Origin of the sequence: Nostoc sp. FACHB-280 (assembly GCF_014697615.1) — a bacterium.
Taxonomy (GTDB): domain Bacteria; phylum Cyanobacteriota; class Cyanobacteriia; order Cyanobacteriales; family Nostocaceae; genus Nostoc_B.
Genome location: NZ_JACJSD010000045.1, coordinates 1 through 57,671, shown reverse-complemented (window position 1 = coordinate 57,671; position 57,671 = coordinate 1). Strand labels below are relative to the sequence as shown.

The window sequence follows — 57,671 nt, the reverse complement described above, 5'->3', positions numbered from 1 at the left end:
GGCACCCGTGATTGGCACGAGTGGGAAGTCAGCTTTTTAGAACAAATTGGTTTGCAATTTGGTGTAGCCATCGCCCATGCAGAATATCTTGCACAAATGCAAGTACAATCTCAACAATTAGTACAGATTGCGGAACAAGAAAAAACCTTAACTAAAATTGTCAATCGCATCCGCCAGTCTCCAGATGTGGAAAGTGTTTTTAGAACAACTACCCAAGAAGTGCGCCTTTCATTAAAATGCGATCGCGTGGCTGTTTATCGGTTTAGTCCTGACTGGGGTGGCGAGTTTATTGCTGAGTCAGTAGGTAGCAATTGGGTAAAATTGGTAGGGCCAAATATCAAAACCGTCTTGGATGATACTTATCTGCAAGAAACTCAAGGCGGACGATATGCTAGAGGTGAAAATTTTGTAGTTAATGATATTTACAAAATTGGTTTAGCTCCCTGCCACATTGAAATTTTAGAACAATTTGAAGCCAAAGCTTATATTATTGTTCCTATCTTTTTCGGTGAACAATTATGGGGCTTATTGGCGGCTTATCAAAACTCTGGCAGTCGGGAATGGCAATCTTGGGAAGTTAACTTTTTAAATCAGATAGCCTTGCAATTTAGTATTGCGAAATCGCAAATAGACTATCTGGAAGAAGTGCGAGTTAAAACTGAAAAGTTAACTCAGATTGCAGAACAAGAAAAAGCCTTTACTAAGATAGTTAACCGCATTAGACAATGTGTAGATTTAGATGAAATCTTCAAAGTTACGACTCAAGAAGTCCGGCAATTATTACGATGCGATCGCATGGCTGTGTACCGCTTCTCTCCTGATTGGAGTGGTGAGTTTATTGCTGAGTCAGTTGGTCACAATTGGGTCAAACTTGTCGGCATAGATATCAAAACTGTCTGGGAAGATACCCACCTCCAAGAAACCCAAGGCGGTAGATATGCCAAAGGCGAAAGCTTTGTTGTTCATGACATTTATCAAGTCGGACATTCACCTTGCCATATCGAAATTTTAGAGCAATTTGAAGTCAGAGCTTATGTAATTGTGCCGATATTTTTCGGGGAAAAGCTGTGGGGTTTGTTGGCAGCTTATCAAAATTCTGGCACCCGTAATTGGGAAGAATCCCAAGTTAGCTTGTTAGCCCGGATTGGTGATCAATTAGGATTAGCACTGCAACAAACGGAATCTCTGCAACAACTACAAACACAGTCAGCACAACTAGCAGAAGCCGCCGACAGGGAAAAAGCAGCCAAAGAATTACTCCAACAACGTTCTATTCAACTGTTGATGGCGCTGCGTCCGGCTTTAAATGGTGATTTAACAGTCCGCGCCCCCATCACGGAAGACGAACTCGGCACAATCGCCGATGCTTACAACAACACTCTGCAAGCATTACGACAAATCGTTATTCAAGTACAAGCCGCAGCCCAACAAGTAGTGCAGACTTCGGCTACTAGTAACGCTTCCCTGGCAGGACTGAATAATTTAGCCCAACAACAGTCAGAAGATATTGCCTCGGCTTTGGGTGATATTCAACAAATGCTAGACTCTACGCAAGCTGTGGTGGCTAATGCCGAATTAGTGCAAGTAGCAGTCCAGAAAGCTAACCAAACAGTAGAGTCTGGTGATATTGCCATGAACTTGACTGTTAAAGCCATTGAAGGCATTCGAGAAACCGTTGCCCAAACTAGTAAGAAAATTAAACGCCTCAGCGAGTCTTCGCAAAAAATCTCGAAAGTAGTCAATTTGATTAGCAATTTTGCCACCCAAACCAACGTTCTCGCGCTGAATGCCGCCATTGAAGCAACCCGCGCTGGTGAGTATGGTAAAGGCTTCGCAGTTGTAGCTGATGAAGTGCGTTCTTTATCTCGTCAATCAGCAGCAGCCACAATCGAAATTGAAAAATTAGTCCAAGAAATTCAGGCAGAAACTGGCGAAGTTGCAGTAGCAATGGAAACAGGTATTCAGCAAGTTGTCGAAGGCACAAATTTAGTTAGCGAAACCCGGCAAAACTTAAATGCAATTGTTTTAGCCACTGCTGAAATTAGTCAATTGCTTCAACAAATTACCGCAGCGACTCAAACCCAAATGGGTCAGTCTGAAACTGTGACTCATTCAATGCAAGATGTTGCAGAAATCGCTAACAAAACCTTTGCGGAGTCTCAAGAAATTGCTGCTATCTTCCAAGATTTATTGGGAATGGCACAAGAACTGTTAACAACTGCTAGTAAGTTCAAAGTTAATTAATTTCAAGGGAGTGGTGAGTAGGGAGTAGAAAAGACAATTTTTTAACTCCCCACTCTCAATTCACTATTCCCCGCTCCTACTTTTCTACTCACTACTCCCAATTTCCCTATTATGATTACAGATGCTGAAATTCGTGAACAAGGTTATGTTTATTTCTTAGCAGAAGCCCCAGAGTTATTACAAACAATTGAACAAGAACTTTTAAGTTTAACTGAAGAAGAAGCTAAGAGAAAAAATAAAGTTCATACGTTAATGCGGGCGACTCATACCCTTAAGGGAGGTGCTGCTACTGTTGGGCTAGATGCAATTCAAAGCATTGCCCATTCTCTAGAAGATGTATTTAAAGCTTTATATAATCCAGATATAGTTATTGATAATAGTTTACATACACTCCTGCTAAAAGCTTATGAATGTTTGCGTCTCGCTTTGACCACAACATTAACTAGTAGTCCTGCTAATGTAGAAGAAGTTATTGAAAGAGCAACTAATATTTTTGCTCAGTTACAAGCTAGACTTGGTGATGATTTTGGCACAGATCATTATGTTCCTACTTCGCAAGAATTAGGTTTTGATGTTGTCAAGTCAATTTTTGAAGTTGGGATTCAACAACGCATTGAAAATATTACTGAAACTATTAATCATCCTCCAGAAGAAGCGGAATTTAGAGATTTTGTCAACTCTCAAGCCGAAATATTTTTAGGATTGGCTGAATCTTTAGACTTGCTGGGATTAGAGGAACTTGCACAAAAAATCTTGGCGGCGCTGCAAGCATATCCTTCGCAAGTGATGGAAATTGCTGAACTGATGCGGCAAGATTTACAAACAATTCAAACAGCAGTATTCGCTGGCGATCGCACTTGTACTCATCTGCTTTCTCCAGCTTGGCAAAACCTAACATCAGTCATCGAGCTAGAACAGTTATCTCCAGAAATTCTAGATAATTCGACATCTGGAAATCTACAACAAACTACTGCTGAATTTTACCAATTTTTAACGACATCAAGCAATCATAAACACGAACAACTTCAACCAACAACAGCTAAGTTTTACCTAAAATTGGTGCAATGTATTTTGAGTTGGTTTCAGCAGCAGCAACAAATACCAGCAACAGAATTAAATTTATCTCTATTAGTTCCTAAATTAGATATTGAGCGGCAAATAAATTATATTGAAAATTGGTTAAAAGAATTTTTAGCTTTCGCGCAAGACTCAGAAGATAGTTATAGTCTTTGCTTGTATCGAAATGGTATGGTTTTAATTGTACTGCTGGCAATTGCTCAATTTGAGTATGGTAACGATAAAAGTGATGGTTATATTTTTTTAACTCGGCACTTACAAAAACAAATTATCACATTAGCCAAAGAATATAAAAATTATCCCCCTGTAAATAGTCAAGAAAAGAACTGGTTAGAGCATCCCAAGTTCCAAAATCTTGTAATTGCGAATGCAATAGCCAATCCCTTAGAAGCTGATACTGAGCATCTCTTAGAATCAATTTGGGGAGGAGAAAATTCCAGTGAGCAAGCAGTAATTATAGATGATTCTGTTCCAGAGCAAGCAAATGTAGAGGCTATTACCGAAGTAGTTAGCAATATTCACGAGCAGTTAGAAGATAAAAATTCTCAAGTTGTCAAAAGTCAGAAATTTGTCCGTGTTGATGTTGAAGGATTGAGAAATCTTAATTATCTAGCTGGAGAACTGCTGATTCAGCATAAGAAACGTCATCTTTATGACGAACAGATTCAAGAATTGATTGATAAGTTATTACAGCAGATCAATAGACATCAAATAATCTTGCATCAGTTAAGAGATTTACCTCTACATTTACCAACTGTTACTCCTCAGTTATCGCAGAATTTTGCAGCAGTGAAATTCGACTCACTGGAAATGGATATATACACAGAATTTAATTTAGTACTGCACACAGCAATTGAAGAAACTCTGCAATTACAAGAAACTACAGAGTCGCTAGATTTAACTATTAAACAAGCAACTCAAGCAACTGATAAAAAACAGAATTTAATTTTCACAATTATTGATAACTTGGTAGAAGCAAGAATGTTACCTTTGGGGGATATTTTGCACCGTTTCCCCCCAATGGTGAAAAAATTAGGCAGTATTTATCATAAAAACGTCGAGTTACAACTCACAGGTACAGAGGTACTAGTAGATAAAGCGATCGCCGAAAAATTGTATGAACCACTATTACATTTAGTACGTAATGCTTTTGATCACGGAATTGAATCTCCACAATTGCGTCAAGAACGTGGTAAGCCAGAACAAGGTTTAATTACAATTCGGGCATATCATCAAAGTAGCCAAACTATTATTGAAGTTCAAGATGATGGACAAGGACTGAATCTGGAAAAAATTCATCAAAAAGCAATTGAGATGAAACTAAATATTGCTGGTGACAATGAATCAGAGTTATTAAATTTAATGTTTTCGCCGGGATTATCGACGGCTGAACAGGTGAGTAATATTTCTGGACGTGGTATAGGTTTGGATATTGTACGTTCTCAAATCGAAGCTCTTCATGGTTCAATCGCGGTGCAAAGTTTACCCCAACAAGGGACAAAATTCACACTTAAAATACCTTTTTCTATGACTACTGATAAATTGATGCTGGTGCAAGCGGGAGGCGTAGTTTATGCGCTATTGTTAGACTGCGTAGAAAAAATTGTCATTCCGGCTCCGCAACAAATTAAGGAATTTGAAGGTAAAAAAGTTTTATATTGGCATACAGAGCAGAATGAAAATTTAATTGGTTTACATCAACTTTCAGAGCTAATGTCTTATAATTACTCTGCTGTCAAGAGTCATAGCCTCAATAATACAGCAACTACTCTTGACACAAAATTGATGAATAATCCTATATTAATCCTCAAGTCTCATCAAGGTATTTTTGCCTTAGAAGTTGACCAAATAATTGGCGAACAAGAATTAGTAATTAGACCATTAGGCAATGCGATCGCACCACCAAAATATGTTTATGGTTGTAGTACTTCTGCCAATGGTAATCTCATTTTAGTTATTGATGGCGCTCTCTTATTAGACTCTATTAATGTACCCACGACATCTGAACTTATCCCCCTCCCGATAATTCCTACTAGTGAATCTATAAGCGAGGATTTATCTTTTTCGACTCCTGTAAATTTTCCAGCAAAACCATTATCTCAGCAGGTAGAAGCTAATTTCCCCGCCTCTAAGGTAGTATTAATTGTGGACGATGCTATTAGTTTGCGTCAAACTCTCTCTTTAACTTTACAAAGAGATGGTTATCAAGTAATTCAAGCACAAAATGGTGTAGAAGCTCTGGAACAGCTACAAAAATACCCAGACATTCAAGTGATTATTTCTGATTTAGAAATGCCGCGCATGAATGGATTTGAGCTATTAACTAACATTCAGCAAATTCCCAATCTTGCTAAAATTCCTGTAGTCATTTTATCTTCGCGTAGTGCTGAAAAACATCGTCAATTAGCAAAAGAACTGGGTGCAAGAGCTTACTTAACTAAGCCTTATCTAGAGCATGAATTTCTATCTACAATTTCATCTTTAATGCCAAAAGCAAGTGTATCGCATAATTTGGTAATGGAGTTAACTGTTTAACTCCTCATCCAACCCTTGCACTCTTCCCTCTTCTCTGTAAAATCTAATTGCCCATTTTTAACCAACCAAAAACTTGATTAACAGTTAGTACCAGTTCAATTTCAGGTAACATTGGCAAAATATCATCTTCCTGAAATAACTCTGGTTGCTGTTCTGGTAAAAATACTAAAATACTTAAATCATCGGGGTCGATGAACCACCCTAAACGACTACCAAACTTTAAACAATACAGAATATTACCAATTACTTTGTTTGGTTTTTGTTCTGGGGATAAAATCTCAATTGTCCAGTCTGGAGCTAGTTCAAAGTTATCTGGAACTTCGCCATCAACGGTTAACGGTATTCTGTTCCATATAAATACTGCCACATCTGGTACGATTGAGCGATCGCCAAAGCTACACCTTAATTCAGGAAATGCGTAAGCAATTTTTTGCTGTTCAGTAATATCATTAACTGCGCTGCATAATTTACCTTGTAAACGGCTATGTCTCCCTTGTGGCATTGATTTTTCCAGAATTTCGCCATTAATGTATTCTAAACTGGGGTTAGTTTCTGGTAGTTTGAGAAATTCTGCTAAGGTGAGAGCTTGAGTTGAAGCAATATTCATAGCTCTGTAAATTTATGTTGATGTCTCTAAAATTAGTTTAGCGGCTGGGTGTTGGTTCACCATATTTAATCAGAAAGGCGATCGCTACACTCACTGCTAAAATTAATCCCATACTCAATGCTGAACCAAAACCCCAATTTTGGGTTACACCAAGGAATTGATTGTAAACCAGCCGCGCCGCAGTCATACTGGAAGCACCACCCAAAAGTTCAGGATCAACAAAGTCTCCTAATCCTGTAATAAACACTAAAACTGAACCAGCCGTAATTCCTGGGGAAACTTGCGGTACTGTGACTTTCCAAAAAGTCTGTGCGGGGTTTGCACCTAAATCAGCAGCAGCTTCTAATAAACGCTTGTCTAATTTTTCTAAAGAAGCATATAAAATTAACACCATATAAGGTAGTAAGCTATAGCTCATACCGATAAATACAGCCGGAGGTCGGTTAAGTAATTCTAAAGTTGGTAAACCTAAATTACTCAAAATACTATTAAATAACCCAGTGGGGCGCAAAATTGTAATCCAAGCATAAGAACGCAGTAAAGAAGAAGTCCACAAAGGTAAGATAAAAGCTAATAATAGTAAATTACGCCATTGTTTTGGGGCGATTTGTGCTATCCAATAAGCCACAGGAAAGCCGCAGATTAAACAAATTATAGTTGTGCCTAATGCTAACCACAGCGATCGCAAAATAACTTGCAAATACAACGGGTCAAATATCCGCAGATAATTATCGAATCCGCTAGGATTGACTAAATCTCCTGGGCGAATATTGGGAACTAAACTAAGTTGAAAAATGATAATTGCTGGCAGTACTAGTAATAATAATAACCAAATAGCTGCCGGAGCTAGTAAGATTAATGGTTGTAAAAAGTTAAATGTAGGGCGATGTAGTTTTTTCAAGTCGATAATATCGCCTGATTCATTGATTTGCTGAGAATTTTTGATAAACACAAGCTGATACCATTTTGGATTAAATAATCTTCCTATTTAGGCACTAGTTAATTGAGTCCAGAAACGCTCATAAACTTCCTCAAAATCTCCCAGAGGAGTAATCCGTTCGCACTTTTCTAAAATGGCGGTTTCCGGGAATAAATTTTTATTAGTTTTGATTTTTTGGGGTAATTGTTCAAACCCTGCACTATTTGGGGTAGCAATATTTAAATGTTGGCTAACACTGGCTGCAACTTCTGGTTGCAAAATAAAGTTAATCCAAGCATAAGCTCCATCAGTATTAGGTGAGCTTTTCGGCACGACAATTGTATCAGTCCATAAAGAAGAACCACTGCGCGGAATGACATATTTAAATTTGGGGTTTTCTTGGATGACGCGAATTGCATCGGCTGAGTAACACATCGCTAAGACTAAATCTCCCGCCAGCATTTGATTTTGCCAAGCATCAGTATCAAAAGCAGCGATCGCGGGTTTTAATTGCTTTAATTTGTTATATGCTTGTTGTAGTTCTTCCTCCTCTTTTGAGTTATAAGAATAACCCAACATTCTTAATACTGCACCCATCACCTCACGCACATCATTGAGTAAGGTCATTCGCTTATTGAGTATTTGCTGATTTTGCCAGAGATACTCCCAATCTACTGGGGCTTTTGGCAGAACTTCAGAATTATAAATTAAACCTGTCGTTCCCCAATTAAATGGTAAACTGTAGTGATTATTAGGGTCGTAGCTAGGGTTTTGAAATTGCGGAAAGAAATTCTCTAAACCATGCAGGCGATCGTGATTTAATTCGATTAACAAATTTTTCTCGACCATCTTCTGCACCATATAGTCAGATGGATAAATCACACTATAAGCACCACCACCTCCAGCTAATACTTTAGCTAACATCACTTCATTAGAATCATAAGTATCTACCAGCACTTTCAGCCCAGTTTGAGTACTAAAAGTTTGGATTAACTTTTTATCAGCATATTGTGTCCAAGTATAAAGGTACAATTTATCACTGTTACTAGATTTAGTCGCCGCCCGCACATTAGCTAATCTCCAACCACAACCAGTTAAAGATAAGCTGGAAAATGCTGCTAATTTTTGTAAGAAGTTTCTTCTATTTGTCATTGGTTATTTGTCATTGGTCATTGGTCATTTGGGTTGTAAGTATTGTCTATTGATTTTAAGTATGAGTTTAACTTTGGCGCTAGTTCATTAATAATATTTTTGATACTCTGAGTTTGTTCAAGAGTTAAAAGGTTACGTTTATAATCACTTCTTAGCCAATGTTGCGTTTCATTCAATGAACCTCTTGCTATCCTAATAAAACGTTTATTCTCTTGATAACTACCTCTACCAACTCCCTCCGCTATATTTGCACCAATACTATCTGCTGAACGTACAATTTGTTTACCCACAGTATCTTGAGCTAAAGGTTTCCAATTATGAACAATTTGCCAAATTTCATCGGCTAATTTTTCTGATAATTGATAAACTCGTAAATCTTGAAAGCGTTTAGTTGACATTAGCTCAATATATATATTTTGCTTTGCTAGATTTAGTCAATTATATTTACTAAATTGTCATTCAACAAATAACTAATGACAAATAACCAATGACCATTGACCATTGACTATTGACTAATAGCCAAACAATCACTTTCAGCCCATAAAACATAAATTGGTGTATCTCTGTCTGGCAAATTACCAAAAGTATTGGGTTGGAGAACATTAATATTTATGCCATTGGTTAATTCCACCACATAGGTAACATGAGTTCCTAAATACATAACATTAACTAGTCTGCCTTCAAAGCAGTTAGTTGGTAGATTGGGTGGATAGATTGATAGTTGAATTTTTTCGGGACGCACACTCACCACTACAGATTGAGATAATTCGATGGGTGTATCTTCATAGCGGGTGACGATAATTTTTAACCCAGTTTTGGTGACAACTTGGATACATTCAGCTTCGACAGCAGCAATTTCCCCACTAAATAAATTAGTATCACCAATAAAATCAGCCACAAAAGCGGTTTGGGGATGTTCGTAAATTTCGCTGGGTGTACCAATTTGCTCAATTTTGCCTTGATTCATCACCGCAATGCGATCGCTCAAAGACAAAGCTTCTTCTTGGTCGTGAGTCACTAAAATAAAGGTTAAGCCTAACTGTTGATGTAAGTTAGACAACTCAACTTGCATTTCTTTCCGCAGTTTTAAATCTAAGGCGGCTAAAGGTTCATCTAACAGCACCACAGCCGGTTGATTTACTAACGCCCTAGCTAATGCTACCCTTTGCTGTTGACCACCAGAAAGTTGATTGGGAAAGCGCGATCGCAAACTTTCCATTTTGACGAGTTTTAAAGCTTCTGTCACTCGACTTTCAATTTCAGATTTACGAAGTTTTTTTAATTGCAGGCCAAAGGCGATGTTATCCCAAACATTCAGGTGATTGAACAGCGCGTAACTTTGAAATACAGTATTGACTGGACGGCGATAAGGCGGCACATTCGTCATTGGTTGACCTTGAATCAACACCTTACCCGCATCCGCAGTTTCAAATCCAGCAATTAAACGTAATGTTGTTGTCTTGCCACAACCAGAGGGGCCTAAAATACTAAAAAACTCCCCTTTGCGGACATCCAAATCGATTCCATGTACGGCGGGTTCTTGCTTGAAGAACTTAAACACGTTACGCAGTTCCACATCCAGTGGCTGAAACGACGTAATCCCCCTCTGATTCTGCACAACAGATTGAGCCATAATCCTCAGTAGAATGCTGTGATTTAACCTGATTGTTTCCGTGAATGTAGCCTATTAAGCAGACTTAAAAAACACTTTGGTTTATTGTATCCGCCAAAAACCCTAGATCGGGAATATACTTTGGTGATTGTTACAAGCTTAATATCAAGTTTGAATTTTGGGCATTCTAGAGCAAGTGTTAGGCGTGGGGACGAGAAAGATTATTCACCCTCAAATCTAAAATCTAAAATTAATTGTCTTATGGCGTTATTTTCATCACCTTTATCGAACGGCAGAAAAGATACACGGACTGTTGGACGCGGTATTCAATCAATATTTTTAATTGGGTTCACTTTATTGACTCTGGTTGGGATTGAAGCACGATTAGCATATTTACAAATCGTCGAAGGATCTCAACTGCGAAAACGTGCCGAATCTAACCGCGTTCGCACCATTCTCAAACAACCAGAACGAGGTAATATTTTTGACCGAAATGGGAAGTTATTAGCTACTACTCGATATCCCCATTCTGTATATTTGTGGCCGCTGGCCCACACTAAACCATCTTGGTCAGTAGTCGCGCCACGATTATCCAAGATTCTGGGTATTTCCCAAGAAGAAATGGAAAAGAAACTGGATGCGGCTGGCGCTAACTCGGCTTCCTTGATTCGGATTGCGCGTGATGTCAGCGAAGCCCAAATTACAGCTTTAAAAGAGTATGAAAACGAACTGAAAGATGTAGAAATTAACACAGATGCAGTACGCTACTATCCACATGGTCAAGAATTAGCCCATGTACTGGGTTATACACGAGAACTCACCCCCGAACAGTTAAAAGATAAGCAGAAAGAAGGCTATCGTCTGGGTGATGTGATTGGTCAGATGGGGATAGAAAAAGCTTATGAGACGACCTTACGCGGCGAATGGGGTGGTCAGCAAGTGGAAGTGGATGGCGCAGGTCGCCCAATCCGCATTTTAGGGGAAAAACAAGCGAAATCTGGCAAAGATTTGCATTTAACTATAGATTGGGAACTGCAAAAAGCCGCAGATAAAGCTTTAGGCAAATATCAAGGTGCAATTGTCGCCCTTGATCCCAAAAATGGCGCAGTTTTAGCGATGGTATCTCATCCCAATTTCGACCCGAATATTTTTTCTAAGCAAAAACTCTCCGAAAAAGATTGGGAAAGTGTGCAAGGAAAAGACCATCCTTTAGTTAATCGGGCTTTAAGTGCTTTTCCGCCTGCGAGTACTTTCAAAATTGTCACCACAACGGCGGGGTTAGAATCGGGTAAATTTTCCCCTGGAACGGTGCTGCAAACCTATGGTTCGTTGACTGTTGGTGGTGTAACTTTTGGGGAATGGAACCATGCAGGATTTGGACCTTTGGGATTTCCTAGAGCGATCGCGATGAGTAGTGATACATTCTTTTATCAAGTCGGTAAAGGTGTTGGTGGCCCGACTTTAATTGCATGGGCGCAGAAGTACGGTTTCGGTCAAAAAACAGGAATTGAATTCCCCAGTGAAGAAACTAAGGGTTTGGTTCCCGATGAAAATTGGAAACAAAAAGCTTGGAAGATACCTTGGACTGTGGGCGACACAATTAATATGTCTATTGGTCAAGGTGCTTTACAGGTGACACCACTGCAATCAGCAATTATGTTTTCTGTTCCCGCCAATGGGGGATATCGTGTCAAGCCGCATTTTTTGAAAGATAACGAAGAAGCGAAAAGTTGGCGCGAATCTTTAAATATGAAGCAGTCAACTATTAATGTTCTGCGTGATGGACTGCGGAAGGTAATTACTGAAGGGACAGGGAAACGCTTAAATCTGCCAACAATCGCCCCCGCCTCTGGTAAGAGTGGTACAGCTGAAGCTGGTATTGGTCGGCCTAATCATACTTGGTTTGGTGCTTATGCCCCAAGCGATCGCCCAGAAATTACCGTTGTCGCCTTTGGCGAAAATTCTGGAGATCATGGTGGTACAGTCTGCGGCCCAATGGTTTTACAAGTATTGGAAGCATATTTCCAACACAAATATCCAGGTAAATACCAAAAATCAGAATCAGCCAATTCTCCAAATGCTACTGCGGGTAACGGCGACTAATACGAAATTAGTCATTGGTCATTTGTATTTGCAAAGAATAAAGAACAAATGACCAATGACTGTCTTCCCTAGAAAATTAGCATTCAAAGGAGAGTGAAGATGAAAATTTTATCTGATAAATTCTGTAGAGGCTGTGCAGACAAATTTGTACCATAATGGCTAAATTGCATCTACATTCAGAGACGATATCAACGCAGTATTACACAGACAAAAGCATGGTAAGTTTTGCGGAAAATTTCAATGGTTGCACTTGAGTAAATCGCTACTTGATGTTTGTTGCAGGTTAGAGACGGGAATAATAAGGAAGTACCTAATCTTTCTCGGTAATTACAACAGATTTCAAGTGAATAGATAAAAAATGGGTAATGAAATTAGGCTTGACCAACAGCAAAATTCAAATTTACGCCAGAGGCTTTTGACCCCTTTAATGATAGCGATTTGTCTGTTACAGGGGTCTTTTTTAGCAGCTTTTTATCATCAGCAACAACAACGTATCAAAGAAAATCATACAACAACAGCGCAGCGAGTCAAAGACTTATTTCATGAAGAAATGGCTCGTGATGTTCAGACAATGAATGCAGCACAAGAGGTGTTGATTCGAGATTTGCAAATCACGAATATCTTCAAACAGCGCGATCGCAATATTTTGCGAGCAAAAATCAAACCTTTATATGAACGCCTGCGTCAACAAAATCAGATTACCCATTTTTATTTTCACCAGCCTGATCGAATTAATTTTTTACGACTTCATAAAGATACTTTTGGCGATCGCATTAACCGGATTACCCTACAACGAGCCGAGCAGACTGGTAAACCCAGTGCAGGTTTAGAGCAAGGGCCAACGGGTAATCCGGTATTGCGATCGGTCTATCCTTGGCACATTGATTTTACCGAACGCCAAGATAGTGATTTGTTCGCCAAACCTGATCAAGAAGAACTGATTGGATATTTAGAATTAGGTGTGGAATTTCAAGATATTGCCCAAAAAGTCCACAAAATTTTAGATGTAGATTTAGTTATGGCAATGGATAAGCGATTTCTCAAGCAAGATGAATGGGAAAATCGCAACAAAAAACTAGGTTATCAATCTAACTGGAATGATTTTCCTAGTTATGTAATTGTTGATAAAACAGTAGCTAATTTGCCAGCAAATATTAATCAAGAGATTAGCAAAGCCAATGCCAAAACTGAATTAATTCGGATTTTTAAAGATGGTGGACGCAGTATCCAGATTGCATTTCTGCCCTTGATAGACATTGATGGTCGGAATTTGGGGCATATCATCATTTTGAAAGACATTTCTAATATTGAACAAGCTGCCCAGCAATCGATGATGCTGGTTTCCCTGGTTTCATTAATTATTGGTTCTACTTTATTTGGGTTATTTTACATTTTCTTAGGAAGGGTAGAGCGGAACATTTTAGAACGCAATGCTCAGTTAACTCAAGCCGAAGTTGAAAAATTGCAATTGCAGCAAGCTAAGGAATCGGCAAATATCGCCAACCAAGCCAAAAGCGAGTTTTTGGCTAACATGAGCCATGAACTACGCACACCATTGAATGGGATTATTGGCTATGCCCAAATTTTAAGTCGTTCTAAAACTTTGTCTAGTAAAGAACAACATGGGATTAGCATTATTCACCAATGCGGTACACATTTACTGACTTTAATTAACGATGTCCTCGACCTCTCCAAAATTGAAGCACGTAAGCTCGAACTCACACCCAAAGCATTACATTTTCCTTCCTTATTACAAGGAGTTGTAGAACTTTGTAAGATTCGAGCCGAACAAAAGGGAATTGATTTCATCTACGAACCCGACGCAAGCTTACCTGAAGGAATCTACACCGATGAAAAACGTTTGCGTCAGGTGTTGATTAACTTGATTGGGAATGCCATTAAGTTTACAGATCAAGGTTCTGTGACATTACAAGTCCAAGTTACTGAACTACAACATGATCGCCACTCTATCAAAGTAAAATTTCAAGTGGCAGATACTGGGGTAGGTATTGCACCAGAACACTTAAATAATTTGTTTCAAGCCTTTGAGCAAGTGGGCGATCGCAAACGTCAAGTAGAAGGGACAGGATTAGGACTCGCCATTAGCCAACAAATTGTACAACTCATGGGTGGACAAATTCAAGTTAAAAGTCAGTTAGGTGTAGGTAGCGATTTTTACTTTGAACTTACCTTAGCGATCGCTCAAGATTGGGTACAGCAAAGTATCAACAATCATGGTCTAAACATCGTCAGTTATCAAGGAGAACGTCGTCGTTTGCTGGTTGTAGATGATCGCTGGGAAAATCGCGGAGTTTTAGTGAATCTCCTGCAACCATTAGGTTTTGATGTCAGTGAAGCGGAAAACGGACAGCAAGGGATAGAGTTAATCGCATCTTTGCAGCCTGATTTAGTCATTACTGATTTAGTTATGCCTGTGATGAATGGCTTTGAAATGCTGAAACAAGTTCGACGTTCTCCCGCACTGCAACAGCAAAAAATTATCGTTTCTTCTGCATCTGTCACCCAGATGGATCAGCAAATGGCGATTGATGCTGGAGGAAATGACTTTTTACCCAAACCCGTTGATGCACAAGAGTTATTTAAACTCCTGGCACATCACCTTGACTTGGAATGGTGCTACGAAGCATCAGATAATGCAGTTAAGGAAGTCAACGCACAAAACAAAATTGTCTTACCTGCTGGGGAAGTACTGCAACTTTTGTTGGAATTAACTCAACAAGGAAAACTCAGAAAACTCCGCGAACATTTAGAGTCTCTGATTGACCAGGATAATACTTATTTTGGCTTTGCAACTCCTATCATTACCTTAGCTAAACAACATCAAGGTGATGAGATTGAATCATTACTCAACAAGTACTTAATAGAGGTACAGCATCATGAGTAAAGGGGTAATTCTGGTAGTTGATGACACAGTGGCAAATTTGGAAGTTGTCAGCCAAGTTCTAGAAGATGCAGGTTTTGATATTGCTACAGCCATTAGTGGCGATCGCGCTCTTAAATTAGTCAATACCCATCCACCCGATTTAATTTTGCTTGATGTTCAAATGCCAGGAATTGATGGTTTTAGCACCTGTCAGCAACTCAAAGCCAATCCCCAAACAGCATCAATTCCAGTGATTTTTATGACCGCCCTCAGTGATACTGAAAGTAAAATCAAAGGCTTTGATTTGGGCGCAGTCGATTACATTACTAAGCCTTTCCAAGAAAAAGAACTACTAGCTAGGGTAAAAACTCACATTCAATTACGACAATGGAATCAAAACTTAGAAAACCAGATTGCCGAACGTACTCATGAATTGCAAATAACTCTAGAACAACTCAAGCAATCTCAGTTGCAATTAGTCCAGTCCGAAAAAATGTCAAGTCTTGGCAACTTAGTAGCTGGAGTTGCCCACGAAATCAACAATCCTTTGGGTTTTCTCAACGGTAGTTTAGTCAATACCCATGAATTTGTCCATGATTTATTAGCACATTTACGTTGTTATCAACAAGAGTATAAACAGCCCAATTCTAAAATTATTCACCATGCCAAAAAAATCGACCTAGAATATATTTGCGACGATTTACCTAAAATTGTTCACTCGATGCAAGCAGCTGTACAACGCATCCAAAAAATTAGCGATAGTCTGCGAGTTTTTTCGAGAAATGATACAGAATCACAAGTTTTAGCCGATTTACACGAAGGTATTGATAGTACTCTGTTAATTTTAAAATATCGTCTCCAAGCTAATCAATCACGTCCCGAAATTCAAGTAATTACTGATTATGGAGATTTACCCTATATTGAATGTTTCCCCGGACAATTAAATCAAGTATTTATCAATATTTTGGCGAATGCTATAGATGTGTTAGATGAATCTAATACCGGACGCAGCTTTGCAGAAATCAAAGAAAATCCTAACATTATTACTATCAAAACATTTGTAGACAATCAATATGTAAAAATTTCAATTGCTGATAACGGTAAAGGTATGAGTGATGAGGTCAAACAAAAAATATTTGACCATTTATTTACAACAAAACCTATAGGTAAAGGAACTGGATTAGGACTGGCGATCGCTCGACAAATTGTGGAAGAAAGTCATGGTGGCAAGCTAAGTTGCTACTCGGTTTTGGGCAAAGGTACAGAATTTATAATTGCACTTCCATTTGCAACTTAAAGCTCATATAGTAATTGAGTGGAATTTTAACTTCTGAGTTCTTCTTCAAGAATTTTCCTTTTGATATGATTCTAAAATTCCACTGCGAATCATTAACTGTGGCCAAATAAATACAAAAAAGCCCATCCAAGAAAGTACAGGAATAGACACAAGGATTGTTAACCAAATAATTTTAAATAAAAACCAACTACCACTAATCAAGATTACAGATGTCAAAACTATAGACCAAGGTTGACACCACCAAGGTTTATAATCCCAAGGATTTAAAGGTTTTTGTTCAGACATAAAACATCAGAGATTGTGTGAATGGAATAGGGATGAGAGGCTAAAGGCTAGGGATTAGTGTTTTTTAGAACTCAATACTTTTCTTACCTTACACCTCTACACCCCTGTGTGTTTTAATCAACCATTCACAATATATTGCGAATCAATCGCAGCTACACGGCCAGCATCGACCAAGGCTTGATAAACCATTACCGCTACCTCTGCCCTAGTGGCATCGCGGGTGGGGTTGAGTTGTTTCAGGTTGGGATAATTGACGATAATTTTTTTATCTATTGCTTTGGCTATCTCATCTTTGGCATAGTCAGGAATTTTAGCTTGGTCATCGAAAATCTTGATAGCGTTGGCAACATTACTCGCTGTACCTAACCCTAGCCCATTTACGAGAGAAACCAAAACTTGTACACGCTGGATATTTTGGTTAGGGCGGAATGTGTTATCTGGGAAACCAGAGAGAAATTGACCTTGATAGGCTTGCTGAATGACTTTAGCTGCCCAAAAATTAGCTGCTACATCTTTAAATTGAGTTGCTGCCCGTTTTGAGGACGGTGCAAAAGCTTTGACAATTAATGCTGCATATTGCGCCCTGGTCATTGTGGCATTTGGTCTAAAGGTGCGGTCTGGAAAACCGTTAACTATTCCTTGTCTGACTAATTCTCGGATAAAGGCTGCTGCCCAATGATTAGCAATATCGGTTAAGTCAATAGGTGCGGGTGTGGGCGTTGGTGTGGGTTTTGGTGTGGGTGTGGGTGTGGGTGTGGGTGTGGGTACAGGTACAGGGGTTGGTGTTGGTTCTGGGTCTGGTTCTGGGTCTGGGTCTGGCGTGGGTGTGGGTGTGGGTATTGGTATTGGTACGGGTACAGGTGTGGGTGTTGGCGTAGGTACAGGAATAGGTGTGGGAGTCGGTACTGGTACTGGTGTGGGTACTGGAGTAGGTGTTGGCGTGGGGTTTGGTACTGGTGTAGGTACTGGAGTAGGTGTTGGTGTGGGAGTCGGTACTGGTGTGGGTACTGGAGTAGGCGTTGGTGTGGGAATTGGAGTACTAGCAAACTCGATATTACCGCTAACTTTACTGGGGTCAATTTGATTACCCACGGAAATTAGTCTATTAGAACTAGCATTTTGTAAGTCGAATTTACCGTTATTGCGGAAAATATTGCCGCCAGAACTGGAAGTACTGCCTAAGTCTGGTAGGGCAGTGGCAATTACAGTTAAACCATCGTCGGTATTATTTTCACTAACATTGTTACGTAATACTGGGCGGGCGCTGCCAGAAACGACTATGCCAGAACGATTTTCGGTAAATTTGTTATTTAAAAGTGTGGGTGAGGCTGTATCACTAATTGCTATACCAAAACCTGTTTTAACGCAGGCATTATCTTGAATTTGACCTTTGGCATTTTTAGCGATCGCAATTCCATTGGCTGCATTCTCTGTAAATACATTACCCTGAACTACTGGGTTCGCATCACCAGTGGCAAATACTCCCTCACGCTTATTATTTTTGAAGGTGCAATTAGCAATGGTCGGAGTTGTTGATTCTGACCAAACACCACTACCACGAGAAGCTGGATTTGTCACAGTCACTCCCCGCAGTTCGGAACCGTCCAACATCACAAAGGTGACGTTTTGACCCGCAAAAGTCCGGCTCAGATAGTTACCACTACCTTCAATTAATATATTGCTGCCTTTGTTGGCTTCATTACCAATGACTTTGACACCAAATGGAACTGTTAAGGGAAACACTTCTCCACTAGTAACGCTGTAATTTCCATCTGTGAGTTGAATAATGGTATCAGGTGTGGCAACCTTGAGAGCTTGAGTAATGGTTTTAAATGGCGCTTGCTGGCTCCCTGGATTACTACTATTTCCGGTTAAAGGATTTACGTAAAATTTTTGAGGCATATTTATACCGCTAAAACATAGTCATACTATTAGCTCTAACTGGGAAAATGGCTAGTTATCGCTAAAATTTGCAACATTGACTACCAAATTTAACGGCTAAATTCCTGAAATTCCAACATAGACAGACGACCGCTGGCTGCGTGGTGTCAGTGAGCTAAAAACCATAGAAGAATATCTATACATACAAAAACTTTTTTCTTGCTCACTCAGTAAGTATTACTACCCATAGTGACGTACAGTTAAGAATAGAATATCTAAATGATTTAACATTCCGATTTAATTTTTCAGAGCTTGAAGTCTCTCAGCAATCATTCTCGGCAGTCTGTTGTTGAGACTTATTTGAGTGCGCGATCGCAGATGTTAGATTCCATTTTCCAGCCGACTTTTATCTATAACCCATTCTTTCTATGAAAAGAGTCGGTTCTAGTTCGTTTGATATACCGTTCATTGACCTCAATGATGGGAATCACCAATCTCATCCGGTTTAATAACCTCCGGTTCATTTAGTTCATTTATTGCAATACTCGTCATCCGAGGAGAAGGAGGCATTCGTGGATTTTGTGTCGCTGTTTGTGAAGGACTTCATTGCCCAATTACAGTCCCCAACACTAGCCTTTTTGATTGGTGGCATGATCATTGCTGCCCTCGGTAGCGAATTGGTCATTCCTGAGTCGATTTGTACGATCATCGTCTTCATGCTGCTCACCAAAATCGGTCTAACCGGTGGAATTGCGATCCGTAATTCTAATCTGACTGAGATGGTGTTACCCATGATCTTTGCTGTCATAACAGGGATTACGATTGTATTCATCTCGCGCTATACGTTAGCCAAGCTGCCAAAAGTCAAAGTCGTTGATGCGATCGCAACTGGGGGATTGTTTGGAGCCGTGAGTGGTTCGACAATGGCTGCCGGTCTGACTGTACTGGAAGAACAAAAAATTTCATACGAGGCATGGGCTGGCGCACTCTATCCCTTCATGGATATCCCCGCGCTCGTAACAGCAATTGTTGTGGCTAATATTTATCTCAACAAGAGAAAGCGTAAAGAAGCAGCCTACGCTATTGAGCAGCCCGTTACGGCTGGCGATTATCCCGATCAAAAAGATTATCCCAGCAGCCGTCAGGAGTATCTCAACCAGCAAAAGGGAGATGGGGATAATAAGGTCAAGATATGGCCAATTATCGAGGAAAGTCTCCGGGGGCCTGCTCTATCGGCAATGTTGCTAGGCCTCGCTCTGGGACTGTTCACCCGGCCGGAAAGTGTCTATAAAAGCTTCTACGATCCCGCCTTTCGCGGTTTGCTTTCAATCTTGATGCTGGTCATGGGTATGGAAGCTTGGTCAAGGGTTGGCGAACTGCGTAAGGTAGCCCAGTGGTATGTTGTGTATAGTGTGGTCGCACCGTTTGTGCATGGGCTAATCGCCTTCGGTCTCGGCATGATTGCCCACCAAGTCGCAGGATTCAGCATGGGTGGTGTGGTAATGTTGGCCGTCATCGCCTCCTCCAGTTCCGACATCTCAGGGCCACCCACATTGCGAGCTGGTATCCCGTCGGCCAATCCCTCCGCCTATATAGGCGCATCCACAGCTATTGGTACACCAGTTGCGATCGGTTTGTGTATACCGTTCTTTGTCGGGCTTGCCCAGGCGATCGGCGGCTAATCCCAAACGGGTCTAGGTCTGTCGCACTCCCTTGACCCGGCAGACCCAGTAGATCAATGTACATAATTTCAGGAGGTAAGCAACATGGCCAAGCGTGCCAACAAGCTCGTCATCGTCACGGAAAAGGTTCTACTGAAAAAGGTTGCCAAGATAATTGATGAAGCCGGGGCGACCGGTTATACGGTGGTGGATACTGGCGGTAAAGGCAGTCGCAACGTGCGCTCTACAGGTAAACCCAACACTTCCGACACCGATTCCAATGTAAAGTTCGAGGTACTCACCGAAAATCGGGAGATGGCAGAGAAGATTGCAGATCAGGTCGCAATCCAATTTTTCACCGATTATGCGGGCATTATCTATATCTGTGAAGCAGAGGTACTGTACGGGAGAACTTTCTGTGGGCCAGACGGCTGTTGAGTCGAGACGAAGCAGACTCCAGAGGCCGAGGTCATGACCTCGGCTTTTGAGTGACAGTGTTTCGTGTCCGCAGAACGTTGATCCTCGTACAGAAGTCATTCCCCCCGCAGTTTTATAACTTCTTCAAACCCTTAACCTTCATCGCTTTAAACTCATGATTTTGTCCAACATTCTGCCTCCTTTCAGTGGGGGGATAGCCGCTCTCATGGCTCCGATGCCATTCCTAGCGACTGTTGTTGCTGAGGATTCACCGATTATTCTGTCTGGCGTATTGCTGACACTGGTGGTGATTTATCTGGCCAGCAAGTTCGGCGCAGAGGTGGCTAGACGCTTGGATTTTCCGCCTGTTCTGGGAGAACTGGTCGCCGGTGTGATTGTTGGCGTTTCGGCGTTGCATCTGGTGATCTTTCCTGAAGGGGGGCTGTCTGCCTCTGACTCGGTGATTATGAAGGCGTTGCAAGGATTGAATCAATTAACACCGGATGCACTGACCAGAATCTTTGAGTCACAAAGTGAAGTGATTTCGGTTCTAGCTGAAATCGGTGTGATTATTCTGCTGTTTGAAATCGGACTGGAATCCGATCTGCGGCAACTAAAGGAAGTGGGAATTCAAGCCACAGTTGTCGCCTGCGTCGGAGTCGCGGCACCTTTTGCGGCAGGTACGGCAGGTTTAATGATACTCTTTCATGTCGCAGCCATTCCGGCGATTTTTGCGGGGGCTGCGTTAACGGCAACAAGTATTGGCATTACCTCTAAAGTTTTGTCAGAGTTAGGTCAACTTAAATCCAAAGAAGGGCAAATCATTGTTGGCGCGGCGGTGATTGATGATGTCCTCGGCATTATTGTCCTGGCTGTAGTCGCCAGTTTAGCCAAAACCGGTGAGATTGATGTCGCTAATGTCATTTATTTGATTGTCAGTGCTACGGCATTCTTGATTGGATCAATTTTGTTGGGGGGTGTCTTTAACAAAAGTTTTGTGGCGATCGTGGATCGGCTCAAAACCCGTGGAAATATTGTGATTCCGGCATTCATCTTCGCTTTCTTTATGGCATTTTTAGGTAATGCCATTCATCTTGAAGCGATTTTGGGTGCCTTTGCAGCGGGTTTGGTACTCGATGAAACCGATCCCCGAAACGAGTTAGATGAATTAATCAAACCGATCGCCGATTTACTGGTACCTGTCTTTTTTGTGACGGTGGGAGCGCGTGCCGACCTCGGTGTTTTGAACCCAGCGGTACCGGAGAATCGGGCAGGTCTTTTGATTGCAACGTTTTTGATCGCAGTGGCGATTATCGGCAAGTTGATCACAGGTTGGGCAGTGTTTGGACAACCCGGCATCAATCGAGTGGCGATCGGGGTTGGGATGATTCCACGAGGTGAGGTCGGTCTAGTGTTTGCTGGCATCGGATCAGCTAGTGGTATTTTGGATAAGCCTCTGGAGGTGTCGATCATTATCATGGTAATTTTGACAACTTTTCTGGCTCCACCTTTTTTACGGGTTGCCTTTGGTTCATCCACAAATCCCATCCCAGAATCTACCACGGCTGTAGAAACAGCAAGTAAATAACGGTTTTACGAGATTACGGCTGTTTACTCAATGAATGATTGTGGCGCGAGGTTGGGTGAACAATTAAGTTTACTCATGGTTTTTCTACTCGCTAACACAGTGGATTGGAACGATGTGTTAATTCTTCGACAATAGCTAACACTCGTTCTTTTTCCGCTTTAGTTTTAATTAACTTTGGCTGATATTTACTTAATAATTATTTATATTTATCTTGGTTAAACATCAAGGGCATTTTCCATTCCTTTTGATGATATTCCGAATGTTTAGTCATCACCCAACTCAGGTAATTTAGACTGGCTCATAACCAAATTCATCAAACTATCTAACAAGCGATCGCGTGACAAAGACATCAGTTCTTTTCCATACATAATTTCTTGTAAAATTACATAAGAAACTAAAGAACCCATAAAAATATGTGCGATCGCTTCTGGGTCAGTAATATTTAATTCTGGATGAGATGCAAAATACTGACTCAACAAAAATCGACCACGTTGCACAACTGTTTGGTTATAAAGTTTGGCGAGTTCAGGAAAGTTTTGTGATTCAGTAATCACTAAGCGCAACAGCGCCACATAATCAGGATTATCGGCAACTTTGGTTAAGTAAGTTTCGCCAACTTGACGCAATAAACTAGCTGGTTCACCTTGTAATTCTGTGTTAATAAAAATACTTTGAAAACACCGGAGCGTTAACCGTTCCATTAACGCTGTAAATAGGCCTTCTTTATCTTGAAAGTGACTGTAAATTGTTTGTTTAGAAACTCTCGCTTCTGCACTCACCCTATCCATACTAGTTTTTGCGTAACCTTCGCGCAAAAATACTCGAATTGCGCCTTGCAAGATTTGTTCTTGTTTTTGCGTAATTGCAGGTAACTCAATTTCCAGTGGGGATGTAGAGGTATGAGGCATGAAAAGTAAATTTTTTTGCTGATCTCTTGCTGTATCATACTGGACAGTCTAGTATGATGACCAAAATATTTTGGACAATTCAGGATGCTACTATGACTCAGACTGCCCCAATTCCCCCGGAAAGTCTTACAAATGTCCCAGTATCCAAACCGCAGCATCGTAAAAAACCAATACCTTTAATCATTGGAGGTGTATTGGTAATTGCTGGTATTGGCTATGCAGTCTGGCATAGTCAACCCCAAGGCGCAACAAACATCCTGACAGTTAGCGGTCGCATTGAGGGTTATGAAACCGAAATTGGGGTAAAGCGTTCGGGCAGAATTGAGTCAATTGCGATGCGGGAAGGGACGGCAGTCAAAAAAGGACAAGAATTAATCACAATGGATGACAGCGATGACCAACTTCTACAAGACCAATTGCGGGGTGCAGAAGCGAGGATAGCATCGGCTGAATCAGATGAACAGCAAGCAATTTCTGATGTTGAGCGAGTAGAAAGAGAAATTCAAGAAATTACCAGCCAAATTAACGAAGCCAAATTGAATGTACGCCAATCTCAAGGTGATACCCAAGGCAGAATAGAACAGGCACAATCGAACGTTGCTGCCGCCAAAGCAATATTAGTCCAGGCAGAAGCCCAAGTTAAACAAGCAACAGCAGAAGTAAATTTAGCACGAGTCAACCGCGATCGCTACGCCAAATTAGTCAAAGAAGGCGCAATTAATCAACAACAATTCGACCAAGCCCAAACCACCCTGGACACAGCCATAGCCACCTTAGAAGCCAGACAAGCGGCAGTTAACGCCGCAAATCAACAACTGAGTGCAGTCGAAGGGGCGCTAACCCAAGCCAAAACCACAGGCTTTAACCCCGATATTCGCAACGCCCAGTTAACAGCCTTAGTCCGCAAGCAGCAGCAAAGTACTGCCCAATTGAAATCTGCACAAGCTAAAGTTAAATCTGCACAAGCTAAAGTCAAAGATGCCCAAGCCGCCAAACAACAAATCCTCACCCAAATTGCCGACTCTAAAAAAGATTTAAACGTCCTCAGCCCCATAGATGGCGTAGTTACAGCCCGGAGTGCCGAACCAGGGGCAGTAGTGAACAGCCAAACAAAGATTTTAACCATTGTTGACCCTAAAACATTGTATTTTCGCGGTTTTATTCCCGAAGGCGATATTGGCAAAGTGCGTCTAGGACAAACCACAAAAATTATTTTAGATTCTGCACCAGACAAACCCTTGCAAGGCAAAGTCATTGCCATCGATCCCCAAGCTTCCTTTACACCAGAAAATATTTACTTCCAAAAAGATAGAGTCAGACAAGTAGTCGGTATTCGCGTCGAAATCACAAACCCCGATGGTTGCTTTAACCCCGAAAATCCCTACGCCCAATCAGATTTACCCTGCGCCAAAATTGGAATGCCGGCTGATGCAGAGATTCAGTTGAAGGCAGGAGGCAGTGGTTCGGCTACGCTCACCAACCAGGGGCAGGAGGCAGGAGGTTGAAGGAAATAAACCTCTAGTAAAAATCAGAGTTTTTTTATTCAACAAATAACTCTCTCAAAACTCCCTCTGCGCCTACGGTTACTGAGCGCAGCCGAAGTATGCGTCTCTGCGTGAAAAAATTATGACACAGCAACTCACCATCATACCGCCCTCATCCAGCCCCACCACAACCGCCATCAAAGTACAAGCATTACACAAGCATTATGGCAACTTAGCAGCCGTTCGAGGCATTGATTTCACCGTCCAGAAAGGCGAGATGTTTGGACTCATCGGCCCTGATGGCGCAGGAAAAACCACCACCTTTCACATTTTGGGCGGCGTGATGGAAGCAACCGCCGGGGAAGTGCAGATATTTGGACAGCCTGCGCGAGATGCAAGGTTAATCACGGGTTATCTTACTCAACAGTTTTCACTGTATTTAGACTTGAGTATTGATGAAAATCTGCGTTATGCAGCAGGTTTGCGGCAAGTAGCAGATGATTTGCTACGGGAACGCCGCCAGAAATATTTAAAATTAATGAGTTTGGATAGATTTGGCGATCGCTTGGCGGGACAATTGTCTGGAGGAATGAAACAAAAGCTGGCATTGTGTTGTGCTTTAGTTTCTCAACCAGAAGTTTTATTGTTAGATGAACCTACCACGGGTGTTGATCCTGTTTCCCGGCGAGAATTTTGGGATGTGTTAGCCGAGCTTTCCGCCGAGGGGATGACAATTGTCGTGGCGACACCTTACCTCGACGAAGCCGAACGCTGTCACCGTGTGGCGTTGATGTACAGTGGACAAATTCATGAAATTGGCACACCCGCAGACTTACGCGCTAACTTGGGCTTGCATCGCTTGGAAGTGCGAACCGCAAATTTAACAGCTACTGAAGAGATACTTTCCCAGACTGCACAAAACAATATTATAGATGTGCAGATTTTTGGCGATCGCTTGGATGTCCTTGTACCTGATTTAGATGCGGGAGAAACAGAAGTCCGCCAACTCTTGCAACAACATAATTTACCCACACCCAGCATCGAACGTGGCGAACCCACATTAGAAAACGTTTTTGTCACCCGCCTGCGTCAACAAGGTTCTGTACCGCAGTTTTTTCCCTTTCCTCGTTCGCGGAAAAGGGGAGTGGGGAGTTGGGAGTGGGGAGTTGGGGGAGAGGGGGGACAAGGGAGACAGGGGGGACAAGGAGGACAAGGGGGACAAGGAAGCAATCTTTCTACCTTGTCTCCCCCCTCTACCTTGTCTCCCCCCTCTACCTTGTCTCCCCCCTCTACCTTGTCTCCCCCCTCTACCTTGTCTACCCCCTCTCAGCACTCAGCACTCAGCACCCACACTTCGACTTCGCTCAGTGTACAGCATTCAGAAATAGCGATATACGCCCACAACTTGAGTCGGGTTTTTGGTAAATTCCGCGCTGTTAAAGATGTGAATGTTGAGGTGCGTTACGGGGAAATATTTGGGTTATTGGGTGCGAACGGTGCGGGAAAAACTACCACAATCAAAATGTTGTGCGGACTGTTAGAAGCCAGTGGTGGAGAAATTTCTTTAGGTGGTGAAACAGGAAATCTGCGGAGTGCAGACTTGCGGCGACGCATTGGTTACATGAGTCAAAAATTCACCCTCTACGATGATTTAACCATTTTGCAAAACCTGGAATTTTATAGCGGAGTTTACGGTGTACCGCGCAAACTGCGGCGAGAAAAAATTGATTGGGTAATTGCTACCTGCGGCTTAGAAGGACAAGAAAATCTCATCACCGGACAATTACCAGGAGGTTGGAAACAGCGCGTAGCTTTCGGTGCTTCCGTGATGCACGAACCAGATATTTTATTTTTAGATGAACCCACATCGGGAGTAGATCCCTTGGCGCGTCGTCAGTTTTGGAAGCTAATTAATGATTTCGCCCGCAACGGTACAGCCATTTTAGTCACAACTCACTATTTAGAAGAAGCGGAACAGTGTAACCGCATGAGTTTTATGGTTGCAGGTGAAACCGTCGCCGAAGGTTCACCCAGTTCAATTAAAGCTTCCCAACCCGGTAAATTAATCGAAATCATTGTGAATCAAAATCAAGCCGCTTCCAAGTTACTCAAACAACACTTCGATTCTTGGAGAATCTCGATTTTTGCTAATAGTTTACACGTTGTTTTAGATAACCCTGAACAAGAAATCAACAAAATAACTCAACTATTAAAAGCCAATCAAATTCAAATTCATTCTCTCCGCCCCGTACCCTTCTCTTTAGAAGATGCGTTTATCGGTATAGTAGAACGTTCTCAAACATAAATACTGAGGGAGTGGGGAGTATAGCAATCCTAAATCATTTGTGAGATTCTCTTTCTTTTCCTCTTTCTCTTTCTTTGTGTCCTTTGCGCCCTTTGCGGTTCGTTAAAAAGAATACGTTTTCACGACTCAGATAGGATTGCTATAGGAGAAATATATGAAAAGAATCATCGCCCAATGTATTAAAGAAATCGCCCAATTTCGCCGCGATCGCCTGACCTTAGCATTAGCCTTTATCTTACCATTCATCACCTTAGTTATTTTCGGTTTTGCTATCAGGTTAGAAAGTAAAGATATCCCTTTAATTGTCCAAGATTTTAACCGGACAAACCTCAGCAGTAGCTACATAGAAAGATTATATGCCACCAATCAATTTATTCCCAAACAATGGACTGGTGGTAATCCCATACGCGATGCCATAGATAAAGGAATTGCCAAAGCTGCTGTAATTATTCCTCCAGAATTTAGCCGTGATATTCAAGCAGGTAAACACACAACAGTACAAGTTTTAATTGATGCCACAGACGTGAATAATGCGCGGGTAATTAGAAATAGTATTCAAAGAGTCACCAACTTTTTTATGCAGCATCATGGATTATTACCACCAACTAATAGTATTACAGCCAGAATGCGTTTGTGGTTTAACCCTGGCAGATTAGAATCACTGTATATAGTGCCGGGAGTGTATGGTGTGGTGTTATGGATTTTTCCTTCATTGTTAGCTGCGATCGCAATGGTAAGAGAAAAAGAAAAAGGTACAATTATCCAAGTCTATGCGTCTAGTATTAGCGCCACCGAACTCTTACTTGGTAAAGGGTTAGCCTACTTATTAATTGCTATCACAGAAACATTAATAGTAATGATTTTAGGTTCAATTATTTTTCAAGTTGGGATTGTTAGCAACCCCATAACTTTAATAATTGGAACGCTGCTATTTCTTATAGATAGCGTCTTCTTTGGCTTACTTATAGGAGTACGTAGCAGTAATCAAAATGCTGCCGTTCAAGGCGTTTCCCTCGTTGGGTTTATCACTTCACTATTATTATCAGGTTTTATTTATCCCCTCAATAATATTCCTTTCCCTCTTTCATTAGCGCCTAACGTAGTTCCAGCGCGTTACTACATAGATATTACTCGTGATGCCTTTGTACGTGGTACAGGTTTTGCCGGAGTTTGGTTTGATTTACTCATGCTGACAATTTTGGGCTTATTCTTCTTTAACGTATCGCGCCGAGTTTTAAGCCGAATGCAATTACCTAATTAATTTTATGAAACTTATCCAAAGATTACTCAACAGCCCATTTTGGGCATTAGTCAAAAAAGAAATTAGCCAAATTTTACGCAACAAACAATTAATAGTTTTACTAATTGTCCCGCCCACAATTCAACTACTACTATATGGATTTATCTTAAATCCTGATGTGCATAACTTACGCTTAGGTGTCATTGACTATGCCAACGTCAGCGCCAGCCGTGAGTTAGTGTCAGCTATGACATCCAATCAGATTTTTACCCTGGAATCTGTACCAAGCAGCGAAAAAGATTTGAGTCGCCAGGTAGAAGAAGGTAAATTAGATGTCGGAGTGATAATTCCCCCCGATTTTGCGCGTCAACTCGCCCAAAAATCAGCAGAAATTCAAGTATTTATTGATGCCGTAAATGCCAATACCGCCGGGATTGCCGGAAATTATATGAATCAAATTATTCAACAATATAATTTGCATTTAACTGAGGCGCAAGTTACTCCCCCAATTTCACCGGAAGTTGTCTTTCTCTACAACCCTGGGTTAACTAGTAGCTGGTTTTTTGTACCGGGAGTTATGGGTTTAGTTCTGACATTAATTGGCACATTAGTTTCTGCAATCACAGTTGTGCGAGAGAAAGATACTGGAACTTTAGAACAATTATTAATGACTCCGGCGGCGAACTGGCAGATTTTACTATCGAAAATTGTGCCTTTAGCGGTGTTGTTACTCGGCGATGTTCTACTCGCTTTGACATTGGCAACAGTAGTATTTCATGTCCCATTCCGAGGAAATTTTATCCTGTTTTTTGGGTTGTCGAGTATGTATGTATTCGTGGGGATTAGTTTAGGGATTATGTTGGCGACTGTTTGTCGTTCGCAACAGCAAGTAGTCCTTACATCATTCTTTATCAATTTACCAATGGTACAGACTTCTGGCGCGATCGCACCAATTGAAGCCATGCCACCTTTCTTTCAAGTTGTGTCTTTACTTAATCCCTTACGCCACTACATCGCCATTGTCCGCGGAATTTTACTTAAAGGAGTTGGGTTAGATGTATTGTGGATGAATGTTTTAGCATTAGTAGCCTTTGCCATCGTCTTATTAACTATTAGTATTTACAAGTTTCGCAGTCAATTAAGCTAAATATAGCCATCCCAAATAATTGACAAACATCTGTTCCCCTTATCCCCCTTGTCCCCCTTGTCCCCCTTGTCTCCCTTGTCCCCTTTATCCCCCTTGTCTCTTTTGTTCACATATCACATAAAACTGCTATATCAGACTCATATTTTTTTGATAGTAAAAAAGAAAGTACTGCCTTGATTAACTGTTGATTCTACCCAAATAACTCCCCCATACATCTCAACAATCTTTTTGACGATAGATAAACCAATTCCTGTACTTGTGGGGTCTTCAATACTAGATAATTTTTGAAAAATCTGAAATATCTTTGTAAAATATCTCTCCTCAATGCCAATTCCATTATCTGCAACGCTGATTTGCCAATAATCTGCTTCTTCTTGGCAACCAATAATAATCTTGCCTTGGGGTTTACCTAAAAACTTAATGGAATTACTCAGTAAATTCTGAAAAACTTGCTGCATTTTAGTCTTTTCACAGTAAATAACTGGTAAATTATCACTGACTTCGATTTGAATATCCTGACTAGGTTCGAGAATTTCAATTACATCTTTAACTATGTTATGCAGATTAACTTCTCTTTTTTCTTCCCTAATCCGTCCAACTCTTGAATATTCTAAAATGCTATCAATTAAGTTTTGTAACTTCTTCACCCTCGTAATAATTTTTGTGATTAAATCTTTGCCTTCCCCCTCAAATTTATCGCCATAGTCATTCATTAACCATTCTGATAGTAAACCTATACCTCTTAATGGAGCTTTTAAATCATGAGAAACTATATAAGCAAAATCATTCAACTCTTGATTAGTATTTTTTAATTCTTGCAATAATTCCCCCATTCTTTCTTGAGATTTCTGGCGCTGCACAATCTCGGTTTGTAATTGTTTATTTGCTGTGGCTAGTTCAGTAGTGCGCTGTTCTACAAGTTCTTCTAAACGTTCCTTATATTGACGCAACTCATTTTCAACTAACTTACGTTCTGCAATTTCGACTTGTAAGGCTTGATTTGCTTGTTCTAGTTGTGCCGGACTGGGTAAACTCAGTGCTTGCGGCACTAAAGGTATTAAAGTCAATGCTGTATAAAAGGAAATGATTGCTGTTAGTGCTTTTATTGTGCCTGATAACCAATAATAAGGATGCCACAGTGTCAATATTTCCATCAAATGAGTTGTGCCGCAAGAAATAATAAATGCACTGAATAAAACAAAAATATTTTTAAATGGTATATCTTCTCTTTTACGGATAAAATATACCAGCATTAAGGGAATTGAATAATAGGAAAACGAAATTATACAATCTGATAAAATATGTAGCCATACTAATCCCGGCTGCCATAAGTAACAATGCCCATGCGGAATAAAATTTTTCGATAGAAAAAAATTAAAAAAATCTTCCACCTGCATACTCCCAATTCTGAGTTAACACCTATTTATAGACAGGATTCTCACACCACAAGAGCTATATTTCAACACGCTTCAGTTAACGTTTTAATCTTCTTAATATTCCCTAATCCCCCTGAAAAAGCTGTCTAATAACCATCTTTTATGCTCTTTTTAAGAGGGTTGCTTTAGACAGTCCTGATGAAACTTATGTCATAGCAAAGCATGAAAAAGTAACTAGTATGTTTACTCAGCACTTTCAACTCAGGGAGTATCTTCACTGAAGCTTATTGAGCTATATTCATGCACTATTTTAAAATGATTATGTCTTTTTAATTTAAGGTTTACTTTATAAATTGCTTCTTAAGATTATTATCATAATGAAACGAAAATATTAGGGAGCAATAATAATTTTTTATATTTTTTATCATACCAATAACTAAAGCCCCCAAATTTTAATTAAATTTGGGAGCTTGAAATTTTAAGTTCACCGCAACGCCGTTTTACCTAAGTTTATGACCTGGTTAAACCAGGTGGGTACTGATGTTGCTCGTTTAAAGTTTCCGGGTACAAGCCCGGTCTACTGCCACGAGAACTATTTAGTTCCCTTTTCTTTAAAGACATAGATCAAAAAACTTGATGGCAGTCACCAACGTCGCAGTGCAACTAACTCATTATAGCTTTCTCATCCAGCTTGTGTGTTCAATATAAGGATTTTCTGACAAACAACTTCAGAGCTTACACATAAAGGTTGTTTATAAAGAATGGGTGTAATGCTATGAGGGTGTGAAGATGTAAGGGTTTTGAACACCTACACCTTTCGCTAAAATCTTGATTTTTCTTTCTCTTGCATCAGTCAGAATAATGTGAAATGGTATACTAAAAAATTTGTGTATTCTTGTCTTGTCGATGAATTATTGGCTGATGAAATCCGAACCAGATGTCTATAGCATTGCAGACCTTCAACAGCAGGGCGAAACAGTCTGGGATGGTGTGCGGAATTACCAAGCACGCAACTATATGCGTCAAATGCTGGTTGGGGATTTAGTGTTTTTCTATCACTCTAATACGGCTTTTCCTGGTATTGCTGGGTTAATGCGTGTAGCCAAAACAGGTATTGCTGACCCGACACAATTTGAACCAGATAGCAAATACTATGATCCGAAATCAACTCCTGAATCACCACGTTGGCAAACAGTTGTGGTAGAGTTTGCCGAAACTTTTGACCAACCTATTTTGCTGTCAACGCTGAAAGAGAAATTTAGCCCAGATGAATTAACAGTGGTGAGAACAGGTAATCGGTTATCAGTTATGCCTGTGAGTGAAGTTGTCGCCCAGAAAATTCTGGCAATGAAAACAGGTTAGGTTTTGGGTGTCAGTATTGGCTACAGTCAAAACATACTCGACAAAGCTAAATAGTGGCTAACCAATCTTACAAATCTACTGAGAAGAACTGGTGAATTTTGCTGTGCAAGAACTCGTGCGATCGCGCAGTGAATCACACCACAAAAAGAACCTACTCGACCTTGCTGGACAAATTCAGTTTGCTCCAGACTTCGACTACAAAGCCCTGCGAGAAATTCGTCATGCTGCTGATGTCCAAATGCGCCCCAACCCCTTCGTTTTCAACCTTGAGTCTTGACAGTAAAACTATCACTACCTTACAAATTGTGGCGCTAAAAATACATATTTATACGTGGACATAATGTATAATAAGTAAAATTTTTAAATATTAAAGATATTCGTATGGGACAGTTTGGAATAAATGCGATTGAGGCTACCAAACTTCTAAAAAGTGGGTACAAATCTGCCGAACAAGCATGGTATGAATCTGCGGAAACATATATCTCAGAGCCTTCACGAGATAAGGATTGTCCTCGTATAGCATTCCTTGGGCTTTGTGCAGCCGGCTTGGTAGTTGGTGTCTCACCTAACACAGTCAAATTGATTGATAGTAAGAATGGAAATTACGCCGTCAAAGCAGTTGAACTTTTAGTGGCTAACCATAACTTAGCTCGGCAGGGTAAGACCAAACTCTGGGAGCTGGTAATGTCAGAATTAAAAGAAAATTGGAATAAAGCGCAAAACGGTCAAATGGACGTGGTTATGACTTTATGGGAGAAAAATTTGATTGTTGTTGAAAGTACGTAATTGAAGAGCTAAACAGCCCTATTTTTTAATAAGAAGAGCAACTAGACGCTTGAAACTTAATTATCGGTAGGAAGTGAAACAATAGACTTCTTGAGAAAGTAGTTCTGCTTTTTTTGCGCCTTTGCGTCTTTGCGCGAAACAAAAAAATGATGGGTATCTAGAAGAGTTTTCATCTACCATCAAATGCGTTTAATATATCTTCAGCCAGAAGCGTATCAAAATCATTAGGTACAGTAAACTCTCCTGCACACAAACCAAATGGTCGTAGCTGCTTGTTATGACTTTGAATAGGTTTGAGTTCAGCAATTTCTTTATCTGCCTGAATAATAATAAAACTTTCACCTGCCTCAACTTGATTGAGGTATTTTAGGGGATATTGTTGGAATTCATCAATTGAAACTTTTTGCATCTTTAAAAAAGAACCCTCTGAAAATCTTATTCCTTTGTGTCCTTTGCGCCCTTTGCGGTTCGTTTCTTCGTTATCTGTTTAGAGTAGTCAAAATAAGTGATGGGTTAGGCGAAGCCGTAACCCATCCTACAATTTGATTCTAAAAAATTGTTAATCCAAGGAAGACTTTAACTCACTCTGCGCTTGTTCCAAAGCCTGTGGTAATTTACTATCATCACGGCCGCCGGCTTGGGCGAGGTTTGGTCTACCGCCGCCGCCGCCGCCGCAGATTTTAGCGATCGCACCGACAAATTTTCCAGCTTGCAAACCTTTCTTGTTCACCTCTGGACTGAAGGCTGCAACTATGCTGACTTTACCAGCTTCGGGAACGGAACCGAGTACGACTGCACCGTTACCGATTTTTTGTAGTAAGCGTTCCGCCGCAGTTTTTAAAGATTCTGGGTCAACGCCTTCGAGTTGGGCAACAATAATTTTATGGTCGCCTACGGTTTGGGCTGTGTCTAGCAAGCTGTCTGATTTAGCGATCGCTAGTTGTCCCTTCAGCGTTTCTAATTGCTTTTCAGCGTTTCGCAGTTCGGTTTGTAGTGTTGTGATTCTGTCTGGTAATTCTTCGGGTTTAACTTTAAAGCGATCGCTTAAATCTTTGACTACTTTCTCCCGTACATTTAAGTAATCTAAAATCGCCGGGCCAGAAACTGCTTCAATCCGCCGTACTCCAGAAGCTACACCCGCCTCAGAGATAATCTTAAATACGCCAATCTCCGCAGTATTACTTACGTGCGTACCTCCGCACAATTCCATAGACACACTAGGGAAATCAATGACGCGGACTTCATCTCCGTATTTTTCCCCAAACATTGCCACAGCACCTCTAGCTTTGGCTTCGGCTAAGGGTAATACTTCAATTTTGGCGGAGTGGGCTTCGGAAATCCAAGTGTTTACCTGTTCTTCAACTTGCTGGACTTCCTCGGTTGTTAAAGCGCGGGGACAGTTGAAGTCAAAGCGCAATCTGTCGAAGGAAACGAGTGAACCAGCTTGAGAGATTCCCTCATCCACGATTTTCTTTAACGCCGCTTGCAATAAGTGGGTTGCGGTGTGGTTGGCTTGGGCGCGACGACGACAAGCAGAATCAATTTGGGCGGTAACTGTATCGCCAACCCGCAGTGTTCCGCGTTCAATGCGTCCAAAGTGGACAAAGAAATCAGATTCTTTCTTCACATCTTCCACGCGCACCACAATACCATCGCCAGAGATATAACCGCGATCGCCTATTTGTCCCCCAGATTCCGCATAAAATGGGGTTTGGTTGAGGAGGATTTGCACCTCTGTTCCGGCTTCAGCAGCTTCTTCAGTGACACCATTGACTAGCAATACTTCCACTTTCGCCGTCGCCGCAGCTTGGGTATAACCTATAAATTCCGTGGCGTGGATATGTTCTGCAAGTTTGTCCAGGGAACCTTGTACAGTTAAATCAATGGTTTCGTGGGCATCTCTACCACGTCCCTTTTGAATCTCCATTTCCGCCTCGAATCCCTCAACATCAACACTGAGGTTGTTTTCTTCAGCGATTTCTTGAGTTAGTTCTAGAGGAAAGCCGTAGGTATCGTAGAGTTTAAAAGCATTTTTCCCACTAATTTCTGTTTGCCCTTGCTGTTTGAGTTCTTGGATAATATCTTCGAGAAGCTTTTCGCCTCTATCGAGAGTTTTGAGGAAATTGGTTTCTTCCCGTTCGAGTTCTGCTTTGATAGCTGCTTCCCGTTGGCGGACACTTGGGTAAGCTGATTCAGCCAGGGCGATCGCAGTTTCCGCCACTTGGGTGATAAAATTCCCAGAAATGCCAAGTAATCTGCCGTGACGCACCACCCGCCGAATTAACCGCCGCAACACGTAACCCCTTCCCACATTAGAGGCGCGAATTTCATCAGCAATCATGTGAACTACTGCACGGACATGATCCCCAATAACTTTTAAAGAGACTTTGATTTTCTCATCGCTTGTATGATAATCAATGCCAGCAATTTGGGCGGCGGTTTTAATAATCGGGAAAATTAAATCTGTTTCATAATTATTCGGCACTTTTTGGAGAATTTGCGCCATTCTCTCCAAACCCATACCAGTATCAATGTTTTTATTTTGCAGAGGTGTTAAATTCCCTGCTGCATCCCGGTTGTATTGCATGAATACCAAGTTATAAAACTCGATAAACCGCGTGTCATCTTCTAAATCAATATTATCTTCGCCGCGTTCTGGGTGAAAATCATAATAAATTTCCGAACAAGGGCCGCAAGGGCCAGTGGGGCCAGAAGCCCAAAAGTTATCATCTGCACCCATCCGTTTAATTCTGGCTTCGGTTACACCAATTTTGTCGCGCCAGATATTATATGCTTCGTCATCTTCTTCAAAGACGCTGACGACGAGGTTTTGGGGAGAGAAGCCAAAAACTTGTGTAGAAATTTCCCAACCCCAAGCGATCGCTTGTTCTTTAAAATAATCACCAAAGCTGAAGTTACCCAACATCTCAAAAAACGTGTGATGGCGTTTGGTGCGTCCGACGTTTTCGATATCGTTGGTACGAATACACTTTTGTGATGTGGTTGCTCTTTTAAATTCGGGTGTGCGCTGTCCCAGGAATATCGGCTTAAATGGTAACATCCCCGCGATGGTCAGCAGCACGGTTGGATCTTCTGGTACGAGGGAAGCACTGGGCAGAATTTGGTGTTCCCGTTGGGCGTAGAAGTCAAGAAATAAGGTGCGAATTTCGTTACCGCTGCGGTACTGGGGATTAGAAGACATGGATAGAAAACAAAAAAGAATGATTAGGGACTGGGGACTAAGAACTAGTTGTTTGAGAAATAAATCAGTACTTTCGAGCTAGACACTGATGCAAATAGAAATTATAAACATCATTCTAGCCCCTAACCTCTAGCCTTATTTTTGCATTTTGTCTTTGGTTGCTGCTAGTAACTTTTACTGAGAGGTACATCTTACCAGCGATCGCCTATGCCTATATACGTAATCTTACTACCCCACCTTAGCTAGATGTATGCGATCCCAATGCAGAAATAAAATTTTATTTATAAAAGAAATATTAAACTTTCTCAAAAGAGGCAAATAATGGCACTAAAACTAAAAGTTCCCAACATTACTTGTGCAGGATGTGCTGACAAAATTACTGAATCTATCCATGTAATGGAACCTGATGCGCTGGTAGATGTGAATGTACAAGATAAAACTGTTACCGTAGAATCTGCTGCTTCAGAAGAGTCAATTAAACAGGTGATTGTTGCTTCTGGTTACGACATTGAAGGTTATTGATTTCTTCATAAAGGGTTTACAGAAATTTTAGATTAGTTGGTGCTAAATCTACAGCACAATTCAAGATTTATAGGAGCAAATAACCTTTAGCTCCTACAAAATTAAGTATCACAATATGTTCCAGGTCTATATTTGAGAACTAGATTGTTTACCTAGCTCACTTGTTGTCTGTGGTCAGGATTCTATCTCTCGTAAATTCACTTATTCAAAAGAAAAGACATATTTAAAAAGCCCAGTTAAAATCTTTGAAAAATTGGCTTTGCTTAGGCAGTAATCCTTACGGAGATGAAACTACATAGCATTGTTCCTATTTATATAGCATCTCGGTTTTTACGGATGAAAGCCAAATTTTATATTTTTTTAAAAATTTAAATTACCTAAATAAAATCGAGCAATCTCGAACATAAAATTTGCTCTTTTATTGTGTTCATACTTGAAAGCAAGTAACACCTGGAAACTACAGTAATTCTATTAACAACAAATAGAAGTTCCGTATTTACACTGTTTTAAAAAAAAAGGATAAAGACGGAAAGTAATTATCATAACTGTAAGGTTCAGTAGTTCTATTCAGGGTCATGTATTAAGATGATATTAAAATTGCCAGGATATGGTTAATTTAAGGTTATGACTATCAAGCATAGGGAAATATATCGATAATAAAAATACGGATAGTTTCTCTATTGTAAAAATTAGTAGGAATTTCTAGCTCGAAATAAGGCAGATATAAAAAAATGAATATTTCAATTCTGGTCATTGGAAGTGAGAAATTTGTCACTAAACTTCCCGATCAGATCCTGGATGCAACCGCTTTTAGTCTAGAAGTGATGACTGATTTTAGTCAGGCAGTTTCTCAACTAGAAAATGATCCGCCTGATGTCATACTTATACAAGCAAGTTTAGATAAAAGTATAGAACTATGTGGTTGGTTAAAAAACCAAACCCAGCTATCTTGGTTGTATTGTATTCTTTTCGAGGATCGTTCCTATCAGTTGAATGCCAAAAGTGAGCAGGATTTGTGTTGGGAATGGGAAATGACTGCTACTGCACTTAGACAAGGTGCAGATGCTTATATTTGGCAGCTAACCGATGAAATAATTGCTCAGAATCCAGCCAGTCTAGCTGCCCATCATCAGGTAATACTAGCTCAAATAACTGTTGGTTTACGGAAAGCCCAAAAATACCGTGAACTGATGCGGACAAATGATTTATTATCTGCGATCGCACTAGCAGATTCACTCACAGAAATTAGTAATCGTCGGGCGATGGAATGGGATTTACCTCGACAAGTCAAAAAAGCCCGGACTCAAAGTAATCCTTTGAGTTTGATTATTCTAGATATCGACTATTTTAAAAAAGTTAACGATACTTACGGGCATTTAGTGGGCGATCGCCTTTTACAGTTATTAGCCTCTCGCCTACGGCACAACCTCCGCTCTAAAGATACACCATTCCGTTACGGTGGCGAGGAATTTGTAATTGTGCTGACTAACACCACTGGCGAAGAAGCCGTCATCGTCGCCGAACGCTTAAATCGCATCATTGCAGAACAACCATTTGCCATTAGCAAGGAATTAACGATTCCGATCACAATTAGCTTGGGTGTTGCTAGTTTGCAAGTAGATGATGATGATAAAGGTTATAGCTTGCTTCATCGTGCTGACCAATGCTTATTAAATGCCAAAGCTTTAGGACGAAACAAAGTTGTGAGTTCGGAATATGCTGATTTCTCTCATCTGAAGGTTATGTCTTCATAAGAAGGCAGGAGGACGTTCGCGGAAGCGTTGCCGTCAGGCTAGGCAGAAGGTAGGAGGAAAAGTCTTACTATTCCTGGCATTTAAGCTTTCAAATTGTCCTAACATCTCTGACTACCGCTATATTCTATAGCCAAGTATGACAGTCGGACTGGTATTTTTACTCAGCACTCAGCACTTTCAAAGCAGTGGCGATCGCATCTAAAGCAGAATCCGCCAGATAAACATTATCCCCAGATAATTTCTGAAAGAAATTTCTGCTATCTGTGTCGTCAATTAATAAAATCACTGGCTTATGTGCTTTTAACGCTAAGGCAATTTCGGAAGCAGTTCCTACACCCATACCGCAAGCAATCACCACATGACTAGAAAGAACGTTGATATTATTCCGTGCATTTCCCATGTCTGTGAAAATTGCAATATCTACCGCAGCCGAAATGCCATCTGGTTGACTACCAGGAAGAATCCCTAGAGTTAACCCGTTAGCGGACTTTGCACCCTGATTTGCGGCTTCCATCACGCCAACGTTTCGTCCACCAGTCAACAAAATCCATCCTTGTTGGGCAATGAGTTGACCTAATTCATAGGCATTGTGTAAATCATCTGTTGTCGCCGTCTCTCCTGGCCCCATTACCCCAATGATAATTTTCCGCATTCAGCCTTACCATTTTTCAGCCCAATAAACAATTTCTGAGGCTGTACTATCAATAGCTACGCCGTAACTATCACCGTGATTCCACTTAAATCCTACAGTACCTTTATCTTTCGCATTCAACACTAAAATTTCGTAAGAAGGCGGAAAAGATTCTCTCTCAGCATCACCAGTATAAAAAAAGGTAGTGGGAACCCCATTAGGGAGGTTAGAGTGGACATTGGTATCGCCACCTAAGTACTTATGCTTGGCTAGTTTTCTGTATTTTGCTAATAATTGTTGAATTTGGGCGGGGGATTGTTTTTCGCGCACTTGGAAAAAAGTACTAGCTTGGGCAACCCCTGGAGAATAGGCAATTCGCACATCTTGGGCATCGGCGGAAATTGTGCGGGGAAAATGCTGAATTTCGGCGGGACTTGCCCATAATTGATTACGGATTTCACTGTAACGGTCTGCATTAGTGACAATGCCTGATTCAGTAGTACTACTGAAGGCTCTTCGGATTAAAAAACTGCCGCCGACAATCCCTAAACTACCAAGGGAAAGGAAAACTATCATAGCGGTTTTAGCAAGGTGCGATCGCTGCATTGCGTTGGGTGCTGCTAAACTTCATCTGCATATACCCAACAAATAAACTATATTCGTAAGATTGCGGAGCTAATATTTATAATATTGATGAAATCTTTGTGTAATCAGGGAAAATACGGCAACTTCATAAAATTCTCGTAAATCAAATGAGGCTGAGATCCCGGACTTCTTCAAATCAAGGGTTTCAGGGAGGATAAAGGGGTGTAGGGGTATGGGTGTTTAAAAGTCTTACACCCCTAGACCCTCACACCCCCATACCCATTGTTATTGAAGAAGTCCGGGATCTGACCATTAAAGCCAGCCAACAATCATCCCTGCCAGTAAAATAAAGCCAATCCACACATTCTGCCGAAACATTTCGCCATAAGCCGCATTTGGCAAATCTTGTTGTTTCAATCGCCAATATTGCCAAACCCAACCAATACTCGCCAATGCAAGAGTTATCCAAAAAGCTAAGTGTAGATGAATCTCAACCCCCAGCCAGCCTAATAACAAGATAGTGCCAGCAAAGAAAATACCGATCGCATCTGGGGCATAATCACCAAAAAACAACGCACTAGAATTAATACCTATGCGTCGGTCATCGGCGCGATCGCTCATGGCATACACAGTATCAAATCCCAATGTCCAGAGGATAGTTGCGCCCCAAAGTAACCAAGTTGGTTGAGAAAGATTTTGCGTTACAGCACTCCAACTAATCAACACCGCAAAACCCCAAGCAATAGATAGTACTAACTGCGGCACCGGAAACACGCGCTTTGCCCCTGGATACAGTAGAATTACGGGGACGGCGGCAAATGAAAGCCAGAAACTCAGAGGATTCAAATAAAATGCCAGCATCGCTGCACATCCCAGGGCGATAATCGCCACGGCAATGCCTACTTTAATTGATAACGCACGAGAAGCCAAAGGGCGATCGCGTGTTCTTTCTACTTCTGGGTCGATATCTTTATCCCACAAGTCATTGACGACACACCCAGCCGCACTTGTGGCTAGAGTACCCAAAACAATCACTCCCACTAAAGGTAAAGGCGGTTGACCAGCCGCCGCCAAAACCACAGCCCACAAGGCTGGAATCATCAAAATTAACCGCCCTTCTGGTTTATGCCACCGTAAAAGCCGGATAATCACAGACCACACAGGTTCTTGGTTGCTTTCTGGCGTACTCAACATAGAAATCCAGCAGAAATTACTAAAATTGCTCAGTTAATACTTCTTTACATCTATAGAATAACTTTATTTGTTATTTGTAAAAACACAACCTAAATTTGCAACGATGGATACATAATTCATCGTCAAAAAATCGGGGTGTTAGGGAAATAAGGGTATAGGGGTGTAGGGGAAAGCGCATCAATAAGTTGATGCAAATCCTTGATATTTAGAGGTTACTTATTAACCCTTATACGCTTACACCCGCCCAAACAGGGCTTTGTCACTTAAATTGTAAATGGCAGGGTAAATCTACAGACTAAAGGCGAGAGACTCAGTATTATTACTCAGCAACGCCACTTGTCTCTATAGTCCGCAATCCCATCTTTGTCCTTCCTAAATAGAGAGAGAAAACTAGATGCTAAATTTAGTTTCTGCTAACTGGGAGAGTTTAAAAACTCAACCAGTTCAGCAACACCGGATTATTGCTGCCATTGATTTGGGAACAAATTCTCTGCACATGGTAGTGGTAAAAATTGACCCAACCCTACCAGCTTTTAGTATTTTTACCAGAGAAAAAGAGACGGTGAGACTGGGCGATCGCAATTTAGTGACTGGTGAGTTAAAACCAGAAGTCATGGATCGGGCGATCGCTACTTTAAGACGCTTCCAAGCAGTTGCAAAAACTTTTAATGCCGAAACCATCATCGCTGTAGCAACCAGCGCAGTGCGGGAAGCCCCCAATGGCAAAGATTTTATCCACAGAATCGATAGCGAATTAGGTTTAAGCGTTGACTTGATTTCTGGTCAAGAAGAAGCACGCCGCATCTATTTAGGAGTGCTGTCGGGGATGGAATTTAACAACCAACCCCACATCATTATTGATATTGGTGGTGGTTCCACAGAAATTATTTTGGGAGACAGCCAAGAACCCCGCACACTCACCAGTACAAAAGTTGGTGCAGTCCGACTGACTGGAGAATTTATCACCACTGACCCCATCAGTCATAGCGAGTTGCAATATCTACAAGCTTATGCAAGAGGAATGTTAGAACGTTCTGTAGAAGATGTTTTAGCAAATATTCAGTTTGGTGAATCGCCCAGATTAGTGGGAACATCCGGCACAATCGAAACTTTAGCCATGATTGATGCTAGGGAAAAATTGGCGATGATGCCTTCTACCCTGAATGGCTATCAATTAAGTCTGCAAGATTTACGCGCCTGGGTGAATCGCTTGGCGAAAATGACCAATGTAGAAAGGACAGCCATTCCAGGAATGCCAGAAAAGCGGTCAGAAGTAATTTTGGCTGGTGCAATTGTGCTGCAAGAAGCAATGACCTTGTTGGGTGTAGATGCGGTCACACTTTGCGGGCGGGCGTTGCGTGAAGGCGTAATTGTTGATTGGATGCTGACTCACGGTTTAATTGAAGACCGCTTGCGTTACCAAAGTTCCATTCGCCAACGCAGTGTATTGAAACAGGTTAGCAAATACCACATCAATATTGAACATAGCGATCGCGTGGCTGTTTTTGCTCTGAGTTTATTTGACCAAACCCAAGGCATTCTCCACAACTGGGGCGATGAGGAACGTCAACTTTTATGGGCAGCAGCCATCTTACACAATTGCGGTCATCATATCAGCCATTCATCTCACCACAAACACTCATACTATCTAATTCGCAATGGTGAATTATTAGGCTATACCGAAACCGAAATCGAAATTATTGCCAACTTAGCGCGTTATCATCGCAAATCACCACCCAAGAAAAAGCACGAAAATTTCCGTAATTTGTTGAGTAAAAATCATCGACAAATCGTCTGTCAATTAAGTGCAATTCTCCGATTAGCTGTTGCTTTAGATAGACGACAAATTGGGGCAATCTCTCAGGTTAATTTGAGATATTATCCTGATTTACAGCAGGTACATCTATCAGTTTTTCCCACCAACTCTGATGATGATTGTTCTTTAGAAATGTGGAGTTTAGACTATAAAAAAGGCGTATTTGAAGAAGAATTTGGGGTGAAATTAGTTGCGACTTTGGAAACTGTAAAATTCGCAGTTAACTAGGAAACAGTAAAGCTTAAATTGTAGTGGAATGTCTCGACTAAAATAGGGCATAAAAATAACTCTTGTGGTGTGGGCATCCTGCCCGCACCGGAAGGGCTAGAAGCCCATCTCATAAGAAATTTATAATGCAAGATTTTACTTTAGACACGCCACTACTCAATACCATAATCCTGTTCCCTATAACGGCAAAATTACTGTAAATGTAGAGCCTTTTCCTAATTGAGAATCTACCTTAATTTCACCATGTAATAATTGAACTAAGCGAGATACAATTGCCAATCCCAAACCTGTACCCTGAGAATCTGATGCTTGTTGTTCACTGACGGCGCGAAAATAAGGCTGGAAAATTTGACTTTGAGCTTCCAACGCAATACCTAATCCAGTATCAGTAATAGATACAGCCCAAGTTTGTTCAGATTCCTGGTAACATTGCAAACTCACAGTCCCAGATTCTGTATAGCGAATGGCGTTACTGAGTAAATTCGTCAAGATTTGCTGAACCCGTAACGGATCTGTAGTAACTTGATTGGGAGCGCGTTCGCAATCCACAATTAAAGATAATTCTTTGTTACGTGCTAAAGGTTCAATAATCTCAATAACTGAGTTAATTAACTCACGCACATCAATCACAGTCGGCTGTAATATCATTCTGCCAGCATCATAACGAGAAATTTCCAGAGTATCGTTAATTAACCGCAGAATTAGCCTCCCGCTTTTCATGACTCGCTCGATACTTTCGAGATTAGAATGGGAATCTTTGAGTTCGGGATTTTGGCGCTGCTGACGCAGAAATAAGTCGGCGTAACCAATAATAGAAGTTAACGGTGTTTTGAGTTCATGCGCCAACTGCGACAGACTATCTTTACTAGCGCGAACCAAGCGCGTGAGTTCTTGGTTAGTCAAACGTAACTGACTTTGGAGTTGTTCTAACTCTTGTAGCCTGCCGTGAGTATAACTGTTAAAGCAACGAGCGATCGCTTCATCAATCACCGTATCAATTAGGCGCACCGCCCGCAACAGTTCTAAAGAAGATGCTTTTAATAAATCTTCTTCCAGAAAAGAGAAAATGATAAACCGTAATAAACGATACTCACGGGCGATTTCTGCTGGTTCAAATCCTTGTTCAGCACGCAGTAAGCCGTGTTCTAAACTTGCATCAACTACTGTTTGTAAATCGCTTTTTTCCGATTCTGAAAGTACTGTGGCTAAAGCTTTTAAAACCCTTGGTAAGCTATCACGTACAGCTTTAAACGTTAGCTCCTTAGTTGCTTCAATTTGTTCATCTTGATAGACTGCTTCTACCCATTGCTCAACAATCGCATCACTTTTATTAATCAGAGTTTGGCTAAAATCCATCATTTATTCAAGGATAGTCAGCATCTTCAACAAGAAGTAGCTTATTGTGTTTTTAATAGTCTTGACACCTGACAAAAGATGGAATTTAGATAAAAATATCTGTCTTTTGTTAGAGTCTGACAAGAAAACATCGTAGTCTTAACAGCAAGATGTCCGACTTCTCGAAGAAATCGGGTATCTGAAGCACTGAATTTTGCTCAAGACTTAATTTAATTAGAGTTAAGACAAACTTGTTCATTCTCCAACGCTTTCAGAATTTTGAAATATAAATTCTCAACTCTTTGTACTTGCGTCTCACCAATAGAAGCAAAATTAGTTAAACTAGGCGAACCATTAATTTCGATAATTACATAATTGTTCATTTGCTGAGTTATATCATCAGTAATGACATCTAAACCTGACAATCTTAAGCCCATATCTTTTGTGGCTTTTATTGCTAACTTTTTAAAGTCAGGATGGATACTTTCAGTCATATCTACTCCCTGACCTCCACTTGATAAATTGGCATTATCTAACAAATAAACAACTTGATTTTCAGGGATGACACTATCTAACTTCAGCTTTTGTCGTTTTAATTTGCGCTTAATGCGAAAATCCTCAGCATCTACATTATTCTTTCTGCCATTTGCGGTCAATTGTGCTGATTTTTTTTGCATTAGTTCTACAATAGTAGACTTGCCATCACCAACCACACAAAAAGGAATTCTTTGATATACTGCGAGGACTTCATCATCGACAACGACAATTCTATAATCGTTACCAGGATAAAATCTCTCCACTATAAATCCAGGAGTGATCCGTAAGATTTTTTTAGCAACCTGATAGTATTCTGTTTTATTATATACTTTGGTGACAAATCTCCCTTGACTGAGATTAATCGGTTTGACAATTACCGGAAAACCTAATTCTTTAGCGTAATCAAATCCAGCATCAATATTTCTCTCACTGCTGATTTTTTCACAGATTTTTTTGCTAAAAAATGTTTGTCCTTCCGTAACTTTATAACCAAAGTGTTTCAAAAAAAAGTTTGAATATGCTTTATCTTTAGCTATCTCGGCAGAACCAAAACCATTGATATTTAATTTACTATTACTAAAACAAGCTTTATTGCCGTTTCTAAATGTAATATGCCCAACAAAAGCAGATTCTGGGTCTACTACAACTACTGCTCCTATTTGGGGAGCAATTTTTTGAATTATCGATGTTACTAATGGCATTTTCTGTATAGAGAAGTTAGGACTTACGCAACTGGCATATTTTTTCTGTAGGGTGCGTGACGCAGCGAGCAGATTTGAACGTAGTCATGAGACTGATAGCGTTACGCACCAACCAATAATTGTGACATTTGCGTAAGTCTAGAAAGTATTAATTCGCAGAAATTTTAACGAATTGCTAAACAGTAGGTCAAGCTAATTCAAATCCAGCACTTTTTCGGTTTTTTCTCTCAGTAATTAAAAATGCCACTCAATTAATTTAATAATAATTGATAAAAATTAATATTATTTTTTCAGATATAAATAGCCTTTTGGAAAGTAATTTTGGATACGGAATCCCAAAAATGTATATATTGAGACGTTAAGAAATTTTTCCGGTTGGTATTAAATGTGCGTGTAGAAGTAAGTAACTCTCGTGGAGATGCCACACTTGTTAATATTCCACTTTTGGATTGTTTTTGACCTTCATTAGTTACCAATGAAGGGTTTGAGAGCGATCGCAAGTTTAATTAACAAGATAAGTTCTTGTAAAATAATCCGCGAAATCTTGACAATCCAAAAATAATAGAATAACAAGGTGGCAGCAACTTGAAAAAAGGCGTTAGTGCATCCCCGCCAAGAGAAGTCAGTAACGCCTTCACTGAAAATTACACACGGATATTTTAAATCATGCCACACAATACTGAATACAAAGCAAATCACAACGAAAATCACGCGATCGCCTACAAAGAACGCCTAAATTCTTGGGCAATTGCTCGTTTACAACCCGATGCCCAAAGAGAAATTGTCGCTCGCTTTCGCAGTCGTTCTGATGCCGATGGTTATATGCAGCGCCTACGTCAAATGATGCCCGATGCTTCTTTTATGGTTGTATTTGATTGTCAACGTGAAGAAGTTGTAGCCTAAAGTGTCGAGTCATTATTTAATTACACAAATAAAGGATTAAGGGTGCGATTACCATTGTTATGACGGTGCGTTACATCCTAATTAACGCACCAGTATTAGATTATGTATGAATGGGAATGAAGAATCAGGAGTTGGGAATAAGGAAAATGATTCCCTATTCCCTAGCCCCCTAATGTAAGACTTTTGCCAGTGCTTCTATCAGGCGGTCAACATTTTCTTTACGGCTATTAAAACCCATCAGTCCAACGCGCCAAACTTTACCAGCAAGTTCACCCAGTCCACCGCCAACTTCAATTCCGTGTTCTGTTAATAGCTGTCTGGCAATAACTTTACCATCCACCCCTTCAGGAATGCGGACTGTAGTTAAAGTCGGTAAACGATATTCCCGTTCAACGTGACAGCTGAGTCCAATTTCTTCTAGCCTGTCCCAGAGATATTCCACATTCTTTTGATGACGTTGCCAACAGTTAGCTAGTCCTTCCTCAGCAACTAACCGCAAAGCTTCCCGCAGAGCATAATACAAATTAATGGGGGCTGTATGATGATAAACACGTTCATTACCCCAATACTTACCCAGCAAAGTCATATCTAAATACCAGTTTGCCACCTTCGTGCTGCGGCGCTGCAATTTTTCCCAAGCACGAGGACTCATGGTAAAAGGTGAAGCCCCAGGCGGACAACCCAAGCCTTTTTGACTACAGCTATAAGCTAAATCAACTCCCCACTCATCTAAAAATATCGGTACACCACCGAGGCTAGTGACAGTATCGATTAATAACAGCGTGCCGAATTCCCGACACAGTTCACCAACACCGTCTAAAGGTTGACGCGCACCTGTAGAAGTTTCGGCGTGAACCAAAGCTAAAATTGTCGGACGATGGGTTTCTATAGCTGTGCGGAGTTCTTCTAGAGAGAAAACTTGCCCCCAAGGTTTAGTAATGGTACGGACATCAGCACCATATCGCCCCGCCATATCAACTAAGCGATTTCCAAAATATCCCGCCACACCAATTAACACCACATCGCCGGGTTCTACAGCATTGGCGATAGTTGCTTCCATTGCAGCAGAACCAGTACCACTCACCGCGATAGTGTGAGGATTTTCGGTTTGCCAAGCATAGCGGAGTAAAGATTGAATTTCATCCATCAGCCCTAAGAAATCTGGGTCAAGATGCCCTAGAGGTGAGGTATTCATTGCCTGGAGAACTGTAGGATGGGCATTGGAAGGGCCAGGGCCTAATAGCAGCTTGGAGGGGATTTCTAGGGGTTTGAGTTGTAATCGCTGACTATCGTTAATGGAGATGGTTTGCGACATAATTCCTTTTTGTCTAGACAGTACTTACCGCATCATAGAGCGATCGCATCACCCTTGTATCCTCTGGGTAAGAACACATTTCCACCATGAATCAGCAAGTATTAATGACTGCGTGTACATTGGGGATGTAACAGCTTACTTCCCCATCAGTCAACAAAACTATGATATTTGCAGGTAAACGCCCGAATAACTTGGGTGTAAATAATGGCAGATTAGCAGCTTGCCCTAATTCGCCTAATTGTGTATCTAGCCAAAGTAGTGACGCAATTCACCAAATTGCCCCCCTAACTTTTAATACTACTCCTGAACAAGCGATCGCTAATCTCAAAAATATTATCCAGTCCTTACCCAGAACCACAATTATTACTGAAACTCAAGACTATTTATATGCTGAGTTTAAAAGTGCTTTGATGGGATTTGTGGATGATGTCGAGTTTCATCTAGACCGAGATGCGAATATTTTTCATGTCCGTTCAGCTTCTCGTTTAGGACAAAGTGATTTAGGTGTTAACCGTAAACGCATAGAAACCATTCGTGCCGAACTTCAAGCATTATAGTCTGAGTTCAAACACAGAAGATTGTAATTTTTTGTAAACTAAAAAGATTGAAAATCTAGACCATTTTCTTGAATTAAAATTCCCCCAGCTTTTTTAAGAAGCTGGGGGTTTTAAACGTGAAATTACTTATGAAGTATATCTTCATCAAAAACCAGTATAAACGCGAATCTCGAAACTAATAAATTTAGCAAATAATAGTTGCAATACAACTTGATGTGTTGTAGTCAAACCCTAAATATTATTAGGAAATGATATGTTAAAAGCTAGTTTGAAAAAGGGCTTATTAACTGCGATCGCAGTTGTTTCGATATTACCAGTAATTACCTCAACTGCTGAAGCTGGTTCTGCCAAAAATGTATTTGGGGCAATTTCTTATTCTCCTTCTACTAGAACTTACTCATCAGGAATTGCGAAAACCAAGCAAGCCGCCATCAACGCATCCTTGAATAAATGTCGCAGTCAAAGTGGTGCTAAAGATTGTACAACACCATTGTGGTTTAAAAATGCTTGGGGAGCCTTAGCTGTAGGTTCCGATGGTAGTTACGGTACAGGTTGGGGAACTAACCAATCTCTCGCAGAAAAATATGCCATAGAAACCTGTGAAAAATACGGTGGTCAAAGTTGCCAAGTTGTTTTGATTAAACAAGCTAGATAAAGCAAATTTCAGCCATAATTCAGATGCCAGACTTATCAGATTAAGTCTGGCATCTTGGTGTTTACACAATAAGTTCTAACTGCGAAATTCCAATTTATTTTTTGATATTTCCGCTAATCAAATTACTACGGATATGCCCATTTTTGGCAAATTTATGTTGGAGAATTTGCCGATAAACTTCTTCATAACCATCAGTCATTCGCTGAAAACTAAAGTTATTTTCAACATACTGGCGACAAGCATATCTATCTAACTCTGCCACCTTATTAATTGCACTCACGCACTCTGTTACATTGTTACAGATAAAGCCTGTTTTACCATGAGCAATTACCTCAGTGGTTGAACCCAACTTCATCGCAATTACTGGTGTACCTGCGGCCATTGATTCTACCATGACTAAACCAAAAGGTTCCCGCCAAGTAATTGGGAATAAGGTAGCGAAAGCACCTCCCATCAAAGCGTTTTTTTGTTCATGATTCGCTTCACCTAAATACTCAATTTGTTCACCATCAATTAAAGGTTTAATTTCTTTTTCAAAGTACTCGACATCCACAACATCTACTTTACCAGCCATTTTTAACCGCCAACCAGATTGTTTCGCAATTGCAATTGCTAAATGCGGCCCTTTCTCTGGCGATATTCGACCTAAAAATGCTAAATAAGGTGGTTCTTCTGGTTGAGGATAAAATTTGTAACTACTAACATCAATACCGTTGTAAACTGTGCTGACATAATTCAAACCTAGTGAACTTTCCCTTTGAGCATCAGAAATACTCACAAAAGGTTGACGTTTCGCATGTTGAAACATCTTTTGATTATCAGGTGTAAAAATGCCGTGTAATGTATGAACTGTTGGGGTATTAACAAGTTTTGCATAAGGTAAAGCTTCACAACCCATGTGTGAATGAATAATATCAAACTCATCTGCCCGTTCATAGACAGAAGCTAACTGCAACATTTCATAAATGTGACATTCTTTAACATTCTTATCAAGTCGTAAAGCACGAGGATGCACTGATTCTAGCTTGGCTAAACTAATAGAATCACCAGACGCAAATAAAGTAACTTCATGTCCGCGTCGTACTAATTCATCTGTTAGTAATCCCACCACTAACTCGATACCTCCATAAGCTGGGGGTGGTACTCTCTCCCATAGTGGGGAAACTTGAGCTATTCTCATCACAAACCTCCTAAAAGATGAATTTTTAATTAATAGAGTCTACTTTTCCGACACAGCTATTTGTCATTCAACTAGCGATAAATTTTAAGTGAGAATAACTCACCCAAGCCACAATTCAGTATTTTACCTAGCACTATCAACTCAGTTTCAAAAGCAATTTTATAAATAAGTGCATTTAAATATTAGACTGCTACTTATCAAAAAGTTGTCTATCTTTGTAGAGAATTTGATTGTCCTCTAGAGGTAAGTTGTTAAGCATATAAAAATCACATTGAGGCTGTAAGAAGAGCCAGCGTGTTAGTCAGGTTTCCGGTCTTGTAGCGACTGGCGTGGCGGAGGTAGGGAGTGAGGAAGAGGATTTACGGCTTTTCTACTATGAAAATGGTGCAAATTAAATGATGATTCGCTTAAATAGAGCGAATTGATTAAGTCTTGATGGGATGGATATATCAATTTCTACACCCCAATTTTTTGACTTTTGGGTTAAATCGAATACACTAGACAATTATAGAAAATCACTAAACTCTGAAGATGAATATTTCACCCACACAAAAAAAACCGCGTGTCGTATGGCAGGCGGTTTTGTCAGTAACTATGTATATTTTTATGTACTTGCCTATACTGGTATTAGGTTTTTATAGTTTTAATCAGTCACCCTATAGTGCCACTTGGCAAGGATTTACTCTGGATTGGTATCGCAAACTGTTCAGTGACGATCGCATTTTATCAGCGTTGAACAATAGTTTGATCGTTGCCTTTTGTGCGGTGGGAGTTTCCGCCGTGTTGGGAACATTGATGGCGGTAGGGTTAGCGCGGTATAAGTTTCCTGGTAAGAGTTTGTATCGTGGTGTAGCTTACTTACCCTTAATTATTCCTGATATTGCGATCGCTGTTGCCACTCTTGTATTTCTCGCCGCCTTTGCTATTCCTTTGAGTTTATGGACAATTGTCGCCGCGCACATTGTCTTTTGTTTAGCTTATATTGGCTTAGTTGTGGGTTCACGACTGAATAACTTAGACCCCCACTTAGAAGAAGCCGCCTTAGATTTAGGCGCTACACCAGTACAAGCATTTATTAAAGTTTTAGTACCACAATTAATGCCCGGAATTATCGCTGGTTGTTTGCTGGCTTTTGTGCTGAGTTTAGATGATTTTTTAATTGCTAGTTTTACGGCTGGTAGTGGTTATAACACTTTACCAATGGAGATTTTTAGTCGGATTAGAACTGGTGTAAAACCTGATATAAATGCCCTCAGTATGTTATTAATTACAGTATCAGCTATTGTTGCTTTTATAGCTGAATTTATGCGGATTTTGGGGGAAAAGAAGTAGTGCCTGTACAAGAAGATACTCGATTTATTTAAGAATTTGGGTATGGCGAAATGTATCCAAATTTAACTTTAAAAATCTGGCAGAATATATCAATTATTACAAAATCTCTTCGAGATAAATTTGTACTCGCATCCATCATTAAATACCCTTGACAATCGCAATATTGCCGTCTTATCATTCCTCTTGGAATGGGAATTAGTGCTATCATTCATTCTCAAAATTCAAAAGTACCCAACACAGAGTGACAAATAAATAAATTATGCTCATTTGTATTTTTTAGTGCTGGTATATATGCAGATGAGATTGAGTTAATATTTATTTGTCTAGAAATCGGTTTTCATTTCGATAATATTGGGGCTAACTTTGGACAAGATGCTACCTCCTCCTCGTTATGCAAATCTGCCAAAATCCCAATTGTTCAAATCCATTCAATGCTGACGGCAATAGATTTTGCATAAGTTGTGGACAAAGCAGTTTTGGTAAACTGCTGCGAAACCGTTACCGCGTCATTAGACTATTAGGTGAAGGCGGATTTAGCAAAACTTACGCAGCCGAAGATGCAGATAGACTAGATGCACCTTGCGTCATTAAACAGTTCTTTCCACAAATTCAAGGAACCGGACAACGTACTAAAGCTGCGGAATTCTTCAAGGAAGAGGCATTCCGACTGTATGAACTAGGAGAAAATCATAGCCAAATTCCGCGCTTATTGGCTTACTTTGCCCAAGCTTCCAGTTTATATTTAGTCCAAGAATTCATCCAAGGTAGAACACTGGTAGAAGAAGTTAAAGAACAGCCATTTAACGAAGAAAAAATCCGGCAGATTTTAACTGATTTATTGCCAGTATTAGAATTTATTCATGCTTGTAATGTTGTCCATCGGGATATCAAACCAGAAAACATTATTCGCCGTGATCACGATGGCAAATTAGTATTAATTGATTTTGGTGGTGCTAAACAAGTCACGCAAACTAGTATAGCCAGACAAGCGACAGTAATTTATACAATGGGTTATGCCCCAAGTGAGCAAATGGCTGGTTTTGCTTGTCCTGCTAGTGATTTATATGCTTTGGGTGTAACTTGTGTCCGGTTACTAACTCAATGTTTACCCATCCAAGATGTTTACGGGCAGATTAAAGACCCTTTGTATGATGCCATGAATGGTCAGTGGTTATGGCAGGAATATATAGACGCGCAAGGTATTTATATTAGTGAAGACTTAAGGAAAATTCTCACTAAATTATTGCAACATTTAGCCAGTGACAGATATCAATCAGCCACGGAAGTTCTCAATGATTTGAAATCTGCCAAAACAGTAATTATTGAACCACAAGTCACTCAACCAACATTACTCAAATTACCCACAGAACCAAAAATAATTCGACCATTACCGCCGTTACAAACCTGTGAATTTGATGTGGTCACGATAGACACAGGCGGTAGAGAAGTTAACCGCGATCGCGCCACAGCCGAGTTTTTTGTGGAAGAATTGAGTAAAGGCATAACCTTAGAAATGCTTGCCATTCCCGGCGGGACATATCTCATGGGTTCGCCCAACTTTGAAGGCGATGCTGACGAACGCCCCCAACATCGAGTTGCGATCGCACCCTTTTTTATGGGTAAATATCCTATAACCCAAGCACAGTGGCGTGCTGTTGCAGGCTTACCCAAAGTCAAACAAACCCTCAACCCCTACCCTTCCAAATTTAAAGGACTATATCGCCCAGTCGAAAACGTTTCATGGCACGAAGCTGTAGAATTTTGCGTTAGACTTTCACAAAAAACCGGACGGGAATATCGCCTCCCCAGCGAAGCCGAATGGGAATATGCTTGTCGCGCCGGCACTACCACATCCTTTCACTTTGGCGAAACAATTACCACCGAATTAGTCAACTACAGCGACAGCGATACCTACATCATGGAAACCAAAACCAGATATCGCAAAGAAACCACTGATGTCGGTAGTTTTCAAGTAGCCAACGCTTTTGGATTGTACGATATGCACGGGTTAGTGTGGGAATGGTGCGCCGACCCTTGGCACAACAACTACCAAAACGTACCTACAGACGGAAGAGTTTGGGAAGATGGCGGTGATAACCATCGGCGGGTGTTGCGCGGTGGTTCCTGGAACTTTGGTGCAGAACTGTGTCGCAGCGCCAGTCGTAGCTGGAATGAATCAGACGGCGGTTTAAGAATTTGCGGTTTTCGCGTCGTCTTATCTTTAGGATAGGCGTGTTACAAGTAGGCAGGAGGCAGAAGGCAGGATTCAGAAGGAAAGAGGATATTAGCTGTGTTTACCTGTTTTAACTTAGTTTGATTTTTTCCCACCGACTTACTTAACTCAACAAAAAACGAAAAAATGATTTTGGAGGGGGATTGGGGAGCCACTGCGTTGGGGAGACAGCGCCGTGGGCGGGTTTCCCGACTTGAAGCATGTGGCGTGGATAATCCCCCAAATCTTGCTCATTGTCTGATAGGTCGAGCAGAAATCTTAAAAATCAAAGGCTCAAGTATTACTACTTAAGCCTTGATTAAATTATTTAACTGAGATGACTAAATCATCCCGAAACTATCAGTTTTTTTTCAAACTGTTACCACTTAATAGCGGTTACGGTAGCCACCACCACCGCCGCGATTACCACCAAAGGAACCACGGTCTTCTTTAGGTCTAGCTTTATTAACTTTGAGGTCACGACCCATCCATTCAGCACCATCAAGTGCTTCAATAGCGGCTGTTTCTTCAGCGTCGCTACCCATTTCTACAAAGGCAAAACCACGTAGACGACCTGTTTCACGGTCGGTAGGGATTTGAATCCGCTTTACAGAACCATATTCTGCAAAAACACTATTCAAAGCATCTTGTGTAACTTCATAAGAGAGGTTACCTACGTAAATTGACATAATTTAAATCCGAAATCGCAAGTTTGCAGAGATATTAGATTTCGGGGAGAAGTCTGTAAATACCAAAAGGAAAAGCCCATCAATACTAAAAACAAACGCTATCGCCGAATCAATTCTCACACCTCATCATGACACAAGATGTAAATTTTGGGGAAGAAAAGAGAAAAATTGTTATAAAAATATATATAAATAGGCGATCGCTCCACATTTAAGACTGAAGCGCAAGTGTAACAACTTGTAAAATTCTCTGGATTCTCCATTCGACGGGAGAGTTTAGGATGAATCTAACGAGTAGGACACAATATAGTTCCTTTGAATAACAGTAAAGAGGAACAGCTATGTTAAGTAAACCAACAATTTATGGACTAGTAGGTATACTCGCAGGTAGTACGATTACTGCTTTATCTTTTACCTACGCTACCAGAGCCGCACAACAGCGTCTACAATCTCCTCCTTGTGCTACAACCAGCACTATGCCACACAAGATGGCAGGAACACACCAAGTAGATCAGCACTTCATTGAAATGATGATTCCCCACCATCAAGGCGCAGTCGAGATGGCGGATATAGCGTTGCAAAAATCTCAACGGCCAGAAATTAAACAGCTGGCTACGGCAATTAAAGCTGACCAGACCAAAGAAATTGACCAAATGAAAGCTTGGTACAAACAATGGTATGGCGCGGAAGTTCCTGCGACTTCAAACACGGAGATGGGAAGTCATCATGGTACAGGCCACAAAATGCCGGAAATGTCTATGCACTCCGGAATGATGGGTATGGGGATGAATTTAGAGACATTAAAAAATGCCTCTGATTTTGACAAGGAATTTATTCGCCAGATGATTCCTCACCATGAATCAGCAGTCATGATGGCAAAGATGGTAGCCAATAGTGCTACACATCCTGAAATTAGGAAGTTAGCTGAAGCGATCATTAAGTCACAAACTGCTGAAATTCAACAAATGCAGCAATGGTATCAAGCTTGGTCTAAGTAGTTTTATCACGCAAAATCCTAAATCTATGACACTGACACTCACCGTTCCCAACATGGCTTGTTCTGCTTGTGCTAACAATATCACCAATGCTGTAAAAACAGTTGATGCTGATGCGATCGTACAAGCTGATCCCTCAACAAAGCTTGTTAGTGTGGAAACTCAAGCTTCTGAGGAAACAATCAAAGATGCTTTAGTTAATGCTGGCTATCCCCCAGCTTAAGTATTAGCTAAACTTACCTCTGTTGAGTCTGGGTGTAAAGGTTTTGAACACCTACACCCTTACACCCCTATCACCTGTAACCTATCACCTGTAACCTGTAACCTGTAACCTATCACCTGTAACCTATCACCTATCACCCGCTATTTCATCATACTTAGCGCGGACTGCCTGGATATCTTGCCACATCAACCATTTGGGGCTGCCTTTTTCTTTTGATGGGTTACGCAACAAGTAGGAAGGGTGAAAAATTGGCATACATAAACGGCCTTCCCACTCTATCCACTGACCGCGAATTTTGGTGATTCCTTGTTTTTCGCCTGTTAATCCTTTGACGGCTGTTGCACCTGTTAACAAAATAATTTTGGGATCAATTAAGCGAATTTGTTCTAATAAATAGGGTATGCAAGCTGCCATTTCATTAGGCGTAGGAACCCGATTATTTGGTGGTCTACATTTATTGATGTTACCAATGTAGACATCTTGCTCAGTAGTCAAATTTACCGATGCTAATATTTTCTCTAGTAGCTGACCAGACCGACCCACAAATGGTAAGCCTGTTTCATCTTCGCTTTGGCCTGGTGCTTCGCCCACAATCATGATTGGTGCTTTGAGATTACCTCGCCCTACTACAGCATTGGTGCGTGTTTGTCCTAATTCGCAACGTTGACACTGGTTGCAGTGTTGTGCCAATTCGGTCATGTTGTTGTAGGTTCCCGCCGGAATGGGAATTTTGGCATCTGTAGGAATCTGGTCTTTTTGATTGATGTTAGATTCTCCAAAGAGACTCAGTTGAATATCGCTGCTCATGAAACTACGCTGGTTGGTTTAAGCACCTAGATGATGTTGATTGCGGAATACTGAAATTGGCGTGAGTTCCATTGTAGCAGCGAATTTAAGCTAAAGAATCATTCCCTATTGCTGATATTGCATAGCTTTGGCGTAATCACCCAAGGCATAGCAAGCAACTTTGAGGCTGGCAAGGGCTTGTTCTTCAATGCGGCGGTCTTTGATACTTCTAGCTAAGAGTAAGCGTTGTTCATAATATTGGATGGCTTGGCTATAATCTCCCAATGCTTCACAAGTTACGCCTAAACTGCCTAGAGATTGTTCTTCACTGCGTTTGTCTTTTAATTCTCTAGCTAGTTGGAGACGTTCTTGATAATAAGTCATGGCTTTGCCGTATTCATTGGTAGCATAACAGGCATTGCCTAAATTTTTGAGTACTTGAATGGCGCTGCGGGGGTTGTTGAGAATGCGTGCAACTTTGACGCATTGTTCATAGTAGGCGATCGCTTTGGGATAATTATCCAAAGCATACCAAGCATTACCCAAATTTTTCAGGACTTGTTCTATACCCCAGTTATCTTGGAGTTCCTGCACCAGTTTTAAGCTTTGCTCTTGATACTCTATCGCCTGTGTTAAGTTACCTGCTGCTTTGTAAACCAATCCTAAATTATTTAAGGCGGCAACTTGACTGCGCTTGTCTTGTAAGCTGCGGGTGATTTTTAAACACTCTTCTAAATATTTAATTGCTTTATCATGCTCATTTAAGTGACGATAAGCGTTACCTAAATGGGAAAATGCTTGCATCTGTACTGATGGATCTGGTGTCTCTTTTTTTAATGCAAGACACTGCTTGGCATAAATAATAGTATTTTTATAATCTCCAGAAGCGTAAGTGACTACTGCTAAAAAGCATAGTGCCTGTTCTTGTTGTTGGATATCTCCAACAGCCTCAAATAACTCTAGAGATTTTTGCAACGACTTCAAAGCGGCGATGAGTTCTCCCGCTTGTTGCTGTTGTATACCTTGGCGCAATAGTTCTGCTGCTTCCCATAACTGAGTGTTGCTGTGTTCTGCCAACATTGCATCAGCAGCATTTTGGTCAAATTCATGGGTAATGGTATTGCGCTTGATTGGCGTAAGGCGGTTTGTAGGCGCTGGCGTAGGAGAGGTACTGTTCAAGTTGTTTTTCCATTGACCGTCTGACATTGACCAATTCCCGTTAAATCAGCTAGTAGATCAAGTGTTCCCAAAATCAATGCCTATCTCTCATAGACAGGAGTTACGCACCAAAATTGAGTGTGGGAGGTGTGGGGGGGGTGTGGCCTCTTTCAAGGGTAGGGAATTAAAAATCAGGCAGTAGAGAGGGTGATTTGAGAAACACGGAGTTGTGGAGTCAGGGTAGGCCAAGGTTCAGGGAAAAAACCACCGATTGGTAAAGGAAGATGTTGGAGA

Annotated in this window: 47 protein-coding genes and 1 other RNA gene (1 of these 48 running past the window's edge); 25 read left to right on the top strand and 23 right to left on the bottom strand. The window is 40.8% G+C overall.

The features are described 5' to 3' along the window. Positions 1-2,244, top strand: the 3' portion of a protein-coding gene (locus tag H6G75_RS25925) for a GAF domain-containing protein (protein ID WP_190982794.1). The gene continues 1,050 nt to the left of window position 1, outside the view; the window shows 2,244 of its 3,294 coding nt (coding positions 1,051-3,294); its start codon lies off the left edge, out of view; the stop codon is at positions 2,242-2,244. Positions 2,245-2,355: 111 nt separating this feature from the next. Continuing rightward, the gene (locus tag H6G75_RS25920) at positions 2,356-5,856 is read left to right on the top strand and encodes a hybrid sensor histidine kinase/response regulator (protein WP_190982793.1); all 3,501 of its coding nucleotides are present in this window, start codon (positions 2,356-2,358) and stop codon (positions 5,854-5,856) included. A gap of 43 nt (positions 5,857-5,899) precedes the next feature. On the opposite strand, the gene H6G75_RS25915 is transcribed toward H6G75_RS25920, so the two are convergent. The 5 genes from H6G75_RS25915 to H6G75_RS25895 all read right to left on the bottom strand — a co-directional run bounded on the left by H6G75_RS25915 (position 5,900) and on the right by H6G75_RS25895 (position 10,167). Next, positions 5,900-6,463, bottom strand: coding sequence for a Uma2 family endonuclease (locus H6G75_RS25915; RefSeq protein WP_190982792.1), 564 nt, complete (start codon positions 6,461-6,463; stop codon positions 5,900-5,902). Positions 6,464-6,500: 37 nt separating this feature from the next. Then, positions 6,501-7,373 (bottom strand): ABC transporter permease, encoded by an 873-nt coding sequence (locus tag H6G75_RS25910; RefSeq protein WP_397332745.1) that lies wholly within the window; start codon positions 7,371-7,373, stop codon positions 6,501-6,503. A gap of 78 nt (positions 7,374-7,451) precedes the next feature. Continuing rightward, positions 7,452-8,534, bottom strand: coding sequence for a spermidine/putrescine ABC transporter substrate-binding protein (locus H6G75_RS25905; RefSeq protein ID WP_190982791.1), 1,083 nt, complete (start codon positions 8,532-8,534; stop codon positions 7,452-7,454). 17 nt (positions 8,535-8,551) lie between these two features. After that, a complete protein-coding gene (locus tag H6G75_RS25900) occupies positions 8,552-8,932 on the bottom strand; it encodes a four helix bundle protein (RefSeq protein ID WP_190982790.1) in 381 nt (126 codons plus the stop codon). Between the two features lie 107 nt (positions 8,933-9,039). Continuing rightward, the gene (locus tag H6G75_RS25895; RefSeq protein ID WP_190982789.1) at positions 9,040-10,167 is read right to left on the bottom strand and encodes an ABC transporter ATP-binding protein; all 1,128 of its coding nucleotides are present in this window, start codon (positions 10,165-10,167) and stop codon (positions 9,040-9,042) included. Between the two features lie 240 nt (positions 10,168-10,407). On the opposite strand from H6G75_RS25895, the gene mrdA reads away from it, so the two are divergent. The 3 genes from mrdA (at position 10,408) to H6G75_RS25880 (ending at position 16,430) form a co-directional block, all read left to right on the top strand. Then, positions 10,408-12,249 (top strand): penicillin-binding protein 2, encoded by a 1,842-nt coding sequence (gene mrdA / locus H6G75_RS25890; protein WP_190982788.1) that lies wholly within the window; start codon positions 10,408-10,410, stop codon positions 12,247-12,249. Positions 12,250-12,607: 358 nt separating this feature from the next. Next, positions 12,608-15,154 carry an ATP-binding protein gene (locus H6G75_RS25885; protein WP_190982787.1) on the top strand — a complete coding sequence of 849 codons (2,547 nt, stop codon included), beginning with the start codon at positions 12,608-12,610 and terminating at the stop codon, positions 15,152-15,154. After that, positions 15,147-16,430, top strand: a complete 1,284-nt coding sequence (locus H6G75_RS25880; RefSeq protein WP_190982786.1) for a response regulator — start codon at positions 15,147-15,149, stop codon at positions 16,428-16,430. The genes H6G75_RS25885 and H6G75_RS25880 overlap by 8 nt, the downstream gene beginning before the upstream one ends. A 45-nt stretch (positions 16,431-16,475) precedes the next feature. On the opposite strand, the gene H6G75_RS25875 is transcribed toward H6G75_RS25880, so the two are convergent. After that, entirely contained in the window at positions 16,476-16,715 is a 240-nt protein-coding gene (locus H6G75_RS25875) for a DUF6737 family protein (protein WP_190982785.1), read from the bottom strand. 117 nt (positions 16,716-16,832) lie between these two features. Next, positions 16,833-18,617, bottom strand: coding sequence for a DUF1565 domain-containing protein (locus H6G75_RS25870; RefSeq protein WP_190982784.1), 1,785 nt, complete (start codon positions 18,615-18,617; stop codon positions 16,833-16,835). A 551-nt stretch (positions 18,618-19,168) separates the two neighbouring features. Here H6G75_RS25870 and H6G75_RS25865 point away from each other — a divergent pair. The 3 genes from H6G75_RS25865 (at position 19,169) to H6G75_RS25855 (ending at position 22,262) form a co-directional block, all read left to right on the top strand. Then, on the top strand, positions 19,169-20,278 hold the full coding sequence (locus H6G75_RS25865) for a sodium-dependent bicarbonate transport family permease (protein WP_190982783.1): 1,110 nt from the start codon (positions 19,169-19,171) through the stop codon (positions 20,276-20,278). A gap of 84 nt (positions 20,279-20,362) precedes the next feature. After that, positions 20,363-20,695: a P-II family nitrogen regulator gene (locus H6G75_RS25860; RefSeq protein WP_190982782.1), complete on the top strand. Its 333-nt coding sequence runs from the start codon at positions 20,363-20,365 to the stop codon at positions 20,693-20,695. A 205-nt stretch (positions 20,696-20,900) separates the two neighbouring features. Then, positions 20,901-22,262 (top strand): cation:proton antiporter, encoded by a 1,362-nt coding sequence (locus H6G75_RS25855; RefSeq protein ID WP_242051644.1) that lies wholly within the window; start codon positions 20,901-20,903, stop codon positions 22,260-22,262. 263 nt (positions 22,263-22,525) lie between these two features. Here H6G75_RS25855 and H6G75_RS25850 read toward each other — a convergent pair whose 3' ends face one another. Beyond that, on the bottom strand, positions 22,526-23,170 hold the full coding sequence (locus H6G75_RS25850) for a TetR/AcrR family transcriptional regulator (protein ID WP_190982780.1): 645 nt from the start codon (positions 23,168-23,170) through the stop codon (positions 22,526-22,528). 92 nt (positions 23,171-23,262) lie between these two features. Here H6G75_RS25850 and H6G75_RS25845 point away from each other — a divergent pair, with 92 nt between their 5' ends. The 4 genes from H6G75_RS25845 to H6G75_RS25830 all read left to right on the top strand — a co-directional run bounded on the left by H6G75_RS25845 (position 23,263) and on the right by H6G75_RS25830 (position 29,346). Beyond that, entirely contained in the window at positions 23,263-24,675 is a 1,413-nt protein-coding gene (locus H6G75_RS25845; protein WP_190982779.1) for an HlyD family secretion protein, read from the top strand. Between the two features lie 121 nt (positions 24,676-24,796). Beyond that, on the top strand, positions 24,797-26,959 hold the full coding sequence (locus tag H6G75_RS25840) for an ATP-binding cassette domain-containing protein (protein WP_190982778.1): 2,163 nt from the start codon (positions 24,797-24,799) through the stop codon (positions 26,957-26,959). Between the two features lie 154 nt (positions 26,960-27,113). Continuing rightward, a complete protein-coding gene (locus H6G75_RS25835; RefSeq protein WP_190982777.1) occupies positions 27,114-28,220 on the top strand; it encodes an ABC transporter permease in 1,107 nt (368 codons plus the stop codon). A gap of 4 nt (positions 28,221-28,224) precedes the next feature. Beyond that, complete coding sequence (locus H6G75_RS25830) at positions 28,225-29,346, top strand: ABC transporter permease (protein WP_190982776.1); 1,122 nt, start codon at positions 28,225-28,227, stop codon at positions 29,344-29,346. Between the two features lie 137 nt (positions 29,347-29,483). Here the strand turns inward: H6G75_RS25830 and H6G75_RS25825 are convergent, their stop codons facing one another. Together H6G75_RS25825 and ssrS are read right to left on the bottom strand one after the other, a co-directional pair. Further along, positions 29,484-30,599: an ATP-binding protein gene (locus H6G75_RS25825; RefSeq protein ID WP_313934911.1), complete on the bottom strand. Its 1,116-nt coding sequence runs from the start codon at positions 30,597-30,599 to the stop codon at positions 29,484-29,486. Positions 30,600-31,202: 603 nt separating this feature from the next. Then, positions 31,203-31,386, bottom strand: a non-coding RNA gene (gene ssrS, locus H6G75_RS25820) — 6S RNA. A 242-nt stretch (positions 31,387-31,628) separates the two neighbouring features. Between ssrS and H6G75_RS25815 the strand changes: the two genes are divergently transcribed. The 3 genes from H6G75_RS25815 (at position 31,629) to H6G75_RS25805 (ending at position 32,870) form a co-directional block, all read left to right on the top strand. Beyond that, positions 31,629-32,084 carry an EVE domain-containing protein gene (locus H6G75_RS25815; RefSeq protein WP_190982774.1) on the top strand — a complete coding sequence of 152 codons (456 nt, stop codon included), beginning with the start codon at positions 31,629-31,631 and terminating at the stop codon, positions 32,082-32,084. A 91-nt stretch (positions 32,085-32,175) separates the two neighbouring features. Further along, positions 32,176-32,361 (top strand): hypothetical protein, encoded by a 186-nt coding sequence (locus H6G75_RS25810; protein WP_242051643.1) that lies wholly within the window; start codon positions 32,176-32,178, stop codon positions 32,359-32,361. Between the two features lie 104 nt (positions 32,362-32,465). Continuing rightward, complete coding sequence (locus H6G75_RS25805; protein WP_190982773.1) at positions 32,466-32,870, top strand: DUF6979 family protein; 405 nt, start codon at positions 32,466-32,468, stop codon at positions 32,868-32,870. 169 nt (positions 32,871-33,039) lie between these two features. Here H6G75_RS25805 and H6G75_RS25800 read toward each other — a convergent pair whose 3' ends face one another. Both H6G75_RS25800 and alaS read right to left on the bottom strand, forming a co-directional pair. Further along, the gene (locus H6G75_RS25800) at positions 33,040-33,279 is read right to left on the bottom strand and encodes a type II toxin-antitoxin system Phd/YefM family antitoxin (protein WP_190982772.1); all 240 of its coding nucleotides are present in this window, start codon (positions 33,277-33,279) and stop codon (positions 33,040-33,042) included. A 150-nt stretch (positions 33,280-33,429) separates the two neighbouring features. After that, entirely contained in the window at positions 33,430-36,072 is a 2,643-nt protein-coding gene (alaS, locus tag H6G75_RS25795; protein WP_190982771.1) for an alanine--tRNA ligase, read from the bottom strand. A gap of 321 nt (positions 36,073-36,393) precedes the next feature. Here alaS and H6G75_RS25790 point away from each other — a divergent pair, with 321 nt between their 5' ends. Then, positions 36,394-36,594, top strand: a complete 201-nt coding sequence (locus tag H6G75_RS25790) for a heavy-metal-associated domain-containing protein (protein WP_190982770.1) — start codon at positions 36,394-36,396, stop codon at positions 36,592-36,594. A 731-nt stretch (positions 36,595-37,325) separates the two neighbouring features. Continuing rightward, entirely contained in the window at positions 37,326-38,348 is a 1,023-nt protein-coding gene (locus tag H6G75_RS25785) for a diguanylate cyclase (RefSeq protein ID WP_190982769.1), read from the top strand. Positions 38,349-38,505: 157 nt separating this feature from the next. Here H6G75_RS25785 and H6G75_RS25780 read toward each other — a convergent pair whose 3' ends face one another. The 3 genes from H6G75_RS25780 to H6G75_RS25770 form a co-directional block, all read right to left on the bottom strand. Further along, positions 38,506-39,000 carry a TIGR00725 family protein gene (locus H6G75_RS25780; protein ID WP_190982768.1) on the bottom strand — a complete coding sequence of 165 codons (495 nt, stop codon included), beginning with the start codon at positions 38,998-39,000 and terminating at the stop codon, positions 38,506-38,508. 6 nt (positions 39,001-39,006) lie between these two features. Next, positions 39,007-39,585 (bottom strand): hypothetical protein, encoded by a 579-nt coding sequence (locus H6G75_RS25775; protein WP_190982767.1) that lies wholly within the window; start codon positions 39,583-39,585, stop codon positions 39,007-39,009. A gap of 291 nt (positions 39,586-39,876) precedes the next feature. After that, positions 39,877-40,758, bottom strand: a complete 882-nt coding sequence (locus H6G75_RS25770; protein ID WP_190982766.1) for a 4-hydroxybenzoate solanesyltransferase — start codon at positions 40,756-40,758, stop codon at positions 39,877-39,879. A 394-nt stretch (positions 40,759-41,152) separates the two neighbouring features. On the opposite strand from H6G75_RS25770, the gene H6G75_RS25765 reads away from it, so the two are divergent. Beyond that, entirely contained in the window at positions 41,153-42,802 is a 1,650-nt protein-coding gene (locus H6G75_RS25765; protein ID WP_190982765.1) for a Ppx/GppA phosphatase family protein, read from the top strand. A 177-nt stretch (positions 42,803-42,979) separates the two neighbouring features. On the opposite strand, the gene H6G75_RS25760 is transcribed toward H6G75_RS25765, so the two are convergent. From H6G75_RS25760 to H6G75_RS25750, 3 genes are all read right to left on the bottom strand, one after another. Continuing rightward, positions 42,980-44,158, bottom strand: a complete 1,179-nt coding sequence (locus H6G75_RS25760; protein WP_190982797.1) for a HAMP domain-containing sensor histidine kinase — start codon at positions 44,156-44,158, stop codon at positions 42,980-42,982. Between the two features lie 209 nt (positions 44,159-44,367). Next, positions 44,368-45,375, bottom strand: a complete 1,008-nt coding sequence (locus H6G75_RS25755; RefSeq protein ID WP_190982764.1) for a cyanophycin synthetase — start codon at positions 45,373-45,375, stop codon at positions 44,368-44,370. A 465-nt stretch (positions 45,376-45,840) separates the two neighbouring features. Next, the gene (locus H6G75_RS25750) at positions 45,841-46,050 is read right to left on the bottom strand and encodes a hypothetical protein (protein ID WP_190982763.1); all 210 of its coding nucleotides are present in this window, start codon (positions 46,048-46,050) and stop codon (positions 45,841-45,843) included. Between H6G75_RS25750 and H6G75_RS25745 the strand changes: the two genes are divergently transcribed. Next, a complete protein-coding gene (locus H6G75_RS25745; RefSeq protein WP_190982762.1) occupies positions 46,042-46,278 on the top strand; it encodes a hypothetical protein in 237 nt (78 codons plus the stop codon). The genes H6G75_RS25750 and H6G75_RS25745 overlap by 9 nt on opposite strands. Positions 46,279-46,447: 169 nt before the next feature. Here H6G75_RS25745 and H6G75_RS25740 read toward each other — a convergent pair whose 3' ends face one another. After that, the gene (locus tag H6G75_RS25740; RefSeq protein WP_190982761.1) at positions 46,448-47,593 is read right to left on the bottom strand and encodes an alanine--glyoxylate aminotransferase family protein; all 1,146 of its coding nucleotides are present in this window, start codon (positions 47,591-47,593) and stop codon (positions 46,448-46,450) included. A 161-nt stretch (positions 47,594-47,754) separates the two neighbouring features. Here H6G75_RS25740 and H6G75_RS25735 point away from each other — a divergent pair, with 161 nt between their 5' ends. Both H6G75_RS25735 and H6G75_RS25730 read left to right on the top strand, forming a co-directional pair. After that, positions 47,755-48,150: a DUF1499 domain-containing protein gene (locus H6G75_RS25735; protein ID WP_190982760.1), complete on the top strand. Its 396-nt coding sequence runs from the start codon at positions 47,755-47,757 to the stop codon at positions 48,148-48,150. 253 nt (positions 48,151-48,403) lie between these two features. Then, the gene (locus H6G75_RS25730) at positions 48,404-48,805 is read left to right on the top strand and encodes a DUF4189 domain-containing protein (RefSeq protein WP_190982759.1); all 402 of its coding nucleotides are present in this window, start codon (positions 48,404-48,406) and stop codon (positions 48,803-48,805) included. A 94-nt stretch (positions 48,806-48,899) separates the two neighbouring features. On the opposite strand, the gene H6G75_RS25725 is transcribed toward H6G75_RS25730, so the two are convergent. Next, on the bottom strand, positions 48,900-49,985 hold the full coding sequence (locus H6G75_RS25725) for a glycosyltransferase family 4 protein (protein WP_190982758.1): 1,086 nt from the start codon (positions 49,983-49,985) through the stop codon (positions 48,900-48,902). A gap of 606 nt (positions 49,986-50,591) precedes the next feature. Between H6G75_RS25725 and H6G75_RS25720 the strand changes: the two genes are divergently transcribed. Together H6G75_RS25720 and H6G75_RS25715 are read left to right on the top strand one after the other, a co-directional pair. Beyond that, complete coding sequence (locus tag H6G75_RS25720; RefSeq protein ID WP_242051642.1) at positions 50,592-51,317, top strand: ABC transporter permease; 726 nt, start codon at positions 50,592-50,594, stop codon at positions 51,315-51,317. Positions 51,318-51,708: 391 nt separating this feature from the next. Continuing rightward, entirely contained in the window at positions 51,709-53,547 is a 1,839-nt protein-coding gene (locus H6G75_RS25715; RefSeq protein ID WP_190982756.1) for a bifunctional serine/threonine-protein kinase/formylglycine-generating enzyme family protein, read from the top strand. A 368-nt stretch (positions 53,548-53,915) separates the two neighbouring features. Here the strand turns inward: H6G75_RS25715 and H6G75_RS25710 are convergent, their stop codons facing one another. Then, a complete protein-coding gene (locus H6G75_RS25710; RefSeq protein WP_062297343.1) occupies positions 53,916-54,218 on the bottom strand; it encodes an RNA-binding protein in 303 nt (100 codons plus the stop codon). A gap of 338 nt (positions 54,219-54,556) precedes the next feature. Here H6G75_RS25710 and H6G75_RS25705 point away from each other — a divergent pair, with 338 nt between their 5' ends. Together H6G75_RS25705 and H6G75_RS25700 are read left to right on the top strand one after the other, a co-directional pair. Beyond that, positions 54,557-55,213, top strand: coding sequence for a DUF305 domain-containing protein (locus H6G75_RS25705; RefSeq protein ID WP_190982755.1), 657 nt, complete (start codon positions 54,557-54,559; stop codon positions 55,211-55,213). Positions 55,214-55,238: 25 nt separating this feature from the next. Then, entirely contained in the window at positions 55,239-55,433 is a 195-nt protein-coding gene (locus H6G75_RS25700) for a heavy-metal-associated domain-containing protein (protein ID WP_190982754.1), read from the top strand. A gap of 126 nt (positions 55,434-55,559) precedes the next feature. Here the strand turns inward: H6G75_RS25700 and H6G75_RS25695 are convergent, their stop codons facing one another. Beyond that, positions 55,560-56,240 (bottom strand): uracil-DNA glycosylase family protein, encoded by a 681-nt coding sequence (locus tag H6G75_RS25695; RefSeq protein WP_190982753.1) that lies wholly within the window; start codon positions 56,238-56,240, stop codon positions 55,560-55,562. 105 nt (positions 56,241-56,345) lie between these two features. Beyond that, the gene (locus H6G75_RS25690) at positions 56,346-57,425 is read right to left on the bottom strand and encodes a tetratricopeptide repeat protein (protein WP_190982752.1); all 1,080 of its coding nucleotides are present in this window, start codon (positions 57,423-57,425) and stop codon (positions 56,346-56,348) included. Positions 57,426-57,671: the final 246 nt, after the last annotated feature.

Bases quoted from the DNA above. Each gene is read 5' to 3' on its own strand.
- H6G75_RS25920 (WP_190982793.1), top strand. From the start codon at position 2,356: ATGATTACAGATGCTGAAATTCGTGAACAAGGTTATGTTTATTTCTTA.
- H6G75_RS25915 (WP_190982792.1), bottom strand. From the start codon at position 6,463: ATGAATATTGCTTCAACTCAAGCTCTCACCTTAGCAGAATTTCTCAAA.
- H6G75_RS25905 (WP_190982791.1), bottom strand. From the start codon at position 8,534: ATGACAAATAGAAGAAACTTCTTACAAAAATTAGCAGCATTTTCCAGC.
- H6G75_RS25900 (WP_190982790.1), bottom strand. From the start codon at position 8,932: ATGTCAACTAAACGCTTTCAAGATTTACGAGTTTATCAATTATCAGAA.
- H6G75_RS25895 (WP_190982789.1), bottom strand. From the start codon at position 10,167: ATGGCTCAATCTGTTGTGCAGAATCAGAGGGGGATTACGTCGTTTCAG.
- mrdA (WP_190982788.1), top strand. From the start codon at position 10,408: ATGGCGTTATTTTCATCACCTTTATCGAACGGCAGAAAAGATACACGG.
- H6G75_RS25885 (WP_190982787.1), top strand. From the start codon at position 12,608: ATGGGTAATGAAATTAGGCTTGACCAACAGCAAAATTCAAATTTACGC.
- H6G75_RS25880 (WP_190982786.1), top strand. From the start codon at position 15,147: ATGAGTAAAGGGGTAATTCTGGTAGTTGATGACACAGTGGCAAATTTG.
- H6G75_RS25875 (WP_190982785.1), bottom strand. From the start codon at position 16,715: ATGTCTGAACAAAAACCTTTAAATCCTTGGGATTATAAACCTTGGTGG.
- H6G75_RS25870 (WP_190982784.1), bottom strand. From the start codon at position 18,617: ATGCCTCAAAAATTTTACGTAAATCCTTTAACCGGAAATAGTAGTAAT.
- H6G75_RS25860 (WP_190982782.1), top strand. From the start codon at position 20,363: ATGGCCAAGCGTGCCAACAAGCTCGTCATCGTCACGGAAAAGGTTCTA.
- H6G75_RS25855 (WP_242051644.1), top strand. From the start codon at position 20,901: ATGGCTCCGATGCCATTCCTAGCGACTGTTGTTGCTGAGGATTCACCG.
- H6G75_RS25850 (WP_190982780.1), bottom strand. From the start codon at position 23,170: ATGCCTCATACCTCTACATCCCCACTGGAAATTGAGTTACCTGCAATT.
- H6G75_RS25845 (WP_190982779.1), top strand. From the start codon at position 23,263: ATGACTCAGACTGCCCCAATTCCCCCGGAAAGTCTTACAAATGTCCCA.
- H6G75_RS25840 (WP_190982778.1), top strand. From the start codon at position 24,797: ATGACACAGCAACTCACCATCATACCGCCCTCATCCAGCCCCACCACA.
- H6G75_RS25835 (WP_190982777.1), top strand. From the start codon at position 27,114: ATGAAAAGAATCATCGCCCAATGTATTAAAGAAATCGCCCAATTTCGC.
- H6G75_RS25830 (WP_190982776.1), top strand. From the start codon at position 28,225: ATGAAACTTATCCAAAGATTACTCAACAGCCCATTTTGGGCATTAGTC.
- H6G75_RS25825 (WP_313934911.1), bottom strand. From the start codon at position 30,599: ATGCTGGTATATTTTATCCGTAAAAGAGAAGATATACCATTTAAAAAT.
- H6G75_RS25815 (WP_190982774.1), top strand. From the start codon at position 31,629: ATGAATTATTGGCTGATGAAATCCGAACCAGATGTCTATAGCATTGCA.
- H6G75_RS25805 (WP_190982773.1), top strand. From the start codon at position 32,466: ATGGGACAGTTTGGAATAAATGCGATTGAGGCTACCAAACTTCTAAAA.
- H6G75_RS25800 (WP_190982772.1), bottom strand. From the start codon at position 33,279: ATGCAAAAAGTTTCAATTGATGAATTCCAACAATATCCCCTAAAATAC.
- alaS (WP_190982771.1), bottom strand. From the start codon at position 36,072: ATGTCTTCTAATCCCCAGTACCGCAGCGGTAACGAAATTCGCACCTTA.
- H6G75_RS25790 (WP_190982770.1), top strand. From the start codon at position 36,394: ATGGCACTAAAACTAAAAGTTCCCAACATTACTTGTGCAGGATGTGCT.
- H6G75_RS25785 (WP_190982769.1), top strand. From the start codon at position 37,326: ATGAATATTTCAATTCTGGTCATTGGAAGTGAGAAATTTGTCACTAAA.
- H6G75_RS25780 (WP_190982768.1), bottom strand. From the start codon at position 39,000: ATGCGGAAAATTATCATTGGGGTAATGGGGCCAGGAGAGACGGCGACA.
- H6G75_RS25775 (WP_190982767.1), bottom strand. From the start codon at position 39,585: ATGCAGCGATCGCACCTTGCTAAAACCGCTATGATAGTTTTCCTTTCC.
- H6G75_RS25770 (WP_190982766.1), bottom strand. From the start codon at position 40,758: ATGTTGAGTACGCCAGAAAGCAACCAAGAACCTGTGTGGTCTGTGATT.
- H6G75_RS25765 (WP_190982765.1), top strand. From the start codon at position 41,153: ATGCTAAATTTAGTTTCTGCTAACTGGGAGAGTTTAAAAACTCAACCA.
- H6G75_RS25760 (WP_190982797.1), bottom strand. From the start codon at position 44,158: ATGGATTTTAGCCAAACTCTGATTAATAAAAGTGATGCGATTGTTGAG.
- H6G75_RS25755 (WP_190982764.1), bottom strand. From the start codon at position 45,375: ATGCCATTAGTAACATCGATAATTCAAAAAATTGCTCCCCAAATAGGA.
- H6G75_RS25745 (WP_190982762.1), top strand. From the start codon at position 46,042: ATGCCACACAATACTGAATACAAAGCAAATCACAACGAAAATCACGCG.
- H6G75_RS25740 (WP_190982761.1), bottom strand. From the start codon at position 47,593: ATGTCGCAAACCATCTCCATTAACGATAGTCAGCGATTACAACTCAAA.
- H6G75_RS25735 (WP_190982760.1), top strand. From the start codon at position 47,755: ATGATATTTGCAGGTAAACGCCCGAATAACTTGGGTGTAAATAATGGC.
- H6G75_RS25730 (WP_190982759.1), top strand. From the start codon at position 48,404: ATGTTAAAAGCTAGTTTGAAAAAGGGCTTATTAACTGCGATCGCAGTT.
- H6G75_RS25725 (WP_190982758.1), bottom strand. From the start codon at position 49,985: ATGAGAATAGCTCAAGTTTCCCCACTATGGGAGAGAGTACCACCCCCA.
- H6G75_RS25720 (WP_242051642.1), top strand. From the start codon at position 50,592: ATGTACTTGCCTATACTGGTATTAGGTTTTTATAGTTTTAATCAGTCA.
- H6G75_RS25715 (WP_190982756.1), top strand. From the start codon at position 51,709: ATGCAAATCTGCCAAAATCCCAATTGTTCAAATCCATTCAATGCTGAC.
- H6G75_RS25710 (WP_062297343.1), bottom strand. From the start codon at position 54,218: ATGTCAATTTACGTAGGTAACCTCTCTTATGAAGTTACACAAGATGCT.
- H6G75_RS25705 (WP_190982755.1), top strand. From the start codon at position 54,557: ATGTTAAGTAAACCAACAATTTATGGACTAGTAGGTATACTCGCAGGT.
- H6G75_RS25700 (WP_190982754.1), top strand. From the start codon at position 55,239: ATGACACTGACACTCACCGTTCCCAACATGGCTTGTTCTGCTTGTGCT.
- H6G75_RS25695 (WP_190982753.1), bottom strand. From the start codon at position 56,240: ATGAGCAGCGATATTCAACTGAGTCTCTTTGGAGAATCTAACATCAAT.
- H6G75_RS25690 (WP_190982752.1), bottom strand. From the start codon at position 57,425: ATGTCAGACGGTCAATGGAAAAACAACTTGAACAGTACCTCTCCTACG.